Origin of the sequence: Phyllobacterium sp. 21LDTY02-6, assembly GCF_023554255.2 — a bacterium.
Classification (GTDB): Bacteria; Pseudomonadota; Alphaproteobacteria; order Rhizobiales; family Rhizobiaceae; genus Phyllobacterium.
Genome location: NZ_JAMJWD020000006.1, coordinates 286,666 through 344,336, shown reverse-complemented (window position 1 = coordinate 344,336; position 57,671 = coordinate 286,666). Strand labels below are relative to the sequence as shown.

Genomic DNA, 57,671 nt, shown 5'->3' with positions numbered 1-57,671 from the left:
ATTCGAGCCGCTATGCCGCGCAGTCCGGGCAACCGGCGCCGAAAGGTCCGTCCGCCGGCCCGAGCGCCAGCGGTGGGCCGAAGCCCGTCGGCGGTTTCAACTCCACCACCAGGTTCGGCTTCAACTACCGCTTCGCCAGCTCGATCCTCGGCGGCTTCCATGTCGATGCCATGTTCCAGAACAAGGATTTCTGGGGCACCGCCTATGGCCTCGCCTTCTCCACGGCGACGGCGCGGCACAGTGCTGAATTCCTTGGCGGTCTCGGTCAGGCAGCCGTAGCGCTCAACCCGAAGATGCAGGGCGGGCGTATCGACAAACTGACGGACTTCGTCAAGGTGGAGCGCGATCTCTGGACGAAATCGACCGGCATGTACCTCAAGGGCTGGGTCGGCATCGACGCGGCCTATACGGTCTCGAACCTGTCGGACGGCAAATATGCGGAGGCCGCCATTTTTGGCGTGCAGACGGTGGCGGACGGAATGGTTGCCTTCTTCGCGACGCCGAAATGGGTGACGCCCGCCTCGCTGGCGATTACAGTGGTCGCATCGATCGCCAACATGGCCTATGGCAGCTGGAAAGCAGAAAATCAGCGCGAAACCGACACCGAAAACTACCTGAAAGGCGCAGATATCCGGCCGGAAATCGCCGAACTGATCGCCGATCAGGAGGATATGCCGTCGAGAATCGACGAATTTGCCCGCAGGTGGTGCGAGACGGATGGGCCGTCTGTCGTCAACTACCTGAACACGCTCAGCAAGGATTCGGCGGCCGAGTTCATCCAGGCGCTGGAAACCGTGGCCGACGAATATGACAAGAACGGCAAGACCGGAGGGTTTGCGATGACCTTCCCGAACGATTATCGCTTCAACAAGCCCTATTCCTATCCGAGACGCGAAATCGGCGTGCCGCTTGAAGATCTGGGGAAGGCACCCCCGCCTCCCCCGGATTGGCAGCCAAAGGATGCGCCGTTTCCCGGACCGGGGGCGATGAATAGCCACTATACCGAGACGATGAGCCTCAGGGGCGTCGGTCTATGGGCATTCTATCATGGCTATAACTTCCCGGGGAAGTATCATCGCCCAAAGGAAACGTCGATCTTCCCGCCCAATTAGGCTGGCGTCAGCCATTGATGTGGCGATTGGCACGCAGGCGCTTCGTCGCGAAATCGACGAAGGCCCGCACGCGGGCGGAAGCCGTGCGCCCCTCCGCATGGATGATGTGGATGGGCACCGGCTCCTCCTCGTACTCAGCCAGCACGCGCTGCAGCCTGCCCGAAAGGATATCCGGCGCCACCTGATAGGAAAGGAAGCGCGATATGCCCCACCCCATGACGCAAGCATCGATCGCCGCGTCATTGGTGTTGCAGACAAAACGGCTGTTTGCGGGAACGCGGATTTCCGAGTTTCGGCCAAAGGTCCATTCCTGCGCGCCGAATATGCCGATGCGTGCGATCAACCGGTGAGCACGTAGATCATCCGGCACTTGCGGCACGCCATGGGCCTCGAAATAGGATGGCGCCCCGCACATGACCCGGGTGACATGGCCCACCCTTGAGGCGCTCAGGCCGGAATCCGGCAGGTGCGCGATCCGCACCGCAATGTCGATGCCTTCGTCGATGAGATTGGTGACCCTGTCGACAAATACCGTCCGCACATTGATCGCCGGATGCAGGTCGAGAAATTCGAGCAGGATCGGCAGCACGTAGTGCCGGCCGAACAGCGCCGGCGCGGTCAACGTCAGCGTGCCTGCCGGCGCCGAAAAACTACCGGCAGCCTGGGCCTCGGCCTCCTTGACCTCGGCGAGAATTCGCCGGCTGTCCTGCAGATAGCGGTAGCCGACCTCCGTCAGCTTTACGGATCGCGTCGTCCGGATCAGCAGCCGCGCGCCGATGGCCTGCTCGAGCGATGCCACGGCGCGGGTGACGCTGGCGGCGCTCATGCCGAGCGATTTGGCGGCGCTGGCGAAACCCTGATGTTCCGCCACGGATCCGAATATGCGCATGGCCTCAAGGCGGTCCATCCCATGCCTCCATTATTTCAGAATATGCAATAGTGAACTGCATTACATATGGATTGAGTTGACGAGAGAAAGCAATCAGATTTCACGCAGCAACTATCGAAGGAGGCCAGCCATGCAGCTTTATTATCATCCCATCTCGGGCCACTGCCATCGGGCGCACCTGTTCCTGGCTCTTCTCCAGGCGGATTACGAGTTGATCGAAGTGGATCTGAAGGGCCGGGAGCACAAGTCGGACGCCTTTCTCAAGCTCAATCCGTTCGGCCAGATTCCGGTGCTCGTCGATGGCGAGACCGTAATCGCGGATTCCAACGCGATCCTGGTCTATCTCGCCAAGAAGTTCGGTCGGACGGACTGGCTGCCGGAGGATGCCGCCAGCGCCGCGCTGGTGCAGCGCTGGTTGTCGGTAGCTGCCGGGCAAGTGGCATTCGGTCCGGCCGCGGCGCGACTGATCACTCTTTTCAACGCCCCGTTCCGCCCGGAAGAAGTCATCGGCAGGGCCCATGACATCCTGGCGCTGATGAATTCGGAACTGGCCTCCCGCCCGTGGATCGTCGGCCGCAATCCGACCATTGCCGACATTGCGCTCTATAGCTATGTCGCACGCGCTCCCGAGGGCGGCGTCGATCTTTCGCCCTACCAGTCGGTTGGCGCATGGCTGAAGCGCGTGGAGGATCTGCCGGGCTTCGTGCCTTTCGTGGAAACGCCGGTCGCAAGCGCGGCCTGAGCAGAAGGACGGGTGCGATGGCAATTGGCGCGAACGACCAGGACCCCTGGCACGATGGCGAGATCGCGCTGCAGCGGCTCCAGGGTGTCGCCGAGCGCATGGCCGAGATCGGCAGGAAAGTCATTCGCCGCGAGCTTATCGACCAGCACCGGGAGTTCTACCCGCTGCTGCCGATGGCAGTCCTTGGCGCCGTCGATCCGGCCGGAGATGTCTGGGCGAGCGTGAGGGCCGGCTATCCCGGTTTTCTCGCATCGCCTGACCCGCAAACCCTGCATGTCGAATTGCAGCGTGATCCGACCGATCCGGCCGATGCCGGCATGGAGGATGGTGCACCGGTGGCTCTTCTCGGCATCGACCTGCGCACAAGGCGGCGCAACAGGCTGAATGGCAGATTGTCACGCAGCGCCGGCAACGGCTTTGATATCGGCGTGGAACAGAGTTTCGGCAATTGCCCGAAATATATTCAGCTCCGCAGCATGGAATTTGTCGCCGATCCGGATGCGCCCTATGCGGGGACGACGGAGCTTATGAGCGAACTCGACAGGCCCGCGCGCGAGCTCGTCGGGCGGGCCGATACCTTCTTCGTCGCTTCCTATGTCGATCGCAAGGATGGCGCGCGGCAGGTCGATGTCTCGCACCGCGGCGGCCGGCCCGGCTTCATAAGGCTGGAGGAGGACGGCAGCCTTGCCATCCCCGAATTCACCGGCAACCGCTTCTACAATACGCTCGGCAATATCCTGGCCAATGGCCGTGCCGGACTGGTCTTTGTCGAAAACGGGCAATTGCTGCAAATGACCGGCGAGGCGGAGATCGTCGATGGGCGAACGATGCCCTATCTCGAAGGCGCCGAACTTTTCTGGCGGTTCCGCCCACGGAAAATCCAGCGTCGATATGATGCTCTGCCGCTGCGCCTTGACGTTGAAAGCGGCGGCTGGTCGCCCAATGCCCTCGCAACGGGAATCTGGAACGAGGTCAGGGCGTAGCGGGCCAGGCGAGTTCATCGACCACGGCCATGAACCGCCGGCTCACTGCGGTCGGCTCCTTGCCCATCCACGCTGCGGCAAGCGGCAGCTCCGGTGGCTGGGGCGTGACGGATTTGTAGACAATGCCGGGGCGGCGCAGGGCTGCAATCCCTTCCGTCACGAAGCCCATCCCTGCTCCCGCTGCGACGAGGCCGGCAAGCGTCGTCATGGGGGACACTTCCTGGACGATGTTGAGGGCGACGTCTTGTTCCCGGAACATTGCAATGACCCGATCGTAGAAATGCGGCCCGATATGCCTTGGAGCGGCCAGAAACGGTGCGCCTCCAATATCCTTGACCGAGACGACCGGACTGGCGGCGAGCGGATGATTGGCCGGCATGGCAAGGACGAGCCGCTGGCTGGGCATCGCAGTCAATGACAGCCCCGGCATTTCGATCGGCGGGTGGAGCATGGCAATGTCGATACTGCCAGCCACCAGGGCGGCCTCCAGGGATGGCGAATTCATCTCGGCAAGTTCGACAAGCACATCGGGATGGCGCTCCCGGAAGACGCGCACCGCCTCCGGCAGGAAGCCATAAAAGGCGATCACGGTGAAGCCAAGCCTCAGGCGGCCGACCTCGCCGCGCGCGGCACGCAACGCCTCCGCCCCGGCATTCCGGGCGCTGGCGAGGGCCGTGCGGGCCGGCCCGAGAAAGGCGCTTCCGGCAGCCGTCACCGAGACGCTTCGTCGGTCGCGCTCCAGCAATGCGACGCCGACTTCATGCTCCAATGCGCGGATGCGCTGGCTGAGGGCCGGCTGGGTGATGTTGAGCCGAGCCGCTGCGCGATGAAAGTGCAGCTCCTCGGCCACGACGATGAAGCATTCCAGCGAGCGTATATCCATGGCCATCACTGATTGTGTTTGCTTATCACTATCGCATGAATTGCGATTGGATGCCTATCACGATTCGCGTTAGCTTTCACTCGACCCTAGCCCGAGGAGTACGAGATGAAGCGACTATCGACCTTGTTATCAGTTGCGGCTTGTCTTGCTGGCAGCGCGCATGCGCAGGAAACCAGTGTCGCATTGCCGCCTGTCCCGGCAGGAACCATCGCCGCCATATCGGATGGCGACTTTGTTGCGCAGTCCTATGCGAACGGCGTGCTCGCGCCGCGCGAAGCAGAGTATCGGGACGTGTTGTCCATACTGAGTGTCGTGGATGGCAAGCTGCAGCGGGCGGAACTGCCGGTCTCCAATTCAGTCACCGCTGCGCCGGAAGTCCTGGCGCTGACAGCGGACGGGCGGACCGCCTTCGTAACCGAGCGGCTGGCCGAGCGGACGGAGGATGCGCGGCTCGTCAAGGATCTGCGGCCCGGCAACAGGGTCTTCGCCATCGATCTTTCCGACAAGACCGCACCGCGGCAAGCCGATACGCAGAAGATCGCAGATTTTCCCGAGGCCCTTGCGATCGATCCCTCCGGCCGGCGGATCGCAGTCGTATCCAACACCCGGGAAGCGAGCCTGGTGCAACTCATCACCTATTCCGGCGGCCGTTTCGGTGCTGTGGAAACATTCGATCTGGCAGAGCTTGGCATCAAGGGCACGGCCGGAACGCCACGCGGCGGCGTGACGGCGACGAATGTGCAGTGGCATCCTTCCGGGCGCTTTCTCGCCATCAATATCAATACGCAGAACAGGATCGCCTTCCTCGCCGTCGACGAGGCGGATGGCAGGCATGTCCTGAAGCCGTGGGGCAATATCGTCGATGTCGGGGCCGATCCCTTTGTTGGCCGCTTCACTCCGGACGGGCGTTTCTACATCACGTCAGACTGGGGAAGGGATTTCTCGGCCACCGATCTCGACGGGCGTATTCCGGACCGCCGATCGGGCATGACAGTAATCCGTTTCGCCGAGACGGCGGCGGCGGGCGAAGCCAGACATGAGAAGGTCGAGAATGCGGAATCCGACATTGCTGCGGAGGGGATTGCGATCAGCCCTGACGGACGCCTGGTCGCCACGGTCAATATGAGAACGACGGCATTTCCACCGAGTTCATCGCGGTTTACGCGCGAGGCGACGGTCTCTCTGCTGAGCCTCGACCCGGACACTGGCGGCCTTGCGAAGATCGGCGATTATCCGTTCGAAGGCGTATTGCCGGAGGGAGCCACTTTCGACCTGACCGGCGACAAGCTGCTCGTGACCGTGTTCCAGGACCATGAGGGACAAAAGGAGGGAATAGGCGCCGGAATAGACGTATTCGAGGTGGTGAAGGGCGAGACGCCCTCATTGCTGCGCCGCGGGAGAATCCCGATGCCGCACGGGCTCCACCACGTCGCAATTGCCCAATGATCGAGCAGGCAACCAGCCGACAACAAGCCGACAACAAGATTGGGATGGACGGGCCGGACGTTCCATGCCATAGAATCGAACATGCTTGATCGTAAGTCCGAGCCATATTCGTCTGCGCCAAAGGATGCGTCTGTCCTACCCGATCTCGTCAGCGAGCTCCTGATGGGGATGCGGCTCTACGGTCTTGACTACCGCCGCATTCAGATCACGCCGCCCTTCGGCCTGCGCTACGGCACGGTGGCGGGACGCTCGCAATTCCATTTCGTCGCGCGCGGCCCGGTCTTTCTCCGCTACGGCAATGGCAGTATCGAGGAGATGAACACGGGCGACGCGGTATTGCTGCCGCGCGGCGGCGCGCATGACCTCGTGTCCCATCCGGATATGCCGTGCCGCGATGTCGCCGGCTATGAGGGCGCCCCGCTATGCCCCAGCGTGACCGCGATCAGGGCCTGCTCGACCGATATGTGCCAGCCCTCCGATGCCCTGATATTCAGCGGCTGCATGGAGTTCGATCTCGGCACGATGCATCCGCTGGTGGGGCTGATGCCGGAGGCCATGTTCGTTCACACATTGCTGGACCGCTATCCCGAAGTCCTGCCGATACTGGAGGCGATGGAGCGGGAAGCACGCAGCGAGAGGGCCGGTTTCGCCGGCATACTGGCCCGCCTCGCCGATGTCGTCTCGGCCTTCATCGTGCGCGCATGGGTTGAGTGCGGCTGTGGCGATGCAACTGGTTGGGTGGAGGCATTACGGGATCCGCGCCTTGGTCGCGTCATCGCCGCGCTGCATAGGGACCCCGGAAGGAACTGGACGCTTGCCGAACTCGCCGCCGAGATGGGCAGTTCGCGCTCGGTCTTCGCCGAACGTTTCCTCAACGTGACGGGCATGACGCCGGTCCGCTATCTGACCGAACTCCGCATGCGGCTGGCGGCACAATGGATCGCCCGCGACCGGATGGCGATCGAGACCGTGGCCTTCCGCCTCGGCTATGGTTCCCAGGCTGCGTTCAGCCGTGCCTTCAAGCGCATAATGGGACATCCGCCGGGCGCCGCGCGCGAAGCCATTCACGCCGTCCGTTGACTTCGGGCAGGCGGTATTATCGCTGGATAAGCGGCTAAAACGCACCCGTCAGACACGCTTTCGCCGAGTTTAGACACAATTGAGGGCTTGCGTCGCCGTCAACCATCTGATTCTTTGCGGCCGCTCGGGGATATCGGCTATTTTTGATTCTCATCGAGAGCATATCTTGGAACGAGGCGCTCCATCTTGAACGGGATCACCAGCGCGAAATAAGGATTGGACCATGTCGATCAACCTGCAGAAGCCGGAAATTTCCGAGATGAAACCGAACATCGCCGTGTTCGGCGTCGGCGGGGGCGGCGGCAATGCGGTGAACAACATGATCCGCGAGAATTTGCAGGGGACCCAGTTCATCGTGGCCAATACGGATGCGCAGGCGCTGTCGACGTCCAAGGCCACGCGGCTGATTCAGCTGGGCGCGAATGTCACGCAGGGGCTCGGTGCCGGTTCTCATCCCGAAATCGGCAGAGCTGCCGCCGAGGAAAGCATCGACGAGATCATGGATCACCTGACCGGCACCCATATGTGCTTCGTCACCGCCGGCATGGGTGGCGGTACGGGCACAGGTGCCGCGCCGGTCATCGCCCGCGCCGCACGTTCGGCCGGCATCCTGACGGTGGGTGTGGTGACCAAGCCGTTTTCATTTGAGGGGACGCGGCGCATGCGCATGGCCGAGGAAGGCCTCGAGGCATTGCGCGACAGCGCCGACACATTGATCGTCATTCCCAACCAGAACCTCTTCCGCGTCGCCAGCGCAACGACCACGTTCGCCGATGCCTTCGCCATTGCCGACCGCGTGCTTTTTTCGGGCGTCGCCTGCATCACCGACCTGATGGTGCGCGAGGGCCTCATCAACCTCGATTTTGCCGACGTGCGCGCGGTCATGCGCGACATGGGCCGCGCCATGATGGGCACGGGCGAAGGCACGGGCCAGGGCCGCGCCCAGGCGGCGGCCGAAGCCGCCATCGCAAATCCCCTGCTCGACGTCGAATCCATGAAGGGCGCCAAGGGCGTCCTGGTCTCGATATCGGGCGGCCGTGACATGACGCTCTTCGAAGTGGACGAAGCGGCAAGCCGTATCCGCGAGGAAGTCGACGACCAGGCCAACATCATCCTTGGCGCCACATTCGACGATGCGCTCGAAGGCGTCTTCCGCGTTTCCGTCGTCGCCACCGGGATCGATGCCCATAGTCAGGTGGCGCAGCAACCCGCCACCATCCTCGCCCGGCACCAGGCCTAGGCTCTCGCTCCTATCGCAAGCATTTCCGGCCAAACGGGCGTAGCTGCGGCTGCGCCCGTTTGCTTGTGCGCAGGCATCGACCATCTAAATTTCATCGACTTCATCGGTCTCGGTAGAGACTTGTTAACCTTCGCTTTTTATTCCTTGAAAGGAGTTCACTACGCCACTTCCTTCCGTTCGTTCGCAGGCATCATGCAAATCTCAAGAACAAATTTCCCAGTAAAATCAATTGAGTGTGAGGATGACGAGGTTTCGGCTGGCGAAATGGCCGGTTCTGGAACCGGGCCACAGCCAAGTCCGGCCGCACCTTCCGCGTCCTATGCGCCCGTTAACGTTCGCAAGCCGCGCGACGCAAAGCCCCAAATGGCCCCGTCGCCTGCGTTTCGGCCGATGGAACGCCTGCAGAATGCAGGTTATGTCAGCGCTGATCCCGCCGAGCCGATTTCCAAGCGCATGTTCTCGCTTTCGGAGAATGTGCGCTTTACCCGGACGCCCGACAGCGCCCTGCAGAAGCACAAGCAAACGCCGGAACCACAGACGGAGCGCGTAACCGGAATACCGGCGGAGAACGTTGGGGTGCGGGCGCCGCAGCCCCTGCCCGCGCCGCCCCGCTCCCTCGCCAAGGCTCCGTCGGTCGACAGCGCGCTCGTCGCCAGCAACAATGTCCAGCACCGCCGCGAAACCGACCGGCGCGATCCGTCGCCATTTGCCTTCGTTTCCGATTTCGCATTCTTCGAAACCATGGGCGTCGCAGCAGATGTGCCGCCGGTGCTGCAATCGCGTCCCGCGCCGAGCATCACCTTCACGCCGGAGGCGATAACGGCTCGATTCCGCGTGGTGGAATGCCGGGTCGGGCACCCTCAGGAGATGGTTCGGCCTGCCATTCCTCAGCCCTCCGCTACCCAGCCCGAACAGGCTTCCGAACCGGTTGCGGCGAGCCAGCCGGCCGAAACGACAGCAACAGCGGAGCCAGTGCGCGAGGAACCGCGCGCCGAGGCGGCCGCCCACGAACAGCAACCGGAAGTGGTGACGGCGGCACCTGCTGTGGCCGAGCCGGTCCAGCAGGCGAAACCTGTCGTGCATGTCACGCCGGCAGCACCGATACAGCCGAAGCGCCTCGCTCTCGTCGGGGGCCTCGACGTGCGCGGCGCGGCCGCGAGCGGCACCTATGAAAAGCCGCCGGTCGAGCTTCTCCAGGAAGCGGCCCAGGATACGGTGACCATATCGCAGGAGACGCTGGAGCAGAATGCCGGTCTTCTCGAAAGCGTGCTGGAGGATTTCGGCATACGCGGCGAGATCATCCATGTCCGGCCGGGTCCAGTGGTTACGCTTTATGAGTTCGAACCCGCCCCAGGCGTGAAATCATCACGCGTGATCGGCCTTGCCGACGACATAGCGCGTTCGATGTCGGCCCTTTCGGCCCGCGTCGCGGTGGTGCCGGGGCGCAATGTCATCGGTATCGAGCTGCCGAACAGCGCCCGCGAGACCGTCTTCCTGCGCGAGATGATCGAATCCGACAATTTCGACAAGACCAAGTTCAAGCTCGCTCTCTGCCTCGGCAAGACGATCGGCGGCGAACCTGTGGTAGCGGAGCTGGCAAAGATGCCGCATCTGCTCGTCGCCGGTACGACCGGCTCGGGCAAATCGGTCGCGATCAACACGATGATCCTCTCCTTGCTCTACCGTCTGACGCCGGACGAGTGCCGCCTGATCATGGTCGACCCGAAAATGCTCGAACTGTCGATCTATGACGGCATTCCGCATCTGCTGACGCCGGTGGTGACGGACCCGAAGAAGGCGGTCATGGCGCTGAAATGGGCTGTGCGCGAGATGGAAGACCGCTACCGCAAGATGTCCAAGCTCGGCGTCCGCAACATTGACGGCTTCAATGCGCGCGTGGCCAGCGCCCGTGAAAAGGGCGAGACCATCATGTGCACGGTGCAGACGGGTTTCGACAAGGGCACCGGCGCGGCGGAATATCAGCAGGAGGAAATGGACCTGACGTCCATGCCCTATATCGTCATCATCGTCGACGAAATGGCGGATCTGATGATGGTCGCCGGCAAGGACATAGAAGGCGCCATCCAGCGGCTCGCCCAGATGGCCCGTGCCGCCGGCATCCACCTGATCATGGCGACGCAGCGCCCCTCCGTCGACGTCATTACCGGCACGATCAAGGCGAATTTCCCCACCCGGATATCCTTCCAGGTCACGTCGAAGATCGACAGCCGCACCATCCTCGGAGAGCAGGGCGCGGAGCAGCTGCTCGGTCAGGGCGACATGCTGCATATGGTCGGCGGCGGCCGCATCGCCCGCGTCCATGGGCCTTTCGTCTCGGACGAAGAGGTGGAACAGGTGGTCTCGCATCTCAAGTTGCAGGGCCAGCCGGACTATCTCGATACCGTCACGGCGGACGAGACGGAAGAAGATGAAGGCGAGAGCGAGGACAGCGCCGTATTCGACAAGGGCAATGTCGCTGCCGAGGACGGCAACGAGCTTTACGACCAGGCCGTAAAGATCATCCTGCGCGACAAGAAATGCTCGACATCCTACATCCAGCGCCGCTTGCAGATCGGCTATAATCGTGCCGCCTCGCTGGTAGAGCGGATGGAAAAGGAAGGGCTGGTCGGTCCCGCCAACCATGTCGGCAAGCGCGAGATACTGAGCGAGAATTGAGAACCACGGCGCCCGCGGCAGATCGTTGCGGGCGCCTCAGAACGGGTAGCTGAGGCTCTGCAATTCGCGCGGGTCCGCGCCTTCGATGCGCCGCAACACGGCCTGGGCGAGCTGGCGCCCGGCATGGCGAATGTCTTCGTTGACGACGATTATTTCCGGGCGGAACCAGTGCAGGACATCCGATGTCTGCTTTGAGACGAGGTCGACGTCGTGACCGATCTTCAAACCCGCCGCCTCGATGCCGGCAACCAGCGCGATCGCCGTGCTGCCGCTGCAGCAGACGATCCCGTCCGGCCGGTTGGGCCGAGACATCACCTCTTCCGTCTTGCGCCTGATCGTGCCGAGCGCCGTATCGACATCGATGCCGGCAACGGCGATCGGAGTGGCATTGCCCTCCTCGATCGCCCGTAGAAATCCTCGCTGCAAATGCCTGAAATAAGTGACCGCAGGCGATGGTCCGCCCATCATGGCGATCCGCCTGCGCCCCTTTGCCAACAGGCTTTTGGTCGCCATGTCGGCAAAGGTCTCATTGTCGAAATCATGATAGGGATGTTCGATCCCCATCTCCGTACGACCATGGGTCGCAAATGGTATGCCATGCTCGGTCAGATAGCGAACGCGCGGATCGTCCGGCTCCGTGCGCGACATGATGATGCCGTCCGCCGATCCGGTTTCCACTATGTAGCGGATCGGCTGCATGGGGTCGTTCTCGGCGGAGTAAGGCGTGACCGTCAGGTGGTAGGGCGTATTGGAAAGCACCTCCGAAATGCCGTAGACCATGTTCGAGGTAAGTCCCATGATTTCCGATTGGGCGTTCAGGACGAGGCTGATCACGTTGGTCTTGCCGGTTCGAAGCCGAACGCCGGCGCGATTGGGCCGATAGCCGATCTGCTTGGCGATCAGCCGGACCCGGTTCTTGGTCGCCTGGCCGATTTCGGGCGCATCCTTCAGCGCCCGGGATACGGTCGTCACGCCGAGCCCCGCCATGAAGGCGATCGTCTTCAATGTCGGCCGCTCCGCCTCAATTGGCTCGTCGGCCTTCGCAGGGCCTCGTCCCGTGACCTTCGCTTCATCATTCATGGAAGTTCAGCTTATATCGTTACAGTTGTGGCCTTCAACCTAGCGATGTATTTGAAGCTTCGCAAGCTGTAAGGTCGTGAGCCACGATAAGCCAGTTTAGCCAGACATGCTCGGTTCAGCAACCTTACGCATTGTTTTTATAGAGTGATTTTAGACGTATCCTTCGTTTCCCAAAAAATATCGCTCTGGTGATTGCCTCACAGGAAAGTTTGCTCTAGGCTACCTGTAACGTTTCAGGTTTGGGAGGATAGGATGCGTTTTCATACTGGTTTTGCCGCCTTGTTTGCGTCGTCGGTTCTGTTTTCAGCCGGCAGCGCCGGTGCGGTCGATCTTGAAGTGACCCATTGGTGGACTTCTGGCGGCGAGGCGGCCGCGGCCAAGGTTCTGGCTGAATCCTACGACAAGCTCGGTGGCGATAAATGGGTGGACGGCGCCATTGCCGGATCGGGCACCACGGCGCGCCCCATCATCGTCAGCCGTATCCTTGGCGGCAATCCGATGGGTGCGACGCAGCTCAATACCGGGCGCGATGCCGAGGACCTGGTCAAGGCCGGCCTGATGACGGATTTGTCGGAGCTCGCGGCCAAGGAAGGCTGGGCGGATTTCATCCGCCCCTCCAAGCTTCTCGATGCCTGCAAATATGAAGGCAAGATCTATTGCGTTCCCGTCAATATCCACTCGTGGCAATGGATGTGGACCAATCCGTCGGTATTCAAGGATGCGGGGGTCAACCCGCCGGCAAACTGGAAGGATTTGGTGGCCGCGGCACCCAAGCTGAAGGAGAAAGGCGTCATTCCATTGGCAACGGGTGACGCCTGGCAGGTCGATGGCATTTTCCGGGTGCTGCTTGCCGCGATCGGTGGCAAGGAGCTTTACCTGAAGATCGCCGAGAAAAAGGATGCCGAAGCGGCGGCCGGCCCGGAGATGAAGGCTGTTTTGCAGGCTTTTGCCGAGGCGCGTGAGCTTGCCGATCCGGGCTATGTCGGACGGCAGTGGAACGAGGCGACGTCGCTGGTATTGACAGGCAAGGCCGGTGCCCAGGTCATGGGCGACTGGGCGCAGAGCGAGTTCGGCACGGCCGGCAAGGTCGCCGGCACCGATTATGACTGCCTGCCCGGCCTCGGCGTCTATCCGATGTTGGATACGGGCGGCGATGCCTTCTATTTCCCGAAGAGCGACAATCCGGAAGTGACGAAAGCGCAGCTGAAGCTCGCGAGCATGCTCGTTTCAAAGGAGACGCAAGTCTCGTTCAACCTCGCAAAAGGTTCGTTGCCGATCCGTGGCGATATCGACTTGAATACCGCCAATGCCTGCATGCAGAAAGGCATCAAGATTCTTGCCGACAGCAACAACGTCCTGCCGGCCTATGAGCAGGCGTTTTCGTCCGACACTCAGGGCCAGATCGAGGATCTCTCGACGGAGTTCTTTGCGGACAAGAATATGAGCGTCGACGATGCTCAGGCTCGCTTCGTCGAGATCATCACCGAGGCGCAATAGGCAGCCCTTTCCCACTTGACCCTTGTTGCCGTCCGAGCGGGCGGCAACGGCTCAGTCCGATGGAGCTTCCATGCCCAATAAACGGCCCTTCGCCCCGCTGCGAAACTTCAATGCCAAAGTCGCCGCCGTTCCCATGATCGCCACGGTGCTCGTCGTGTTCGTCGGCTGCACCCTGTGGACGGTGGTCTATTCATTCACGTCGTCGAGGTCACTGCCCGTGCTGGATTTCGTCGGTTTCGACCAGTATGAGCGGCTGTTCCGCACGACGCGCTGGAACGTGGCGTTGAAGAATCTCGCCATCTACGGCGTCTTGTCGCTGGTTTTCTCGCTGGTCATCGGCTTCATCCTGGCGGCGCTGATGGATCAGAAGATCCGTTTCGAGAATACGTTCAGGACGATCTTTCTCTATCCCCACGCCCTGTCCTTCATCGTTACCGGGCTCGCCTGGCAGTGGATCCTGGCGCCGACTTTCGGCATCCAGAAGGTCGTGCGCGACCTCGGTTTCGAGACCTTCGAGTTCTCGTTGCTGACCAACAGCCGATATACGATCTACGCCATCGTCATCGCCGGCCTGTGGCAGGGAACGGGACTGGTCATGGCGCTGATGCTGGCCGGGCTCAGGACCGTCGATGACGAAATCTGGAAAGCCGCCAGGGTCGATGGCATACCGGCCTGGAAAACCTATGTTTTCATCATCATTCCCATGATGCGGCCGGTGTTCGTGACGACCCTCGTCATTATCGCCGCGGCGATCGTCAAGATCTACGATCTCGTCGTCGCCATGACCAATGGCGGTCCCGGCATCGCCTCGGAAGTGCCGGCCAAATATGTCTACGACCTCATGTTCTCGCGCGGCAATCTCGGGCAAGGCCTTGCGGCTTCGACCATCATGCTGACGACCGTCCTCATCATTCTGGTCCCCTGGGCACTGATGGAATTTCGACCTACCAACAGGAAGGGAGGTGCGAAATGAGCACGCGTCCATCAATCGGCGAGCCGCGCGGGCGCAAGCCGAAGCGCTTTCTGTCGCCGGCCTCGATCATGATCTACGGCATACTCATCGTGGCTGCGATCTATTACCTCGTTCCGCTCTATGTGATGATCATGACGTCCATCAAGGGCATGCCGGAAATCCGGCTCGGCAACATCTTCTCGCCGCCCGTGGAGGTCACGTTTCAGCCGTGGGTGACTGCCTGGAACAGCGCCTGCACCGGCCTGAGCTGCGAGGGCATCAAGGTCGGGTTCTTCAACTCGATGAAGATATTGATCCCGAGCGTGATCATATCGATCATCGTCGCCTCGGTGAACGGCTACGCCCTCTCGAACTGGCGCTTCAAGGGTTCGGAGTTCTTCTTCACCGCGCTGATATTCGGGGCATTCATCCCCTATCAGGTGATGCTGTATCCGCTGGTGATCATTACGCGCGAACTCGGCATATTCGGCACCCTTACCGGTGTGATCGTCATCCATACCATATTCGGCATGCCGATCCTGACGCTTCTGTTCCGCAATTACTTCGTCTCGCTTCCGCCCGAATTGTTCAAGGCGGCGCGCGTCGATGGCGCTGGTTTCTGGCGCATTTTCCTGCAGATCATGCTGCCCATGTCGGTGCCGATCTTCGTCGTGGCGGTGATCCTGCAGGTCACGGGCATCTGGAACGACTTTCTTTTCGGCGTGATCTTCGCCGGCACCAAGAACTTCCCGATGACCGTGCAGCTCAACAACATCGTCAACTCCACCCAAGGCGTAAAGGAATACAACGTCAACATGGCTGCCACCATTCTCACGGGCGCCGTGCCCCTCCTCGTCTACTTCTTCTCCGGCAAGTATTTCGTCAGGGGCATTGCCGCTGGCGCGGTAAAAGGATGATGCCCGTGCACAGTGTTTCAATAAAGGATCTCGCAGTCAGCTTCGGCTCGGTGGACGTGCTCAAGGACCTCAATCTGGATATTGCCGATGGCGAGTTCCTCGTCCTGCTCGGCCCGTCGGGTTGCGGAAAGTCCACCTTGCTGAACTGCATCGCCGGCCTGCTCGATGTGTCCGAAGGGCAGATCGTCATCAAGGGGAAGAACGTTACCTGGGACGAGCCGAAGGATCGCGGCATCGGCATGGTCTTTCAGTCCTATGCGCTCTACCCGCAGATGACGGTCGAGAAGAACCTGTCGTTCGGCCTGCGCGTGGCGGGGCTGCCGAAGGAGGAGATCGCCAAGCGCGTCGCCGCAGCGGCCGAAATATTGCAGATCGGCCCCTTGCTGCAGCGCAAGCCCGGCGAACTTTCGGGGGGGCAGCGCCAGCGCGTCGCCATCGGCCGGGCGCTGGTGCGCGACGTGGACGTGTTCCTGTTCGACGAACCGCTGTCGAACCTCGATGCCAAGCTTCGCTCGGAATTGCGCGTGGAGATCAAGCGGCTCCACCACAAGCTGGCGAACACGATGATCTATGTGACGCATGACCAGATCGAAGCGCTGACTCTCGCCGATCGGATCGCGGTGATGAAGGGCGGGCTGATCCAGCAGCTGGACGAGCCGCTGACCATTTATAACAAGCCGCGCAATCTCTTCGTCGCCAGCTTCATCGGATCGCCCGCCATGAATTTCCTCAAGGGCGAGATCGTCACGCAGGGCGCGGCGCCCGCGTTCCGCTCCGGCGATTTCGTCGTCTCGCTCGATGGTTACGAATCGCAAGAACCGCTCACGGACGGCGCAGAGGTGATCTTCGGCTTCCGCCCGGAGCATGTGAGCATCAATGATACTCCCGGCCCGGCCGACCGATCCTGCGCCGCCAGCGTCGATATCGAGGAGCCGATGGGTTCCGACAGCCTGATCTGGCTGAAAATAGCCGGCAAGCCAGCCTCGGTCCGCACCGAGGCCGGAAGACGTTTCAAGCCCGGCGACAATGTCTGGCTCACCTTCAATCCGGCAATGGCGTCCGTTTTCGACGCCAATACCGAAAATCGCATCTAGCCTCCCAGCTATCATTGGAGAATGAAATGACCGACTATTCCTACCAGCTCTATAGTTCACGCAAGTTTCCGCCGCTCGAGCAGACCCTCGCCATGCTCAAACAGCATGGATACAGCCAGGTCGAGCCCTATGGTGGCCTCTATGGCGACGTGAAAGCGCTGAAACAGGGACTCGATGCGAATGGCTTGACCGCCCCGACAGGGCATTTCGGCATCGACATGCTGGAGAACGAACCCGCCAAGGTGCTGGATATCGCCGGTGAACTCGGCATGAAAGCAATCTACTGCCCCCATCTGGCACTGGAACTACGCCCGACGGATGCTGCCGGCTGGTCGGAATTCGGCCGCAGGCTGGAAGCAGCCCATGCCGTCTATGCCAAGGCGGGCTATATTTTCGGCTGGCACAATCACGACTTCGAATTCGTGGCTCTGCCCGATGGTTCCATCCCGCAACGATTGATCCTCGATGCGGCGCCGAGCATTTCCTGGGAAGCCGATATCGCCTGGATCATCCGCGGTGGCGGCGATCCCTTCAAGTGGATCGAGACAGACGGCAATCGTCTCAGTTCGGTCCACGTCAAGGATATCGCCGCCAGCGGCGAAAATCAGGATCAGGACGGTTGGGCCGATGTCGGGCATGGCACTGTCGACTGGAAGGCCCTGCTGGCGGCGCTGGAGAAGACGCCGGTGCGCTATTTCGTGCTCGAGCACGACAATCCCGCGGATGACGAGCAGTTCGCGAGCCGCTCAATCGCGACGCTGAAGGCAATCTAGGAAGCAATATGATGGCTAGAACATTGGGTATCGGAATAATCGGCGCCGGCAGCATATCGGCCTCCTATCTCAGGCTGGCGCCGCTCTTCAAGGGCATCGAGGTGCGGGCGATCGCGGACATCAACGATGCCGCCGCCACGGCGCGGGCCGCGGAATACAGGATCGAGGCGCGCAGCATCGACAAGCTGCTCGCCAGCGATGATATTGATCTGGTCGTCAATCTCACCATCCCGGACGCTCATTTCGACGTTTCGAAGCAGATATTGTCGGCGGGGAAGCATCTTTATTCGGAAAAGCCGCTGACCCTTTCACTGGCGGATGGTCTGGCGTTGAAAAAGCTCGCGGATTCGAAGAATCTCAAGGCAGGATGCGCGCCCGACACGTTTCTTGGCGGCGCACATCAATTGGCGCGCAAGCTGATCGACGATGGCAACATCGGCACCGTAACCTCGGGCACGGCCCATGTCCTGAGCCACGGCATGGAGCATTGGCACCCCAATCCAGACTTCTTCTTCAGGCCGGGCGGCGGTCCGATCCTCGATCTTGGACCCTATTACATCGCCAATCTCGTCAATCTCATCGGCCCCGTTCGCCGGGTGGCGGCACTGACGTCGATGGCGACGCCTACCCGCACCATATCCAGCGCGCCGCGTGCCGGCGAAATCATCAAGGTCACGACGCCGACGACGATTCAGGCCCTGCTCGAATTCGACAGCGGCGCCTCCGTAACGCTCTCCGCCAGCTGGGACGTCTGGGCGCATAATCATCCGAACATGGAGCTTTACGGCACGGATGGTTCGCTCTTCCTGCCGGACCCGAACTTCTTCGGTGGAGAGGTGAAGCTCGCCAAGCCGGGCAAGAAGCCCAAGCCCGCCCGCTCGTGGCAACACCCTCTGGGTATCCCCAACCAGAAGCACGCGAGCGGCATGATGGCCAATTATCGTACGGCCGGGCTGGCGGACATGACTTCGGCGATCCTTGGCGATCGGGACATACGTTGTTCGCTGGACCGTGCGCTGCACGGCGTCGACGTCATGGTGTCGATCCTGCGCTCCGGCGAAGAGAAGAAGTTCGTCGATATCGAGACCAGTTGCACCCGGCCTGAGGCGCTGGGCGTGAAAGAGGCAAGGTCGTTGTTGAAAACCGTATAATCCATCGCTCCCAAGCGATTGCGGTGGCGGTCGGGGGGCACTATGTTCGCCCCCCGATCACCATACTGGAATAACCCGTGACCGCTGACAATTCCAAGACGATCCGTATCGCCCGGCTCATTGCTTCCGAGATCCAGGCGCGTCCCGAACAGGCCGCCGCCGCCATAGAACTGCTGGATGGCGGCGCGACGGTTCCATTCGTCGCCCGTTACCGCAAGGAAGTGACGGGCGGCCTGGACGATACGCAATTGCGGACGCTCGACGACCGCCTGTCCTATCTGCGGGAACTCGATACGCGGCGCGACACGATCCTGGAATCGATCCGTGGCCAGGAAAAGCTCACGCCCGAGCTGGAATCCGCGATCATCGCCGCCACGACGAAGGCCGAGCTGGAGGATATCTACCTCCCCTATCGGCCGAAGCGCCGCACCCGCGCCGAGATTGCGAGAGAACGCGGGCTTGGCCCCTTGGCCGAGACGGTGCTTTCCGACCGAAGCGTCAATCCCGCCGAACTTGCGGCGAGCTTCATCAATGCGGAGGTGCCGGACGTCAAATCCGCACTCGACGGTGCAAGGGATATATTGGTCGAGACCTTCGCGGAAAATGCCGATCTCGTCGGCCGCTTGCGCAATTATCTGAAGGATCGCGCCGTCCTGCAGGCGCGGGTCATCGATGGCAAGCAGGAAGCCGGTGCGAAATTCTCCGATTATTTCAACCACACCGAGCGATGGGCAGCGGTCCCAGGCCACCGCGCGCTGGCCATGCTGCGCGGCCGGAACGAAGAGGTGCTCAGCCTCGAAATCACCGTCGATGCCGATGACACCAGCCCGGTCAAGCCGGTCGAGCGCATGGTTGCGGCGGCCTATGGCATCGGCGGTGACGGCGCGGCCAACAACTGGTTGATGGACGTGGTTCGCTGGGCCTGGCGCATCCGGCTTTCGCTCAATCTCTCGGTCGATCTCATGACGCTGATGCGCGAACGGGCGGAGGAGGACGCCATCAATGTTTTCGCCCGCAACCTGAAGGACCTGTTGCTGGCGGCGCCCGCCGGCTCGCGCGCCACGATGGGGCTTGATCCCGGCATTCGCACCGGCGTGAAGGTGGCGGTGGTGGATGGAACCGGCAAGCTGCTCGACACTGCGACTGTCTACCCGTTTCAGCCGCGCAACGACGTTCGCGGCGCGCAGTCAGAAATTGCAAGCCTCGTCCGCAAACACGGTGTCGAGTTGATTGCCATCGGCAACGGCACCGGCAGCAGGGAGACGGAGCGTCTCGTTGCCGACATGCTCGGCGACATGCCTCTGCCCCGTCCGCTCAAGGTGATCGTCAGCGAGGCCGGCGCTTCGGTCTATTCCGCCTCGGCTGCCGCGGCCGCGGAGTTCCCCAAGCTCGATGTTTCGCTGCGCGGCGCCGTCTCCATAGCGCGGCGCCTGCAGGATCCGCTTGCGGAACTGGTAAAGATCGACCCGAAATCCATCGGCGTCGGGCAATACCAGCATGATGTGGACCAATATCGGCTCGCCCGCGCACTCGATGCGGTGGTCGAGGATGCGGTGAACGGCGTGGGTGTCGATCTCAACACGGCGTCGGCGTCGCTCCTCGCGCGCATTTCGGGCCTCGGCACTGCGCTGGCCGAAGCCATCATCGCCTACCGCGATGAAATCGGGCCATTCAAGTCGCGGCGCGATCTGCTCAAGGTGGCGCGTCTCGGGCCGCGAGCCTTCGAACAATGCGCGGGCTTCCTGCGTATCCGCGGCGGTGCCGAACCGCTCGATGCCTCGGCCGTCCACCCGGAAGCCTATGGCGTCACCAAGAAGATCATCAATGCTTGCGGTCGCGATGTCCGCTCCCTGATGAGCGATCCGGCCGCGCTAAAAGCGCTCGATCCCAGGCTGTTCGTCGATGAAAAGTTCGGCTTGCCGACGATAAGGGACATTCTTTCCGAGCTGGAAAAGCCCGGCCGCGACCCGCGACCCGAATTCCGCACGGCAACCTTTGCCGAGGGCGTCGACGACATCAAGGATCTGAAGCCCGGAATGCAGCTCGAAGGTACGGTGACGAACGTCGCGGCCTTCGGCGCATTTGTCGATATCGGCGTGCATCAGGATGGGCTGGTGCATCTGTCCCAGCTTGCCGACCGCTTCGTCAAGGACGCCCATGAGGTCGTCAAGGCCGGCGATGTGGTTAAGGTCCGGGTGGTCGATGTCGATGTGAAGCGCAATCGCATCGGACTTACCATGCGCAAGGATGGTGGTGGCGATACGGTCCGCAGGTCGTCGAGGGACGAGCAGCCGCAAAGGAAGCCGCAGCCGCAGAAGCCGCAAAGCGCGCCGCAAGGGGCTCTCGGTGCTGCATTGGCCGATGCCTTGCGCAAGAAGTGACTAGGACGCTTCCGCGGCTTGCGAAATCGAGGCAAGCAGGGTTTCGCGCGCCGATCTGAGATGGGCACGGCAGGCCCTGTCCACTTTCGCGGCATCGCGCGAGCGCAGCGCTTCTATGTAGTCGAGATGCTCTTCCAGGGCCCGGGCGTTTCGCTGCTTGGCGTCAATCTTGTTCCACTGGTAATGGTAGTGGAAGACGATCGCGATAATATCGTAGAAATCATCGACGAAGCGGTTGCGCGACGCGGAGTGGATCAGGCGATGAAACCGTTCATCGAGTTCCGAAAACTCGCCAAAGCGTCGGTCGACATCGTTCAGCAGGGCGCGATGTTCCGCGTCGAGCTCATCGAGTTCCAGGCGCGCCGGATGATCTGCTTCCAGCTTGCTGAATGCAACGGCCGAGCGCAGCTCGAAGATTTCACGAATGTCGAACAGTTCGAGCGCGAAGCTCTCGGTGAAGCCCTTCAGCACCCAATGACTGTTGCGGCGCTTTTCGATCAGTCCAAAACGGCTGAACCGGATAAGGAATTCGCGAACGCTCGACGTGCCGACGCCGATCTCGCGAGCAAGTTCCAGCTCGTTGATCTGCATTCCCGGCTGGGCTCCGCCGGCCAAGATGCGCTTCATGAAACTGCGTTCGATGATCGACGAGAGCGAACTTGTCTCGATCTCCGGAAAGAAGTCCTGGCTGGACGGGCGACGCAAGACCGTCTTGCTCTTGCCGATCTGGATGAGCCCGGCTTCCTCCAGGGCCTTGAGAATAGCGCGCACGGTGGTGCGGCTGACGCTGAGCCTTGCCCCGAGATCGGCTTCCGAAGGCAAGGTATCGCCGATGTCGAGGAGCCGCAGACACCTGTTGTAGCCTTGCTTGAAAACCGTGTTCTGCTTCGACATTGCGCTCACCCGGCATGATCGCCTCAGCACATTTAGGCGCAACAATGATTGACTGCAAAGGTTTTTTGTCGATAAAAGACAGTGCATGCCAACAGAACGCTTGGGAGGGGCTCCGTTGAACATCCGCAGGATAGGGAAAACGTCACTCGCCGTAACCGAATTCGGCTTTGGCGGCGCGGCGATCGGCGGGCTTTACCGCGAATGCAGCCGCGAAGCGGCGATGGAAACGCTGCAGACCGCCTGGGATTCGGGCCTGCGCTACTTCGATACGGCGCCGTTCTACGGGTTTGGCCTCTCGGAACGGCGCACGGGTGACTTTCTTCGCAGCATGCCTCGAGACAGCTATGTCCTCTCGACCAAGGTTGGCCGTCTTCTGCGTCCGGTGCCGGAGGATCAGGTTCCCGACTATTCCTATGTCAATCCGCTGCCATTCACCGTGGATTACGATTACAGCTATGACGGCATAATGCGTTCGTTCGAGATGAGCTTTGCGCGGCTGGGTCTCAACCGGATCGACATATTATATGTGCACGATATCGGCGCCTATACGCACGGCGCGGAAAAGAACGCCGTCTATCAGCGGCAGCTTCTCGATAGCGGCATCAAGGCGCTCTCGGAACTGAAATCTTCCGGTGCGATCGCTGCCTATGGTCTCGGTGTGAACGAAGTCGAAGTCTGCATGGACGTCATTGCCCATAGCGAGATCGACTGCATCCTTCTGGCCGGACGCTACTCCCTGCTCGACCGGTCTGCCGAGAGAGGGCTTCTGGAAGAGTGCAACAGGCGGCAGATTTCCCTTGTCATCGGCGGCGTGTTCAATTCCGGCATATTGGCGACAGGCCCGGTTCCCGGCGCGCATTTCGATTATGGTCCCGCCTCGGAGGAGGTTCTGCAAAAGGTGCGTTCCCTCGAAGAGATCGCGCGCAGCAATGGCGTGCCGCTCGCGGCCGCCGCCATGCAGTTCCCATTGCAACAGCCTGCCGTCGCCAATGTGCTGATCGGCACGGCAAAGCCTGCCAGCCTCAAGCGCAACATGGAGCTTTTGTCGGTCGAAGTGCCGCAATCGGTCTATGAACAGAGCGAGGCGCATGTGATCCGATAGTCCGGATTCGACCGCGCTTGCCAAGGTGCGGGTTTTAAATTAGCTTCGACGTGCATAGTTTTTTATCGATAAAGATCGGATTGAAACAGCGCCCTCTCGATCCGGTCAGTAAATAAATCAACCGGCGCTTTGAGAGGAACGCAACCCATGAATTCATTCGGAAGAACCATCCGCCGCAGAACCATTCTCGCCACGGCAGGCGCGGCTCTCGTCGCCGCAACCCTTGCCGGCGTCCCCGCCAGGGCGCAGGACGTGACGATCCCGATCATCGTGAAGGATACAACCTCCTTCTACTGGCAGATCGTGCTGGCCGGCGCGCGCAAGGCGGGCAAGGAACTGGGCATCAAGGTGCCGGAGCTTGGAGCACAGGCGGAATCCGACATCAACGGCCAGATCTCCATACTGGAAAACGCCGTCTCGGGATCGCCGGCGGCAATCGTGATTTCGCCGACGGAGTTCAAGGCCCTCGGCAAGCCGATCGACGACGCCGCCGAGTCCGTCAAGATCATCGGCATCGATTCAGCGGCCGATTCAAAGGCGTTTACCTCCTTCCTGACCACCGACAATATCCAGGGTGGCCGCGTAGCCGCCGATGGTCTGGCGGCGGCCATAACGGAGGCCTTCGGCAAGGCGGAAGGCGAAGTTGCATTGATCACCGCGCTCCCGGGCGTCGGATCGCTCGATCAGCGCGCGCAGGGCTTCAAGGAGCAACTGGCAGCCAAATATCCCGGACTCAAGCTCGTGGCCGACAAGGTAGCCGACGGCCAGGCGACCACCGGGCTCAACATCACCACCGATCTGATAACCGCCAATCCGAACCTGAAAGGCATCTTCGCTTCCAACCTGATCATGGGGCAAGGCGCGGGCCAGGCGATTGCTGAAAACAAGGCCCAGGACAAGATCAAGCTGATCGCGTTCGACAGCGATGAGAAGCTGGTGAAGCTGCTCAGTGACGGCGTCATCCATGCCCTCGTCGTGCAGGACCCGTTCCGGATGGGCTATGACGGCATCAAGACCGCGCTCGCCGCCTCCAAGGGCGAGAAGGTGGAAGCGAATGTCGATACCGGCGCCAACCTCATCACCAAGGCCAATATGAACGAGCCAAGGGCGCAGGAACTCCTCAATCCCAAGCTGGATTAACGGAACGGGCGGCGGGCGCACACCGCCGCCCAATTCTTTTGGCAAGGCGCGGGACGGTTCGGTTCGAACCGCTCCGGCCACCATTCAGAACCGGCGAGGCGTCATGACAAGCCAAGATTCTGCACCGCATTCTGTCACCGGCCGCGTCCAACCGGCGCCAATCCTCGAGCTGCGCGGGCTTGAAAAGCAATATTTCGGCACCCATGCGCTGAAACCGGCAGACCTTGCCTTCGAAGCAGGGGAAATCCACGCGATCGTCGGTGAGAACGGCGCGGGAAAATCGACGCTGATCAAGCTTCTTACCGGTGTCGTCCCGCGCACGGCCGGCGATATCTACTGGCGCGGCGAGCCTGTGGGTCTGAAGACGCCGCTGGAGGCGATCCGCCACGGCATCAATGCCGTGCATCAGGAAGTGGTGCTGTGTCCGCATCTGAGCGTCGCCGCCAATATTTTCCTCGGCGAGGAACGCCAGCGCTTCGGGCTGCTGCGTCACCGCAGCATGGTGCGTGAAGCACGGAAGATCCTCGACGATCTCGGCTTCGACCTGCCCGCCGACGCCCTGCTCGGCGACCTGACGATCGGCCAGCAGCAATTGATTGCGACGGCGCGCGCGGCAACGCGCGGAGCGCGGTTCCTGATATTCGACGAGCCGACGGCGTATCTTACCCGCAAGGAGGCTGCACAGCTTTTCACGCTGATCCGCCGCATGCAGCGCGAGGGCGTCACGATCATCTATATCAGCCACCGCCTCGAGGAAGTCTTCGAGCTTGCCGATCGTGTTTCGGTTTTGAGGGACGGGACGCTTGTCGGCACGAGGAACATCGGCGAAACAAGCGAGAACGAACTGATATCCCTGATGATAAACCGCTCCATCGAGCAGATTTATCACAAGGATAGCTTCAGCTTCGGCGCAACCGTGCTCGAAACGCGCAATTTGTCGGGACCGGGTTTCCAGGACATATCGCTCAGCGTTCGCGAAGGCGAGATTGTCGGCCTCTACGGGCTGATCGGCGCCGGGCGGAGCGAATTCGTCTCGGCAGTGTTCGGCCGCCAGCCGAAGACGTCAGGCTCCATCCTCTGGCAGGGCGAGGAAGTGGCGATCCGCCGCGAGCGCGATGCGATCAAGCTCGGGATCGCCCTTGCCCCTGAAAGCCGGCGCGACCAGGGCCTGTGCCTGTCCTTGCCGGTCAGCCTCAATCTCAACCTGCCGATCTACAAGCAGTTGAGCCGCAACGGGCTTGTTTCCTCGCGCGAGGAGAAGGCGCGCGCCGACCGCCAGATCGCTGATCTTCGGATCAAGACGGCCGGGCGATCGGCGAGCGCCGCCAGCCTCTCTGGTGGCAACCAGCAGAAGATCGTTATCGGGAAATGGCTCAATCACGGCGCCAAGCTCTTCATCTTCGACGAGCCGACCGTGGGTGTCGACGTCGGGACGAAAGCGGAGATCTACCGCCTCTTTTCCGCGCTTCTTGCGCAGGGCGCCGGCATTATCCTCATCTCTTCCTACCTGCCGGAGGTCTACGAACTCGCCGATACGCTCCATGTATTCCGCCGGGGCGAAATCGTTGCCAGCCATGCCCATAACAGCGCGAGCCACGAAGATATTCTGAGCCGGGCTCTCGGCTCGGCGCCAGTTACCTCCACCAATGCCGCCTCTGGAGATTTGAACCGATGAGTATCGAAAACACCGAAGCCGCCATTTCGCCGAGGAAGCGATTCAACATTCTGTTCGGGTTGACGCTGTTTGCGTTGCTGCTTGTGCTCTGGCTGATCCTGGGGCTGTCGACAACGACATTCTGGACCAGCAACAATATGGCCAACCTGCTGCGGCAGGGTGCGATGATCGCCATCCTCGCCGTCGGGCAGACTTTCGTGATCATCACGGGCGGTATCGACCTTTCCGTCGGCGCCATAGCGGGTTTTGCCAGTACCGTGGTGGCACTGCTTCTGGCCCAGGGATTCCCGATATGGGCGGCTATTTCGATCACCCTGCTGATCGGCGTGGGCATCGGCCTCTTTCATGGCTTCGGCATCGTCCGCATGGGGCTGCCGCCGTTCATCATAACGCTCGCCACGCTGACCTCGCTGCGCGGCGTCGGGCTGCTGCTGACGAATGGCGCGACGATCTCGATCGACAATGACGCCTTCACCGACTTCTCGCGCAACGATTTTCTCGGTGTGCCGAACCTTTTCTGGATGGTCATCCTCGTCGGTGTTCCGGCCTATATCTTCCTGCAGCACAGCCGCTGGGGCCGCTACCTGTTTTCCGTGGGCTCCAATGCCGAAGCCTCCCGCCTTTCCGGCGTGAACGTCAAAGGGACGATCTATCTCGCCTATACGCTCTCGGCCGTCTGTGCGTCTTTCGTCGGCATCCTCCTCGCCATGCGCATCGGCGTCGGCAATCCGACGCAGGCCGAGGGCTGGGAGTTGCAGGCAATCGCTTCCTCGGTGATTGGCGGTACGAGCCTCTTCGGCGCGGTGGGATCGGTGCAGGGACCCCTTCTCGGCGCATTCATCCTCGCCACCATCAACAATGGTGCGAACCTCCTGAACGTGAATTCGTTCTGGCAGCGGGTGATAACGGGCGTCCTGATCATCGTCATCGTCTATTTCGACCAGCTCCGGCGGCGCAAGGGCTAGTGACCCCGAATCTGAAGTAGGCAAGGTTGAACCTCGCGGCAGCACGCCTATTGTAGGTCTTGCTGAAACAGGTGCGAGGAACTGCCATGGCCTATGAACTGTACTATTGGGACGGATTGCAGGGGCGCGGCGAGTTTGTCAGGCTGGCGCTCGAATGTGCCGGGGCCGATTATGTCGAAGTGTGCCGGGCCGAGGACGGCAAGGGCATGGGCGCCATGATGAACATTCTGAAGGGCCGGGCTTCGCCGTTCACGCCCTTCGCTCCGCCCTTCCTCAAGGATGGCGATGTCCTCGTCTCGCATGTCGCCAACATCCTGTTCTATCTCGCTCCGAAGCTCGGACTGGCCCCAAAAACCGAGTTCTTGCGCTACTTCGCCAATGGCCTGCAGCTCACCATCACGGATTTTCTCGCCGAGGTGCACGACACGCATCATCCGATCGCCACGTCCCAATATTACGAAGACCAGAAGGAGGCGGCGAAGTTGCGGGCGACCGATTTCCTGAAGCACCGCATGCCCAAATTCCTGGATTATTTCGAACGGACCCTCAAGGAGAACCCGGAGAAGTCCGGGCACCTCGCCGGCGGCGGGCTCACCTATGTCGATCTTTCGATTTTCCAGGTCATCGAGGGGCTTCGCTACGCATTCCCCCGCGCCACCGCCGGCCTGGCCAAGGCATATCCCGGTCTGGTCACACTGCGCGATGTCGTGGAGCAGATACCGAATGTGCGAAACTACCTCGCCTCGGAGCGCCGGCTGGCCTTCAATACCTCCGGCATCTTCCGGCACTATCCTGAGCTCGACCTGGATCTCTGAGCAAGGTTCGAGCCGATTTCCTCTGGACATGCCGTTTTGAAGGCGCTCCATTGGCGATGTTCGCCATCTCGGAGGAAATCATGGAACGTCATCTCGTCAAGGCCGGCGTTTTCGCCGTAGCGCTCAGTCTCGCGCTTTCTCCAGTCAATTCCGCCCTCGCCGCTTCGCCCGAACCGGTGGCCGCCGAGCACGGCATGGTGGTAAGCGCCCAGCACCTCGCTTCGGAAGCAGGGGTGAATGTGCTGAAAAGCGGTGGGAATGCGGTCGATGCAGCGGTTGCCGTCGGTTACGCACTGGCCGTTGTCTACCCGGTTGCAGGCAATATCGGCGGTGGCGGCTTCATGACCATCCGTCTCAAGGATGGCACCACGACCTTCCTCGACTTTCGCGAGCGTGCCCCCCTTGCTGCAACCAAAACGATGTATCTCGACGACAAGGGCAATATAGCCAAAGGCCGCAGCACCGAGGGCTATCTCGCCGTCGGCGTGCCGGGATCGGTTCTCGGGTTCGAAACGGCTCGCGAGAAATATGGAACGAAGTCCCGGCAGGAACTGCTCGAACCAGCCATTCGGCTCGCCCGTGACGGTTTTGTGCTCGATCAGGGAGATGCCGCGACTTTCGAGGAAGGCGTCGGCATGCTGGCCAAGGACAAGGCCGCAGCGGCGATCTTCCTGAAACCGGACGGGAAGGCCTATACGGCCGGCGAGACCTTGAAACAGCCGGATCTCGGCACCGTTCTGGCGGAGATATCGGAGAAAGGATCCGACGCCTTCTACAAGGGCGCCGCGGCCGCCGCCATCGTCAAGGCCAGCCAGGATAGCGGCGGCATCCTCGCCAAGGAAGATTTCGAGCAGTACAGCGTGCGCGAACTTGAGCCGATCAAGTGCAATTATCGCGGATATGACATTGTTTCCTCGCCGCCTCCAAGTTCCGGCGGTGTGATCATCTGCGAGATATTGAATGTGCTCGAAGGCTATCCGCTGGGCTATCTCGGCAGCGGCTCGGCGCAAACGGTCCATGCGATGGTGGAGGCCATGCGCTTCGCCTATGTCGATCGCAACAAGTCCCTCGGTGATCCCGATTTCGTCGACAATCCCGTCGAGCAACTGGTCGACAAGAAATATGCGAAGGAAATCCGCGACAAGATCAGCCCCTTCAAGGCCGGCGTGTCGCAGGATCTGATGCCGGAAGGCTTCGGCGAGAGCAAGGAGACGACGCATTATTCCATCGTCGACCAGGAGGGCAATGCAGTCGCCGTCACCTATACGCTCAATGGGTCCTTCGGTGCGGGCGTCGTCGCACCCGGAACCGGCATCCTTCTCAACAATGAAATGGACGATTTCACCTCGAAGCCGGGTTCGCCCAATCTTTATGGGTTGGTGCAGGGTGAAGCCAATGCCATCGCCCCGAAAAAGACGCCGCTCTCATCGATGAGCCCGACCATCATTTCCAGGGATGGCCGCCCGTTCATGGTGATCGGCAGCCCGGGCGGCGCGCGCATCATCACCATCACGCTCGAGGCGATCATCAATGTCATCGACCACGGCATGAATATTCAGGAAGCGATAGATGCCCCGCGCATTCATCACCAGTGGCTGCCTGATCGTGTCTATATGGAGCCCTACGCGCTTTCCGCCGATACGATGAAGGTTCTGACCGAGATGGGCCACGATGTCGGAATCGACAAGGCTTGGCCGGTCTGGGGCCAGGCGGCGGGTATTCTCGTTGGCGGCAAGAGCCTCGCCGCTATCGAGGAAGGTGGAGGCGCCCGCTATTACGGCGCCATGGACAGTCGTTCTGGCTCCGGCGCGGCAAAGGGCTACTGACCCGCTGCCGTTCGTCAGGAGGAAGAGCCAAATCTCTCCATTCGGTCCCGCAGGAGCCGAATGGTCCGGCTGTCGGCATTGGCGAAGGCGAAACGCAGAAATTGCGATTGGCCTTCGCCGAAATATTCGCCGGGTATCGCCAATATGCCGGCTTCCTTGGCCAGTCTTTCCGCCACTTCCACGGAGTTTTTTCCGTCGAACGGGTGGCGGATGAAGGCGAAATAGGCGCCGACCGCCTCCAGATGCCATCCTTTCAGGCCGGACATGGTTTCGCGCAGCGCCTGCGCACGTCTTTCGATCTCCACGCGGTTTTCCTCGCGCCAATCGGTCAGGGCCGGAATAGCCTTCGCGACGGCATCCTGCGCGGCGCGCGGCGGGCAAATCTGCAGATTGTCCATGATCTTCGCGATCGCCGACACGACTTCGCTTCCGGCAGTGATCGCGCCAAGCCGATGGCCGGGGATGCAATAGGACTTCGAGAAACTGTAGAGCTGGATCAGACTGTGCTGCCAGCCCGGCCGCGCGAACAATGCATGCGGCTGGCCGGCTCCGACAGGAAGAAAATCGCGATAGGTCTCGTCGAGGATCAGCCATATCCCCCGTGACCGGCAATAGTCGAAAATCTCAAGCAGCCGCTCCGGCGGGTAGATCGCGCCGGTCGGATTGTTGGGCGTCACCAGAGCGAGCGCCCGCACCTTGTCGTCCATGGCCGACGCCACGGCAGCGGCCGTCGGCACGAAACCATCTTCGGCACGACAGGTCACGTGGCCGACATCGATGCCGAACATCGCCAGCGTCGTCTCGTGGTTGAAATAGAACGGGTCGGTCAGCAATATCTTTTCACCCGCGGCGGCGGTTGCCAGCGCAGCGCAAACGAAGGCCTGGTTGCAGCCCGAAGTTATATGGATATTGGCCGGTGACAGATCGGCGCCATAGATCTCGCCGACATGCGCGGCATAGGCGCGCCGCAGAGCCTCTTCCCCCTCTATCGGGCCATAATTCGAAAAGGTCGCTGACGAGGCTGCGTCGCCCAGCCATTCCAGCATGTCCGGATGCGGCGGATAGCCGGGAACCGCTTGCGAAAGGTCGATCAGCGGGCCGAGCGCGCCATCATAGGCATAGGCGCGGCCCCAGGCCTGGACGGCGGGAATAGGCGGAGGAGACAACCGGGAGACGAGAGAATTGAGCGAAGCGCTGGTCATTGGAATTTCCTGGGCATGATGTTGGGCAATTGCATAACCGCCGGACACGACAATGTCATGCCAGAAGTTTGCCGGCGTTTGACGATTGATTTTGCCGCGTCTTTTCCTTGATAATGACGGCAAGGCAAATCAGGGAAATATCGACATGTCATCTTGGGACGAGAAAAAACTCGCTGAACTACGCGCGAAATATGGTGAGAGCCATGGCGGCGAGCTCTTCGATGCGCGGTTTCGCAAGGTGGCCGACAAGATATTCTCTAAGAACGGCACGCGGCTTGCGCCCTATGCCGGCGTTCCGACCTTCCTCACCGCTCCCTACATGCCGGTTGATGCTATCGCTCCCGACTTCGGCAATTTGCAGGTCGCAATCGTCGGCGTGCCGATGGACCTCGGCGTGACCAACCGTTCAGGCTCCCGCTTCGGACCGAGAGCGCTCAGGACGATCGAACGCATCGGCCCCTACAACCACTTCCTGGAATGCGCGCCCGTCTTCGATCTGCGGGTCGCCGACATCGGCGATGTTCCCTTCGCCACCCGCTACCGGCTCGAGCAATGCCATGACGATATAGAACGCCGCTTCAACCAGATCGTCACGGCGGGCGTCGTTCCCCTTGCCGTTGGCGGAGACCACTCCATCACCCACCCCATCCTCAGGGCGGTGGGCAAGGACCGCCCTGTCGGAATGATCCACATCGATGCGCATTGCGATACGGGCGGCGCATTCGACCAGACGAAGTTCCATCACGGCGGACCGTTCCGCAATGCGGTGCTCGATGGCGTCCTCGATCCCACCCGCACGATACAGATCGGTATCCGCGGCTCGTCCGAATATTTGTGGGAGTTCTCGTACGAATCCGGGATGACAGTCATCCATGCGGAAGAGGTGACCGGCCTCGGCATTCCCGCCATTATCGAGAAGGCCCGGGCCATTGTCGGCGATGGGCCGACCTACCTTTCGTTCGACATCGATAGCCTCGATCCGAGCTTCGCCCCGGGAACGGGAACGCCGGAAATCGGCGGGCTCACCACGAGGGAGGTCCTTGAACTCGTCCGTGGGCTCAAGGGCATCAATCTCGTCGGCGGCGATGTCGTGGAGGTCGCGCCGCAATATGATGCGACGACGAATACGGCACATGCCGGCGCGCAGACCCTGTTCGAGATACTGAGCCTGATGGTGTTCAGCCCCTCTGTCCAGAAGATCGGAAACTAGCCGATCATGACAGACGCGGTAGAAGCGGACGTTCTCATCATCGGGGCGGGCATTGCCGGCGTCGGCCTGGCGGCAGCCCTTGCCGATACCCACAAGGTCGTCATCATCGAACGTGAAAGCCAGGCCGGCTATCACTCCACCGGACGCTCCGCCGCGATATTCCTGCCAAACTATGGCAATGACGTCATTCGCGCGCTCAACAAGGTCAGTGCGCCGCTCTTCGAGAATCGCGAGCAGGATCTGTTTCCGACGCCGCTCCTGACGCCCCGTGGCTGCCTGACCGTCGCTTCCGAAGCCGGCGTGGATGCTTGCGCCGAATTCATACGCAATGCCGTCGGCGTCGAGGCAATCAGTGTCGATCAGGCTGTCGGCATGGTTCCGATCCTCGACCCGGCACAAATCAAGGCGGCGGCCTTTCAGAGGGACGCTCAGGACATCGATGTCAATGCGCTGCATCAGGGCTGGCTGCGAAAGGCGGGACGTCTCGGCGTGAAGCTGTTCCTCGACAGCGAGGCGGTGACCGCAGAATATCGCAGCAGCGCTTGGGACGTGGAGACCGGAAAGGCGAGATTCCGGGCGCCGATCGTCGTCAACGCGTCCGGCGCCTGGGCCGACGTCATCGCCCGGCTCTTTGGTGCGCGGCCGCTTGGCCTGACACCACTGCGCCGTTCGATTGCGGTTCTTCCCGCCCCGGAGGGTCACGACCCGCGCAACTGGCCGCTGGTCGATGACGTCAATGAGGATTGGTATCTGAAGCCCGATGGCGGGCGTCTGTACGTCTCGCCCTGCGACGAGGTTCCAGTCGAGCCGCATGATGCCTATGTCGATGACATGGTACTGGCCGAAGGGCTTTACAGGTTCGAGCAAGCCGTCACCATATCGGTCGATCGCGTCGAACGGAGCTGGGCCGGTCTTCGTACTTTCGCGCCAGACAGAACGCCCGTGGCAGGATTCGACCGTCAGGCAAAGGGGTTCTTCTGGCTGGCGGCGCAGGGCGGCTACGGTATTCAAACCTCGCCGGCGCTTTCGAAGCTTGCGGCCACGCTCATCCGCGGCGAACAGCCGGAACCCGCACTCGAAGCCATTCTCGACAGGCTGTCGCCCTCCCGCTTCGACGCATGAAAGCCGCTATTCGGCGGCTTCCATCTGAAACTTTGCCAGGATTTCGCGGATTTCGGCGCGGCAGGAGCCGCAATTTGTGCCTGCCTTCAAGGATTCGCCGATCGATGCGACCGACGAGCATCCATTCTTCGCGGCGTGTTCGATCTCGTTTCGGCCGACCGAGAAGCAGGAACAGATGATCGCGCCCTTGTCCGGTGTATCCTGCCCGGGCCGCCCGGCGAGCAATTGCATGCGCGAGCGCGGGCCATGGTCCTGCTTGGCGAGCTGCGAACTCAGCCAGCTTCGCGACGCCATCACGGGCGTGCGGTCGACATAGAGTGCTCCGACCAGTTCTGCGCCGTCGAACAGCGCCAAGCGATATTGACCGCTGCCGGGATCGTGATAGGCCAGAAGCTCGGCATCGCTCGCCACCGCAAAGAGCTCGCGTGCGAATGCCGCCCAATCCGCCGGCTCGTTGCAATCTGCGAGTTCGAGCCTGTATCCGCCGCTGGTGCGCGCCATGGCCCAATACCGGGTTTGAGGAGGCACTGGCGAGCGGGTGACCGCAAATCCGTACCATGCGGCGGTGTAGCGGCGCAGCCCGACCCGCGCCATTTTCAGCGCCGGCTGGCCCGAAATGGGATCGGTGGCGGCGGTGACCATGGCATCGACGCGGGCCATCGAGGCGAATTCATTGGTCCAGTGCATTGGAACGAAGACATTGCCGCGCTGCTGGCGATCGGTGATCAGCGCCCGCATGATTGCCGAACCATGGTCGTTTTCGATCGAAACCAGTTCCGCCTCGCCGATCCCGAGTTCGGCGGCATCATGCGGATGCAGTTCGACGAACGGCTCGGCATAGTGGCTGGAAAGCCGGGCGCTCTTGCCGGTTCGCGTCATCGTGTGCCACTGATCGCGGATGCGGCCGGAATTGAGGGTGAAGGGGAAGCGAGGGTCCCGGTTCTCGGCTTGCCAGGGCTTTACCGCAACAAACCGCGCCCGCCCGTCGGGTGTGTAGAACCTGCCGTCGCCAAAGAAGCGCTGGCCTTCACGCGCTGCATTCGACGGCAAGGGCCATTGGAACGGCGCCAGCCGATCATAGGCGTCCCGCGATATGTCGGCGTGGGCACCGATATCGAAATCGCGCTGTCCGGAATTGCGATGACCCGACAGCGCCGCGTGCTCAGCGAAAATCTCTGACGGACCGCGATAGGCGAAGGCAGCGCCGAAACCCATGCGCTTGGCCACATCGGCGATGATCCGCCAATCCGGCCGCGCCTTCCCCGGCAGCGGCAGAAATGCCCTTTGCCTCGAAATACGCCGTTCCGAATTGGTGACCGTGCCGTCCTTCTCGCCCCAGCCGGCGGCAGGGAGGAGAACATCGGCGCAACGCGCCGTATCGGTATGTTCCTGGATATCCGAGACGACGACGAAGGGACAAAGCTCGAGCGCCCTTGCCGCCAGATCCGCCTCCGGCATGGAGACCACGGGATTGGTCGCCATGATCCAGACGGCCTTGACCCGGCCATCGGCGATCGCCTTGAACAGATCGACCGCCTTCAAACCCGGCTGCGACGGCAATGAAGGCGACTGCCAGAACTCCCGGACCAGCCGGCGATGATCCTCGTTCTCGATATCCATGTGGCTGGCCAGCATATTGGCAAGGCCGCCGACTTCGCGCCCGCCCATGGCATTTGGCTGTCCCGTCACCGAAAAGGGGCCGGCGCCGGGCTTCCCTATGCGCCCCGTGCAGAGATGGCAATTGATGATTGCATTGACCTTGTCCGTCCCGCCGGCCGACTGGTTGACGCCCTGACTATAGACAGTCACGCACCGATCGGTGGCGGCAAAGAGCCGGTAGAAGCGATGGATTGCCTCGATGGCGAGCCCCGTCAGAGCCGCTATCTCGGACAGATCATACGGCCTCGCCACGGCAAGCGCGTCCTCGAAGCCGCTGCAATGGCGCTGGATATAGTCCCTGTCGATGATGTTTTCGGCGGCGAGATAGCCCAGAAGACCGACGAAGAGGGCTGCATCGCCATCCGGCCGGATCGCCAGATGAAGATCGGCCATATCTGCAGTCATCGTCCTGCGTGGATCGATGAGGACGATCTGCATATGCGGGCGCGCGGCTTTGGCCGCAACCAGCCTTTGATAGAGCACGGGATGGCACCAGGCGAGATTGGACCCGGTAAGGATAACGAGGTCTGCCTGTTCGAGGTCTTCATAGCACCCCGGCACGGTGTCCGAGCCGAAGGCTCTTCGGTGGCCGGCAACCGAGGACGACATGCAGAGGCGCGAATTGGTGTCGATATTGGCGGAGCCGATGAAACCCTTCATCAGCTTGTTCGCCAGATAGTAGTCTTCCGTCAGCAACTGCCCGGAGACGTAGAACGCAACGCTGTCGGGTCCATGTTCCTCTATCGTCCGGGAAAACCGCTCGGCCACGAGGTCGAGAGCTTCGTCCCATTCGGCGGGCCTGCCCGCGATTTTCGGCTCGAGCAATCGCCCCTCGAGCCCGACGGTTTCGCCAAGCGCCGAGCCCTTGGAGCACAGCCGGCCGAAATTTGCCGGATGATCCGGATCGCCGGCGATGGCGACACTGCCGTCATCCTTCCGTTCAGCGAGGATGCCGCAGCCGACACCGCAATAGGGGCAGGCAGTGCGAACGTTGGTACCGCTGGTTTCCATCGGCTATTCTGCCGCCACGGCCAGCGGTTCCAGCCGCGCCAGGATGCGATCTCCTTCAAGCTTGATATCGATCGTCCTGACGCTGCCCTCGTCGGCGCCGAGTGCCTTGCCGGTTTCGAGCGAGATCACCCAATTGTGCAGCGGGCACGTGACCGCCGCGCCATGCACTATGCCCTGGCTGAGCGGTCCGCCCTTGTGCGGGCAATGATCGTCGATGGCGAAGACGCGATCTTCCATCGTCCGGAAGACGGCGATCTTTCCTTGCGGGGTCATGACACAGCGCGCGCCGCGGCGGGGAATGTCGTTGATCGAGCCGATGGGAGTCCAGTTCGTCATAATGTCACTCCGCTGCATGCTGGTAGCCGACTGTCGCCATGGGCTGGAATTCGTGCTTGTCGACGCCCGAAACCCGCTCGGACCAGGGATCGACCTGCGCGAATTTCTGGCTGAAGACGAAGCGCTCGAAGAAGGCCTTGCGCTTGTCCGCATCGTTCATGATCTGCCGGCGGATTTCCTCGATGCCGACCCGTTTCGCCCATTTGTAGATGCGTTCGAGGTAGCGCGCCTGCTCGCGGTACATCTGCGTCAACGCCACGACATGTTCGAGGGCTTCGTCCTCGGTCTTGACGAGGCCGAGCACTTCCGTGCCCTTGATGTCGAGCCCGGCGGCACCGGCGAAATGAATCTCGTAGCCGGAATCGACGCAGACGATGCCGACATCCTTGCACGTCGCCTCGGCGCAGTTGCGCGGGCAGCCGGAGACCGCCATCTTCACCTTGGCCGGCGTCCACGACCCCCACATGAACTTCTCGATCCTTATGCCGAGGCCGGTGGAATCCTGCGTGCCGAACCGGCACCAATCGGTGCCGACACAGGTCTTGACGGTGCGGAGGCCCTTGGCATAGGCCTGCCCCGAGACGAACCCCGCCTTGCCGAGATCCGCCCAGACGGCCGGCAGGTCCTCCTTCTTGATGCCAAGCATGTCGATACGCTGGCCGCCCGTCACCTTCACGGCCGGAATCTCGAACTTGTCAACCACGTCGGCGATCGCGCGCAATTCTTTGGAACTGGTCATGCCGCCCCACATTCTCGGTACGACGGAATAGGTCCCGTCCTTCTGGATATTGGCGTGGACACGTTCATTGATGAAACGCGACTGGTAGTCGTCCGCATATTCATCCGGCCAATCGGCCACCAGATAGTAGTTGAGCGCGGGCCGGCACTTGGCGCAGCCGCATGAGGTCTTCCACTCCAGTTCCTGCATGACGGCTGGAATGGTCTTGAGCTTCTTGGCCTTGATCAGGCGGCGGACATCATCATGGCCGAGATCGGTGCAACTGCACATCGGCGTGACCGCAGCAGGATTGTAGCTATCGCCAAGCGTCAGTGCCAGAAGTTGTTCGACCAGGCCGGTGCAACTGCCGCATGAGGCGGACGCCTTGGTATGGGCGCGCACATCGTCCAGCGAGGTCAGGGCCTTGCCTGTGATCGCATCGGTAATCCTGCTCTTGCAGACGCCGTTGCAACCGCAGATCTCCGCGTCATCTGGTAATGCTGCAACGGCCGCCATAGGGTCCAGCGGCGATCCTCCCTGGTAGGATTGCCCGAAGATGAGCGTTTCGCGCATCTCCGAAATATCCGTCTTCTTCTTGGTCAGGTCGTGGAACCATGCTCCGTCCGACGTCTCGCCATAAAGAACGGTGCCGATGATGCGGTTTTCCTTCAATACAAGGCGCTTGTAGACGCCGGCGGAAGCATCCCTCAGCACGATTTCCTGGCGGTCCTCCCCCTCCGCCAGATCGCCGACGGAGAAGAGGTTGATACCCGTGACCTTGAGCTTTGTCGGTGTTTCGCTGTGGACGAAGGCGGCGCTCGCGTCGCCGGACAATTGCGCCGCGGCCACGCGGGCCATCTCGTAGAGCGGCGCGACCAGGCCGTAGCATTGTCCGCCGACTTCCGCGCACTCGCCGACAGAGAAGATGTCGGGATCGGACGTGCGCATGCCCGTATCCGTCAGGATACCGCGATTGACGTCGAGCCCCGCCTCCTTGGCCAATGAGGCATTGGGACGGATGCCCGCTGCCATAACCACGAGGTCGGCAGGCAATAGCGTGCCATCGGCCAGAAGAACGCCTTCCACCTTGCCGGCGCCGACGATCTCCTTGGTACTGGCCTTGGTGCGGACCTTGATGCCGCGCTGCTCCACCGCCTGTTCGAGCAGGTATCCGGCGGCGGGGTCCAGCTGCCGCTCCATCAGTGACGGCATGATGTGCAGGACGGTGACGTCCATGCCGCGCGACTTGAGGCCGGCGGCGGCTTCCAGCCCGAGCAACCCACCGCCGATGACGATTGCGCGATTGCGCGATTGCGCCGCCAGAAGCATCGCGTTGACGTCGTCGAGGTCACGGTAGGTGAGCACGCCGGGAAGATTGTTGCCGGGAACAGGCAGAATGAAGGGAACCGAGCCGGTGGCGATCAGCAGCTTGTCATAGGATTCCGTCGTGCCGGCATCGGACGTGACAGTCTTGGCGGCGCGATCGATCTGGACCACCTTGTGGCCCTTGTACAGCATTATGCCGTGCTTGATGTACCAGCCATCGCCGTGAATGACGATCTCCTCGAATTCCTTCTCGCCGGAAAGCACCGGCGACAGCATGATGCGATCGTAATTGACCCGCGGTTCGGCGTTGAAGATGGTGATCTCATAGGCGTCGGGCGCCTGTTCCAGCAGATGCTCGAGCGCACGGCCGGGCGCCATGCCATTGCCGATGACCACCAGTTTCTGTTTCTTGCTATTGGACATATCAAGCAGCCTCCATCAGGCGGTGGCGTTCATAGAGGAATTTCAGCACGCCCGACCGGCAGCGGAGATAGGTCGGATCCGAGACCAACTCGACCCGCCGGCGCGGCCGCTCCAGCGGAACGTCGAGAACTTCGCCTATCCTGGCTGCGGGGCCGTTGGTCATCATGACAATGCGGTCGGAGAGCAGGACGGCCTCGTCGACATCATGGGTGATCATGATCACCGTATTGGCGAGTTCCGCATGAATCTGCATCACCTGGTCCTGGAGATGCGCGCGGGTCAGGGCGTCCAGTGCGCCAAAGGGTTCGTCGAGCAGCAGCACCTTGGGTTCCATCGCCAGCGCCCGGGCAATGCCGACGCGCTGCTTCATCCCTCCGGATATTTCCGATGGGCGCTTGTCGCGTGCATGGACCATCTGCACGAGTTCAAGGTTGCGGATGGTCCAGTCATGGCGTTCCTGGCGCGATTTGGTGCGCCCGAACACCTTGTCGACGGCGAGTTTCACATTCTCGTAGACTGTCAGCCATGGCAGCAGCGAATGATTCTGGAAGACGACAGCCCGATCCGGCCCCGGCAGGTCGACGACCGAGCCCTCAAGGAACACGACGCCGCGCGTCGCCTGGGTCAGGCCGGCAACAATGTTCAGCAGGGTCGATTTCCCACAGCCGGAATGGCCGATGATGGAGATGAACTCGCCCTTGTCGATGTTCAGCGATACCTGCTTCAGCACCTGCGTGCTCGTGCCGTCCCTGCTGAACACCATGTCGATCTGTTCGAGTGCGAGATATGATTTTGACATGGCGATCCCTCAGTTGCTTGCCGTATTGCGGGTGACTATTCTGGCGATGGCGGCGATGGCGCGGTCGAGCAGGAAGCCGACGACGCCCACATAAACGAGGGCCAGGATGATGTCGCTCATGCGCGAGGAGTTCCAGGCATCCCAGATGAAGAAGCCGATCCCGACACCACCGATCAGCATTTCTGCAGCCACGATGGCGAGCCACGACAGCCCGATGCCGATCCGCAGGCCGGTGAAAATATAGGGCGCGGCGGCGGGCAGCATGATCCGGGTGAAATATTCGAACTGATTAAGCCGCAGCACGCGCGCCACATTCTGATAGTCCTGCGGAATATTGCGTATGCCGACGGCGGTATTGATGATGATCGGCCAGATCGCCGTGATGAAGATCACGAAGATGGCCGACGGATTGCCATCCTTGAACGCGGCGAGCGACAGCGGCAGCCATGCGAGCGGTGGCACGGTGCGCAGCACCTGGAAGATCGGGTCGAGCCCGCGCATGGCCCATTCGCTGCGGCCGACCAGTGCGCCAAGCGCGATCCCCGCTGCCGCGGCCAGGCTGTAGCCGAGCGCGACGCGCTTGAGGCTGGCGAGGACGTGCCAGAACAAGCCCTGATCGACGCCCTGGCCGACATAGAACGGATCGACGATCAGCTCCCAGGTCTCTGCGACCACCCGCGACGGCGGCGGCACGCTGGCATCCGGCGAAGAGCAGATGATCTCCCAAAGGACCAGGAGAAACAGGAGCGTTATCACCGGCGGCAGGATATGCGAGCCGAGATTGGCGATCCATTTGAGGAAGGGGTTGGTGTCCCTGGCCGAGCGCGGCGCAATGGCGAGCGGCACGACCTTGGCCATGGGCTTGGTTTCCTTGACGATGGGGGCTTCGCTTGCTGACATGATCTATCCTTATGCGAGATGCTTTATGGCCAGGCTGTCGAGATAGGCCTGCGGATCGCCGGGATCGAAGGTCTTGCCGTCGAAGAAGGTTTCCACGCCGCGCGACGTGCCGGACGGAATGTCGGCCGCGGCCACGCCGAGGTCCTTCGCTGCCGCCCGCCAGAGGTCTTCGCGGTTCACCTGGGCGACCAGGGCGTCGATGTCGGTATCCGGTGCGAACTTGCCCCAGCGGATGTTCTCGGTAAGGAACCATTTGTCGTGGCTCTGGAACGGATAGGAGGCGTGATCGCGCCAGAACTTCATGAGATGCGGACTGGAGTCTTCCACCCTGCCGGAGCCGTAGTCGTATTCGCCCTTGAGCCGCCCGGCGATGTCCTTGGGTGGAACATTGAACCAGGCGCGCTTGCCGACGATTGCGGCGAGTTCGTCCTTGTTGGCCGGTGCGTCGGCCCATTGCTGCGCCTCCATGACCGCCATGAGCAGCGCCTTGGCGGCATTCGGGTGCTTTTCGACCCAATCGGCACGCATGCCGAGCGATTTCTCCGGATGCTTGCCCCATAATTCGCCGGTATTGACCGCGGTATAGCCAATGCCCTGATTGACCAGTTGAGCATTCCACGGTTCGCCAACGCAGAAGCAGTCCATCGTGCCGACCTTCATGTTGGCCACCATCTGCGGCGGCGGTACGACGATCGTCTCGACATCCTTGTTCGGATCGATGCCTCCAGCTGCCAGCCAGTAACGCAACCAGAGATCATGGGTGCCGCCGGGGAAGGTCATGGCAACCTTTGCCGGATTGCCGGCTGCTTTCTTCTGAGCGAAGGCCTCCTTGAGAACGCCCGCATCGGTGCCCGCGGCCAGCTCCTTATAGGCCGAGCCGACGGAGATGCCCTGGGCGTCCAGATTGAGCCGCGCCAGGATGACCACGGGCAGCGGCTGGTTGTTCTGGGTGACCTTGCCGGCGCTGATGAGGTAAGGCATCGGCGTCAATATATGTGCGCCGTCAATGCCATTACCCTCGGAACCGAGCACCAGATTGTCTCGCGTCGTGCCCCATGACGCCTGCTTGACGACTTCGACATCCGGCATGCCATGCTTGGCGAACAGGCCCTTTTCCTTGGCCACGATCAGCGGCGACGCATCGGTCAAGGCGATGAAGCCCAGAACCGCCTTCGTGGTCTCGGGGCCGGCCCCGGCCGCATAGGCGCCTGCCGGCATGGCTGCCCGCGCCGCCGCCAGCAGAGCCATGGCACCACCGGCCTTCAGCAATTTCCGTCGCCCTATATTCGGCATTCCATTCATCGGGTTCCCCTTCAACCGGATCAAAAACGAAAAAACGCCGCTGAACAGAGCATCGCCGGTTGATCCGGCCACGCTCGATTTAGCGACGTCTGTGTCTCATTGCGCATCTCTGGATGCGCTCGGCTCGTCTCCGTTGACGATCCGCAATTAGCTATGCAAGGTCCGTGCCAACTCGGTAAAAACCGTTAAGCGATTGGAATCGAACGGATAATATTGGCGCCTGTGTTTTGGCACGCCCGGCGCGGCATGCCTACGGCTTGTGCATTGCACAAAAAATATACAGTTTTGGGCGGGAGGTCACTTGTTGATGGGAAGGGAAAAGCTGCGCAGATAGGCCGGTATATCGCTCGGGTCGAAAGTTACCCCATCGATGAAGCGGTCCGCTACCTGCGCTGCGGCCGGGCCTGCATTGGCTGGCAAGCCGAGCGCAGTCCGGTAGATGTCAGGTCGGAACGCCGCGGCAGCGCGTTCAAGATTTTCCGGCGAATGCGCGACCTGGCCCCAGCGCACCATCTGGCTGTAGATCCATTGTGCGAGCTCGGTCCTCGGGCAATTGGCATCGCCGCCATGGAAAGAGAAATATTCCGGCACCATGCGTTCGGTGCCGATGGGGTCGATGGTGAACTGCCCGAGCAGAACGCGGTGCAGCAGATCGGCTGGCGTGTCGACATAGCGCGGGACGGAAAGCATCTTCGCCAGTTCCCGTCGATTGGACTGCAAATGGCACCATTCCGCGGCGCGGTCGAGCACCACGACGAGCCGGCTCAGCGTGTCGGTATTGGCCGATGCCCATTCCGGCCGGACACCAATGATCTTTTCCGGGCTGGACGGCCAGATATCGCCCTTGACGGCAACGATACGCCCGACGCCGCGTTCGACGGCGATCATATTCCACGGTGCGCCGACGCAGAAACCGTCTATTTCTCCAGCTGCGAGCGCATCGGACGTCATCGGCGGTGGTACGACGACGAGCTTCACATCACGATCCGGATCGATACCCCCGGCCGCCAGCCAGTAGCGCAGCTCGTAATTATGCGACGAATAGGGGTAGGTCATGCCGAGAACCAGCGGCGGCTCGTTGCGGCTGCGCCCGGCATCGATGACGCCTCGCAGCGCCACGGCATTGGTCAACGCATCTTCAGTGCCAGCAAGGTTGGCGGCAGCCTGCATCTGCCGATAGAGCTTTACCGACAGAGTGATGGCATTGCCGCCGCGCCCGAGCGAGAACGGCGCCAATACCGGTGATGGATTGGTGCCGATGGACAACATCGATGCAACGGGCATGGGTGCAAGCATATGCGCCACGTCGAATTGCCGAAACGCCAGCCTGTCGCGGATATTGGCCCATGAGACGTCGCGGATCAGGTCGAGCTGGATCCCTTCCCTCTCGGCCAGTCCAAGCTCGGCAGCGGCAATCAGCACCGCGGAATCGAGGAGCGGGATGAATCCGGCGCGGACAAGACGGGTGCCCGCCCCATGAGCCTTTACCCCTGCGTTGTCCCCGCCCTCACCGATGCTCTTGTGAATGAAGCTCATGCCAGTTCAGCCTCCAAGAAGATTCGCCGCGAGGACCACGCTTTGCGCGATATCCGACAACTTCTTCTTCTCGTTCATGGCGGATTGCCGAAGAAGTACATAGGCCTCCTCCTCGGTCAGTTGCCGCGATTTCATCAATATGCCTTTTGCACGCTCGACCACCTTGCGCTCCTGAAGGGCCGTTTTCGCGTCGGCAAGCTCCTGCTGCAGGCGGCTGAAGGCGCGAAAGCGGCTGACCGCCATGTCGAGGATCGGCTTGACCCGTTCTTTTCTCAAGCCATCCACCACATAGGCCGATACACCGGCCTCCACCGCAGCTTCGATGGAGGAACTATCCGAGCGGTCCACGAACATTGCGATGGGCTTGCGGACGATACGGGTCAGCTGGAACAGGTGCTCCAGCATGTCCCGGTTGGGCGTTTCGATATCGATGACGATCACATCGGGCTGTATGCGTTCGATCTGGCGCGCAAGACCGTCGATCTCGTGAATGAGAGAGACATGGTCGTGACCCGCTTCGCGCAAGCCTTCCTCGATAATGGAGGCGCGAATGCGGTTTTCATCAAACACCATGATCGAGAGCGGTCGCTGCATTGCCTTAATTTTGCGCGTGCATAGAAATTATGCAATGCTACATTCGGCCACAGCTAGTGTGGTGGAATTGAAATACGCCTGACTATGGCGGCAGGGGGCCGGAGCGTATTTCAATTCCGAAACCACACTAGAAACATATAATTGCTAGTGACCTTATCGAATCTGAAGTTCATCTGACGCTGCTGCGGTAATGTAGTGAACTTCAGATTCGGGTCACTAGTGAGATTGCGATGCTTCCGGCAGCCCGCCCTTGCGCAGGGCGGCGAGATAGCGCTCCGCATGTTCCTGGTGCTTCCATGGAACGCTGGCGCGCGTGCTCTCAATCGTCGTCTCCGGTGCGAACGACATGAGGTGCCTTAGCGCCTCGGATGCTTTTTCCCTTTGGCCAAGTTCGCCGTAGCTGGCAAGCAGGACGCGACAGGCCGTCGGGAAATGCGGCTTCAGATGCAGCGCCTTGCGTGCCCATTCTATTGCCGCATCGTAATTGCCGCCAACGAACTCGGCCATGCCGAAGAAGCCGAACGTCCAATAATTGGCGGGATCGCGCGGACTGAGTCGCAGCGCAAGCTTGAGGGCGTGCCGCGCCTGCTCGATATCGCCTGTGAGCGCGTAATAGCCACCACCCCACATGCGGGCCGAGGCAAGATTGGGATTAAGGCCGATCGCCGTGTCGAGGCTGCGGCCCGAATCCTCGAAACGGCGCATGAACAGCGCCACGGAACCAAGGATCATATGCGCTTCGGCGTCGCGCTCATCGAGTTCCACGGCCTTGCGCGCCATGCCGTGGGCGTCGCCGAGCGTAGCGGCTGGATTGTTGGTCCAGGCATAGAGCACTTCGTCGATGCAGCACATTGCGACCACGACATAGGCGCGCGCAAGATTGGGATCGGCCGTGAGCGCCTTGTGGGCAAAAGCCTTGGCCTGCGCGCAGTCGCTCTTCGTCAAGCGCCAGGCATGCCAGTTGGCCCGCATGACGCAGTCCCAGGCATTCAGGCTGGCGCTGTCTTTTTGCCGCGCCCTCTGCATCTCAGCGCCGATCAGTTCGGGAGCGACAACGCCGACGATGCTGGCGGTGATATCGTCCTGAACCTCGAACAGATCATCGATCTGCCGGTCGAACTGTTCCGCCCATATATGGCTGCCTGAACCGGCATCGATCAGCTGCGCCGTGATCCGAACCCTGTTGCCGCCGCGCCGGACGCTGCCTTCCAACACATAACGCACGCCGAGTTCACCGGCCACCTGCTTGATGTCGACCGGGGCGCCCTTGTAGGTGAAGGACGAATTGCGTGCGATCACCAGGAAGCCCTGGTGGCGCGCAAGGCCGGTGATGATGTCTTCGGCGATGCCGTCGGCGAAATATTCCTGGTCCCTGTCGGCGCTCATGTCCTGGAAGGGAAGCACGGCGATCGCGGGTTTCGGCGCCGCCGGCCGGGTGATGTCGTCCCTGGGCTGCTCCGCGATGATCTCGAGAACGACCCGGTAGACACGGATGCGCTTCTTGATGTTCTTCACCTGGCACTCGCCGAGATCCTCGAAGGCGAACGCGACTTTCCCGGCCACCTGCTCGAAAACGCTCGACGTCAACGAGACGCCGCCGGGGTCGGCCAGCGCCTCCATTCGTGCTGCAATATTGACCCCGTCGCCGAAAATATCGTCTCCATCGACCACTATATCGCCGATATTGATGCCTGCGCGGTACTGGATGCGCTGCTCCCTGGCCATGCCGGATTCAGCTTCAGCGACGGCGCGCTGGATGAGGACGGCGCTTTCCACGGCATCGACCACGCTGCCGAACTCGACCAGCAGCCCGTCCCCGGTCGTCTTGACGATGCGCCCGTCACGGCCGGAGATGATCGGCTGCATGATCTCCTGACGGTGGTGGCGCAGTCGTGCGATCGTGGCAGATTCGTCGACTTCCATGTGGCGCGAATAGCCGACCATGTCGATCGCAAGGATCGCGACCAGTCTCCGCGCTATCCGGTCATTGTCCAAGCTCTTGCCCCGCCTCGTTTGGTCCGTTCGAGCTTACGATTGTCGGCCCGGCAAGTCCATTTCAAACACCTGGCACAGATATCAGGTCAGCAGCGGTCTGCCTTCGAACATGGGTGCCTGACCCTCGACCTCGGATTTGATGAATTCGCGCAAGACGCGGATGCGCGGTGTATTGACGATATCCTCGTGGCAGATCAGCCAGTAATCCCGATTGAGATGCAATTGCTTCGGCAGTACCGGCACGAGTTCGGGGTAGTTGCGGGCGATATAGTATGGAAGGATGCAGAGGCCGAAGCCCGATCGCGCGGCGCTCAATTGCGAGAAGATGCTCGAACTCTGATAGGATGCCCTCAGGCCCGGCAGGATCTCGCGCATATAGTCGAGCCCGGGCGTGAAGATCATGTCCTCGATATAGCCGATGAACTGATGGGTGGACAGATCCGAACGCTGCCGGACAGTCGAATGACGCTCGAGATAGGACCGCGACCCGTAGACGAAAAGGCGATAAAGCGTCAGCTTCTCCTGATGATACCTTCCCGTCCGCGTGGCATTCAGCGTGATCGACAGATCCGCTTCGCGCCGGGAAAGCGAAACGATCTGTTGGATCGTTACCATCTCGATGGAAAGAGAGGGGTGGGATTGCGCCATGAGAGGCAACCGGTCCGCCAGGAAGAAATTGGCGATGCCTTCGAGGATGCTCAATCGCACGACGCCGCTCAGTGCCGCCGTTCCGCCTGCCGCCTCGCTCTGGAACCGCACGGCTTCCCGTTCCATGATCTCGGCGGATTCGATCAGTTTCTCTCCAAGCGCCGTCAGAATGTAGCCCCGCGGACTGCGCTCGAACAGCCGCGCCGAGAGAGCTTCTTCGAGCCTGTCGATCCGCCGCGAAACGGTGACGTGGTTCGTGCGCAGCCTTCGCGCTGCATTGGTCAGCTGGCCGGTCTTCGCCACCGCCAGGAAGTATTGCAAATCGTCCCAGGTGAACTGCCGCATGCGCTGCCCTGCTGTACGTTTTTGTACTTGATATGTGCAAAATTAGGTGTTTGTGTACTTATTTGTCAATGCTACAGTTTTTGCAACAACATGGTTGCCGGTCGGGAGAAACAAGGCGATCATGGGCTGGTTTATCCGGATCGGGAAACGGCCGGATCGAGGGAGGAGAATAACCAAGCGGGGTGCGGCTGAGCCGCATGGGCGTGTGTAGATTTTCATCACATCATCGGCTGTAGCGGATCATCCTCCGGATGGCCGGTTAGTTTAATCTTTGGGAGGAGATACGAATGAAGCTTTTGAGCATCGCGACCGCAGCCCTGCTGGCGGCGACTGCCATTCCCGCGATGGGCGCGGAAGTATCGGACGGCAAGGTCAAGATCGGCATCCTGAACGATCAGTCGGGCGTCTATGCGGACTTCGGCGGTAAGTGGTCGTTCGAAGCCGCCAAGATGGCGGCGGAAGATTTTGGCGGCAAGGTGCTCGACGCACCGATCGAGGTCATTTCGGCCGATCATCAGAACAAGCCGGACATTGCCGCCAATATTGCGCGTCAATGGTACGACACGCAGCAGGTGGACTCGATCATGGAGTTGACCACCTCGTCCGTGGCCCTCGCAGTCCAGGGCATTTCCAAGGAAAAGAAGAAGATCGACCTGGTTACCGGCGCGGCGACTGCCGAACTGACCGGCAAGCAGTGCTCACCCTATGGCTTCCACTGGGCCTACGACACGCATGCTCTGGCGGTCGGCACAGGCGGCGCGCTTGTCGGCGCTGGTGGCGATAGCTGGTTCTTCCTGACGGCGGACTATGCGTTCGGCTATTCGCTCGAGGAGCAGACGAGCACCTTCGTCAAATCCAAGGGCGGCAACGTGGTCGGCTCCGTGCGCCATCCGCTCGCCACGACCGATTATTCCTCGTTCCTGCTGCAGGCGCAATCGTCCGGCGCCAAGGTGATCGGCCTCGCCAATGCCGGACTGGATACGGCCAATGCCATCAAGCAGGCGGCGGAGTTCGGCATCGTTGCCGGTGGCCAGCGGCTTGCCGCGCTTCTCTTCACCCTGGCCGAGGTCCATGGTCTCGGCCTGGAGGCGGCACAGGGCCTGACACTGACGGAGAGCTTCTATTGGGATCGGGACGACGAGTCGCGCGCTTTCGGCAAGAAATTCTTCGACCGCACGGGCCGCATGCCGAACATGATCCATGCCGCGACCTATTCCGGCGTCCTGCAATATCTCAAGGCGATCGAGAAGGCAGGCACGGACGAGACCGAAAAGGTTGCCGCGGCAATGCATGAAATGCCGGTGGATGACGTCTTCGGCCGCGGTGCCAAGGTCGGCGCCAATGGACGCCTCATCAGCGATGTCTACCTGATGGAAGTGAAGAAGCCGGACGAAAGCAAGCAGCCCTGGGATTATTACAAGGTGCTCGCCACGGTTCCGGGTGCTGAAGCCTATATCGACCCCGCCAAGAGCGGCTGCGATCTGGTGAAGTAGCCGATGAGCGTGTCACACGGCTCTGCCGGGGGAGCGATCTCCCCCGGCGCGAATGCAGACAAGGTTTCGGACGTCGTCCTGACAGCGCGCGGATTGCGCCGCGATTTCGGCGGGTTCGTCGCGGTCAACAATGTCGATCTGGATGTGCGCCACGCCAAAATCCATGCCCTGATCGGCCCCAATGGCGCGGGCAAGACGACCGTCTTCAACTTGCTGACCAAATTCCTGCAGCCCTCGAGCGGCACGATAACGCTGCTTGGCGAAGACATCACGCGCACCGACCCGGCCAAGGTGGCGCGCATGGGCCTGGTCCGCTCGTTCCAGATTTCCGCGGTATTTCCGCATTTGTCGGTGCTCGACAATGTGAGAGTGGCGCTGCAACGGCCCCACCACCTTTCGACGCAATTCTGGCTGCCGATGGGCGCTCTCGACCAACTCAACGACCGCGCAATGCAACTGATAGAATCTGTCGGCTTGCAGGATGCTCGCAACCGGCTAGCCGCCGATCTCTCCTATGGCCGCAAGCGCGTGCTCGAGATCGCAACGACGCTGGCGCTGGAACCGAAGGTTCTGCTGCTCGACGAACCCATGGCCGGCATGGGGCATGAAGACGTCCACCATGTATCCGATCTCATCCGGGACGTGGCGCGGGACAGGGCCGTGCTGATGGTGGAGCACAATCTGAAGGTGGTGGCCGATTTGTGCGATCAGGTGACCGTGCTTCAACGCGGCGAGATATTGACATCCGGAGATTACCGCACCGTCAGCCGGGACGAACGCGTGCGCGTTGCCTATATGGGAACTGAACATGAGTGAGCCGCTGCTTTCCGTCCGCGATCTCAATGCCTGGTATGGCGAAGGTCACGCGCTGCACGGTATCGATCTCGATATCCATTCCGGCGAGACGGTGACCTTGCTCGGCCGGAACGGTGTCGGCAAGACGACGACGCTCCGTGCCATAATGGGCATCATCCGCAAGCGCACCGGCAAGATCGCTTTCGACGGAAAGGACATGATGCGCGTGCCTCTCCACCGTACCGCGCATGCCGGAATCGGGTTCGTGCCGGAGGAGCGGGGCATATTCGCGACGCTGACTGTGGAGGAGAACCTGCATCTGCCGCCGGTCGTATCGAAGGGCGGCATGAGCATCGACGAAATTTTCGAGCTGTTTCCGAACATCAAGGAACGGCGCAACAGTCCCGGCACCAAGCTGTCCGGCGGCGAGCAACAAATGCTTGCGATGGCGCGCATCCTTCGTACCGGGGTGAAGCTTCTGCTCCTCGACGAACCGACAGAGGGCCTCGCGCCGGTCATCGTGCAGCGCATCGGCGAAGTGCTCGTGGAGCTGAAGAAACGCGGTATCACCGTGCTTCTGGTGGAGCAGAATTTCCGTTTCGCCAGCAAGGTGGCCGATCGCTTCTATGTGGTGGACCATGGCAGGATCATCGATAATTTCCCTGTCGGGGAACTACCGCAACGCATGACCATGCTCAACGAAGCGCTGGGAGTTTGACGCGATGATGATGATCTTCGGCGTGCCGGTGCAAGCCTTCCTCGGGCAATTGCTGATCGGCCTGATCAACGGTTCCTTCTACGCCATGCTGAGTCTCGGGCTGGCCATCATTTTCGGTTTGCTGCGGGTGATCAACTTCGCCCACGGCGCGCAATATATGATTGGCGCTTTTGTCGGCTATCTGCTGCTCGCCGAGCTTGGCATCGGCTACTGGCCGGCGCTGATCATCGCGCCGCTGGTTGTCGGCCTCGCCGGCGCCTTCATCGAACGCATTGCGCTATCGCGGCTGTACAATCTCGACCATCTTTACGGGCTGCTGTTCACCTTCGGCCTGGCGCTCGTTCTTGAAGGCATGTTCCGCTACTATTACGGCGCTGCCGGGCAGCCCTATGCCGTCCCCGGTGCTCTTGCCGGAGGCTACAATCTCGGCTTCATGTTCCTGCCGAAATATCGCGCATGGGTGGTCGTTGCGTCGCTGGTGGTGTGCCTCGGCACCTGGTTGCTGATCGAGAAGACGAAACTCGGTTCCTACCTGCGCGCTGCGACGGAAAACCCGACGCTGGTGCGTGCTTTCGGCATCAACGTTCCGCTGCTGCTCACCTTTACCTACGGGCTTGGAGCGGGCCTCGCCGGTCTCGCCGGCATCCTGGCCGCGCCGATCTACCAGGTAAGCCCGCTCATGGGTTCGAACCTCATCATCGTCGTGTTCGCCGTCGTTGTCGTGGGTGGCATGGGCTCGATCCTCGGCGCCATCATCACGGGCTACATGCTCGGCATATTCGAGGGACTGACCAAAGTGTTCTATCCGGAGGCATCGAGCATCGTCATCTTCGTGATCATGGCCATCGTATTGCTTGTGCGGCCCGCGGGCCTGTTCGGAAAGGATGTCTGACATGACCGAAGCATCCCTTGCGACCGATAAGCCGCGCCGGCTCAATCTCGAGTTCGTCCTGATCCTGATCGGTATCGCCCTGCTCCTGGCCGCACCCTTCTATTTCTATCCCGTATTCCTCATGAAGGTCCTGTGCTTTGCCCTCTTTGCCTGCGCGTTCAACCTTCTCCTCGGCTATACGGGCATATTATCGTTCGGACATGCGGCATTCTTCGGCGGCGCGGCCTATTTCACGGCGCATTCCGTCAAGGTCTGGGGCTTGACGCCGGAACTCGGCATTCTGGTCGGCGTGGCCGGAGCTGCCGTGCTCGGCCTCGTCATCGGCTTCCTGGCGATCCGCCGGCAGGGCATCTATTCGACCATGATCACGCTGGCATTGTCGCAGATGTTCTTCTTCTTCTGCCTGCAGGCGCCGTTCACCTTCGGCGAAGACGGAATCCAGGGCATTCCGCGCGGCCATCTGTTTGGTCTTATCGACCTCAACCAGCCGCTCAACATGTATTTCTTCGTACTTGCCGTTTTCCTGCTCGGCATGTTCATCATCTGGCGCATCATCAATTCGCCGTTCGGGATGATATTGAAATCCGTCCGCGAGAACGAACCTCGCGCCATATCGCTCGGCTACTCGGTGGCCCGTTACAAGCTGGCGGCCTTTGTCATGTCCGCTGCTTTGACCGGCCTCGCGGGCGGCATGAAAGCCATCGTCTTCCAGTTTGCCACGCTTACCGATGTCAGCTGGCAAATGTCCGGCGAAGTGGTGCTGATGACATTGCTTGGCGGCATCGGCACGCTGGTGGGACCGATCTTCGGTGCCGCGCTGATCACGGCGCTCGGCAATTATCTGGCAACGTCGGAATTTCCGGTCACGGTCATCACCGGGATCATCTTCATGATCTGCGTACTCGTGTTCCGGCGTGGGCTTATCGGTGAGCTCTATGCTTCCCGTTTCGGAAGATGGCTGCAGAACAAAGACCACGACTGATGACCACCTATGACTACATCATCGTCGGGGCCGGGACGGCCGGGTGCACGCTGGCCAATCGGCTGTCGGCCGACAAGGATGTGTCAGTGCTTCTGCTGGAAGCCGGCCGGCGCGACAATTATCACTGGATACATATTCCGGTCGGCTATCTCTACTGCATCTCGAACCCGCGCACGGACTGGTGCTTCACCACCGAGGCGGAACCGGGGCTGAATGGTCGCATTCTCAATTATCCGCGTGGAAAGGTGCTGGGCGGCTGCTCGTCGATCAATGGCATGATCTATATGCGCGGCCAGGCCCGAGACTACGATATCTGGCGGCAGAGCGGCTGCACCGGCTGGGGATGGGACGATGTCCTGCCCTATTTCAGGAAATCGGAAGATTACTATCTGGGCGAAAGCGAGTTTCATGGCGCCGGCGGCGAATGGCGCGTGGAGGAAGCCCGGCTGCATTGGGCCATCCTCGATGCTTTCCGGGACGCTGCTGAGGAAGCCGGCATCCCGCGCATCGATGATTTCAATCGCGGCGACAATGAAGGCTCGTCCTATTTCAAGGTCAACCAGAAGCGTGGCATTCGCTGGAACACGGCCAAGGCATTTCTCCGCCCCGCCAGAGATCGATCCAACCTGCGGGTGGAGACCGGCGCGCATGTATTGAGGCTCCTCTTCGATGGGCCGCGAGCGACCGGGCTCGAACTCGAGCAGGAGGGGACAGTGCGCCAGCTGCGGTGCCGGCGCGAGATAGTCCTGGCCGCCGGCTCGATCGGCTCGCCGCAAATATTGGAACTCTCCGGCATAGGGCGCGGCGACGTATTGCAGGCGGCGGGGATAGAGACGAGAGTCGAGCGGCGCGATGTCGGAGAAAATCTGCAGGACCATTTGCAGTTGCGCTGCGCCTACAAGGTTTCCGGCATTCCGACCTTGAACGAGAAAGCCAACCGCCTCGTCGGCAAGGCCTCCATTGCGCTTGAATATCTGTTGCGGCAATCAGGGCCAATGTCGATGGCGCCGAGCCAGCTCGGCGTTTTCACGCGCTCGGATCCATCCGTCGAAACCGCCAATCTGCAGTATCACGTTCAGCCATTGTCCTTGGAGAAATTCGGCGAGAACGTCCACCCCTTCCCTGCCTTCACCGCCAGCGTTTGCAATCTTCGGCCCGAAAGTCGCGGCAGCGTCCACGTCAAATCGCGGCATCACCGCGACCAGCCGGCCATAAGGCCGAACTATCTCAGCACCGAAGGCGACAGGCGTGTGGCGGCAGATTCGATCCGCATCACGCGCAATATCGTGGCGCAGAAATCGTTGCAGAAATACAGCCCGGAGGAATTTAAGCCGGGGCCGCAATATCAAAGCGAAGCCGAACTCATCGAAGCCGCCGGTGCGATAGGGACGACCATCTTCCATCCCGCCGGCACCTGCCGCATGGGCGCTGATCCGGATTCCGTCGTCGATCCGCAATTGCGCGTACGGGGCGTCGATGGCCTGAGAATAGCCGATGCGTCGATCATGCCGAACATCACATCCGGCAATACGAATTCTCCAACGATCATGATCGCTGAAAAGGCCGCAGACATGATCCTGGCTGCGGCCCGCTAGATCTTACCAGGTCATGTGCGCCTTCAGCAGCGCGCGCCGGCCTTCGCCATAACCACAGACATTGACGCCCTGGCAGCCCGCAACATATTCCTTGTCGAAGACATTGGTGACATTCAGATCGACGCCCCAATTGTCTTTCTTGTAGCCCAGCTTCAGATCGAGCAGCGCGACATCCGGCACTTTGAGCGTATTCTCGCGATCCGCATAGGTCGATCCGACGTAGCGGACGCCAGCGCCGAGTTCCAGGCCTTCCAGCTTGCCCGACGGAACGGTGTATTGGGCGAACAGCGATGCCTGCGTTTCGGGTATCAGGTAAGGCCGCTTGCCGATGAGCAGCGGATCGGCATCCTCCTTGACCTCGATGTCCATCGCGGTGAATGACGCGGTCAGTTTCCAGGCATCGGTGATGTTGGCCTGCGCCTCGATCTCGAAGCCGCGCGAATTGACTTCGCCGATCTGGAACGCCTGCTGGAAGGGGCCCGTGAGGACATTTTCCTTGGTCAGGTCGAAGAATGAAGCGGTGATCAGCCCGTCGAACCATTCCGGCCGGTATTTGACGCCGACCTCATATTGCTGTCCCGTCTCCGGCTTCAGGAATTCGCGATTGCCGTTGACGCCGATTTCGGGGCTGAAGAAGCTAGCGATGCTTGCATAAGGCGTGAGGCCATTATCGAACTCATAGGCGATGCCGGCGCGGCCGCTCAGGCTGCCATCATGGCCCTCATAGTCGGGGAGCCCGCTGGCATCGGTCTTCACATAATCATAACGGCCATTGAGCGTGACGATCCAGCCATCGCCGAACCGCATCTGGTCCTGCGTGTAGATGCCGATCTGGTGCTGCTTGATCACCTGATCGATATAAGGAGCGCCCAACGGCGGCTGAGGCGTGCCGTAGACGGGATCACTGGCACTCATGGGGGTAGCGTCAACCGAAATCTGTACCTGATCGATGTTGTAGAACTTGTAGTCGACGCCAAACAGCAGTCTATGCTCGATCGGGCCGGTCGTGACTATGCCCTCCAACTGATTGTCGACCAGGAAGTTGTCGACAGTGGTGTCGTGCTTGAAGTTTACGCGCGCCAGCTCGTTCGCTGGACCAGGTACGTCGCTGTACGTGTAGCGATAGAGCGCCGATTCATCATAGCCTGCCGAATATCCAGAAGCATATATGGAGTGTTCTTGCACATTGCTGTGGCCATACCGAACGTTCTGGCGCACCGTCCAGTCATTGTCGAACGTATGTTCCAGCTCATAGCCGATGGACGCCTGCTCGCGATTGTAATCGTCGATCGACGGCTCCGTGAAGTTGGCCTTCCGGTCGATCCGGCCGAAGGCGGTCGGTACCACAGTTCCGTAATAGGGCAGGAACGAGCCGCCATCATGTACCGAATCGAGATGGGTATAGTTGCCGAGGATCGTCAGCTTGGTGGCTTCATCCGGCTTCCAGGTGATGCTGGGATTGATCACGCCGCGGAACTCTTCGGAGTAGTCGGTGTAATTGTCGCCGCCGCCGATCTTGCCGTTGATGCGGTAGTCGACCGTATCGGAAGCCTTGTCGCCGATGTCGAAGCCGAGATAGCCATTGCCATAGCTGTTGATGCCGGCCTCGACCCTGCGGATGCGCTCGCCCGTCGGTCGCTTGCTGATATAGTTGACGATGCCGCCCGGGTTGCTGCCGCCATAGAGCACGGAGGCCGGACCTTTAAGGACGTCTATCCGCTCAATGCCGTAGGAATCGATATAGAAACCGCCAAAGGCGTAACCGAAATTGTGCAGGCCGTCGAGAAAAGTGCCCTTCTGGGTGGCGTCGAAGCCGCGAATATAGAGCCAGTTCGTGTCGTTATCGACGCCGAACGGCTGTGCGAAAATGCCGGATGTATAGCGCAGCGCTTCATCGATCTTTTCCGCGCCCTGCGCATCCATCTGGTCACGGCCGATAACCGATACAGCCTGCGGGATCTCTTCGATCGGGGTACTGCTCTTGGAACCGGTGGCCGAACGCTGCGGCACGAAGCCTTGCACGGGACCCGTCGCGGTTCCGTCGGCATTCTGGCCGCTGATGACGATTTCCTGCAGCCTAATCGATGAGTTCGCATCCTGTGCCTGTGCCGCAACCGACATCAAGCTCAGCGCCGCGGCGCTCCCCAGAAGCGTCAATAAAGTTGATCTATATGTCCCGCGCATCGTCAAAATTCCTTGCAACGTCATGCCCCACCGGCCGTCTCAATTAAGTTGAGCTTGTATATCAAGTTAGGCGGTGTGGATTGACGGTTTCTGCTGCGTTTTGAACGATTATGGGCGCTTCTTCAGTTCCATTGCTCCCGTTGCCAGACTGCAGGGGTCACGCCCACCACCCGTTTGAAAACCCGGGTCAGATGCGCCTGATCGGAAAAGCCTGCGAGCGACGCGACCGTTGTCAGCGATGCGCCTCTCTTTCCGAGCAGCGATTGGACTTTCCTGATCCGCGCCTTCATCTGCCATTGATGCGGAGCCATGCCCGTCGAAGCCTTGAATGCATGGCTGAAATAGGATTGCGACAGGCCCGTCAGATCCGAGAGCTCCTGCAGCCGGATCGTCCGGAGACTATGTTCTTCGATATAGGCCGTCACCAGCCGCAGATGCCGAGCCGATAGCTGGCTGCGTTGCCGCTTCCTAGCCTGGCCGATCTGGAAAAGCTGAACCACAAGCGCCGTCACCAGGCTGTCGCCATAGAGGTCGTTGAGCGGCTGCTCGTTGACGCATTCATCGGCGATGAGACGCGCCAGCCCGGCGACTGCGTCATCCGAGAACATCAGGCGTGGCTTCTGGAAGCGCTGGGTGATGAGATCGTCGCCGAACCGGCGTCTGATAATGTCCAGATCGAAATGGATATCGAGATGGCGCAGATATTCCATCTTGCGCAAGCGGCCCCATACGGGCAGACCGGCCGGAATGAAGCTCATCGGGCAATCAATGCCATGGCTGTTCAGGTCGGAAGCCTTGTCCGTACCGAGTTGAAGCGTTCCTCCGCCGCATTTGTCCAGCACGACGAACAGTCGCGGGTCTTCGGAGATATATTCGCCTCGCGCTTCCGGCTCGCACTTCACCGACCAGACATCCGCTACAACACCCGCCCATGAACGCCATTTGAGGCCGCCGATAACGGACACACCTTCAATCCGGCTCGTCATGCGTGGGTGAAATGTCATTTCCCTTGCCCCGCGGATTTTAACCCTCTACGCCCTGCCGCCAATAGGAAACGACAAGGTGCTGCTTGCGATCAAGCTTGCGCTCCTTGCGCAAATAGCCGCGGATTGCCTTGAATGCGGTGAATTCGCAGCCCGCCCAGGCGAAGATGCGCTGCTGATCCTTGGGAAATTCAACGCTTCTCACCGCGTCCTGCAGGAGCGTGGTCGTGCCTGCCTTGCGGCCATTCCGGTGCAGCCACTGCAGATCGAGCTGGCAGCGATGGTCGAAGCGCTGTTCTTCGAGCGCACTGTCCACTTCGATACGCGCGACGACTTTCGCCTCGGCCGGGAGTTCTTCGATGATGCGGCCGATCGCCGGCAGGGCGGTCTCGTCTCCTGCGAGCAATTGCCAGTCCGCATCCGGCACCCCGCCGCCGCCGGGGCCGGTCAATCCGACAATATCGCCGGGCTGGGCATTCATGACCCATACGGAGCCGGGCGTTTCATCATGAATGACGATGTCGATGTCCACTTCGCCGCGTTCGACGTCGATATTCCTGATCGTATAGACCCGGGCCGTGAGCTTGTGTTCTTCTGCCGGCCAGATCGGCCGGCCATCTTCGCCGGCAATAGGCCATTGCGGCGCGACCTGCTCCGGCGGGATCAGCAGGCGAATATGAAGCCCGCCATAGGAGAAGCGGCGCAAGTCTTTGCCGCGCAGCCGAACCCGCCGCATCATGGGCGAAAGAGTGCTGACGCCGACCACGCTCATTTCCCTGAAATAGGGCAGCGCGCCGCCGGACGTGCCGTCGCCGGCCCAGACGATTTTCGGTCGTTCGCGGCGCGCAAATTCGATCACATGTTCGGCAATCGCATGTTTCATGTATGCGAGGCCGGTCTCGTCATCGCTTTCCGCCGAAAGAAGCAGCGTATCGTCGCCGGCTTCGATCGTGGCGATACCATAGCTCAGTTCGATCTGGCCCTTGTGCCCTGCCTTCGTTACCTCGCCATGCTCCGCAAAATGATTGGTGAGCTTGTTGAAGTAGACGAGAGGGGTCGGAAGACTCACCCGTGCAGTAGCGCTTAATCGAACCTGATCCATTTCCACTCCTCGAAACATGGCTTTGCCGGGCACGGCTTCCGCCAGCATGCCTGTTTCGTATTACCCGACAATAATATGACGCATCAAGTCATATTATTGTTCACAACTTCGGATAGAAGCGATCTCGGAGAAATTCCACCTCTATGGCGCATTGGGTTCAAGAAGCGGATGTGTTATCCCCCTCCCCGCGCCTCACGGCACCCCATGTCAGCAATCAGCACGTGCATCCAATGATAAAACGCTTCTTTGCCTATTACGCACCCTATAAGGGCCTGTTCGCGCTGGATTTCTCCTGCGCGGTGCTGTCGGGACTGCTCGAGCTCGGTTTCCCGATGGCGGTGAAGACCTTTGTCGACGATCTGCTGCCGCAGCAGGATTGGACTCTCGTCATAATTGCCTCGCTGGCGCTTCTGGCCCTCTACCTCTTCAACACTGGCCTCAATGCCATCGTCGTCTATTGGGGCCACAAGCTCGGCATCAATATCGAA

Annotated in this window: 47 protein-coding genes and 1 pseudogene (2 of these 48 only partly in view); 30 read left to right on the top strand and 18 right to left on the bottom strand. The window is 61.0% G+C overall.

What is annotated here, in order from left to right:
* On the top strand, nt 1-1,112 hold the final stretch of the coding sequence (locus M8997_RS20115; RefSeq protein WP_250019724.1) for a LysM domain-containing protein. 1,954 nt of this gene lie to the left of the window's left edge; the window shows 1,112 of its 3,066 coding nt (coding positions 1,955-3,066); its start codon lies off the left edge, out of view; the stop codon is at nt 1,110-1,112.
* Between the two features lie 7 nt (nt 1,113-1,119).
* On the opposite strand, the gene M8997_RS20110 is transcribed toward M8997_RS20115, so the two are convergent.
* Complete coding sequence (locus tag M8997_RS20110; RefSeq protein ID WP_250019725.1) at nt 1,120-2,019, bottom strand: LysR family transcriptional regulator; 900 nt, start codon at nt 2,017-2,019, stop codon at nt 1,120-1,122.
* A gap of 112 nt (nt 2,020-2,131) precedes the next feature.
* Between M8997_RS20110 and M8997_RS20105 the strand changes: the two genes are divergently transcribed.
* Together M8997_RS20105 and M8997_RS20100 are read left to right on the top strand one after the other, a co-directional pair.
* Nucleotides 2,132-2,743 (top strand): glutathione S-transferase family protein, encoded by a 612-nt coding sequence (locus M8997_RS20105; protein ID WP_250019726.1) that lies wholly within the window; start codon nt 2,132-2,134, stop codon nt 2,741-2,743.
* A gap of 17 nt (nt 2,744-2,760) precedes the next feature.
* Entirely contained in the window at nt 2,761-3,726 is a 966-nt protein-coding gene (locus tag M8997_RS20100) for a pyridoxamine 5'-phosphate oxidase family protein (RefSeq protein ID WP_250019727.1), read from the top strand.
* On the opposite strand, the gene M8997_RS20095 is transcribed toward M8997_RS20100, so the two are convergent.
* Nucleotides 3,716-4,609, bottom strand: a complete 894-nt coding sequence (locus M8997_RS20095) for a LysR substrate-binding domain-containing protein (protein WP_250019728.1) — start codon at nt 4,607-4,609, stop codon at nt 3,716-3,718. The two genes, M8997_RS20100 and M8997_RS20095, sit on opposite strands and share 11 nt — an antisense overlap.
* 105 nt (nt 4,610-4,714) lie before the next feature.
* Here M8997_RS20095 and M8997_RS20090 point away from each other — a divergent pair, with 105 nt between their 5' ends.
* The 4 genes and pseudogenes from M8997_RS20090 (at nt 4,715) to M8997_RS20075 (ending at nt 11,051) form a co-directional block, all read left to right on the top strand.
* Nucleotides 4,715-6,055 carry a lactonase family protein gene (locus tag M8997_RS20090; protein ID WP_250019729.1) on the top strand — a complete coding sequence of 447 codons (1,341 nt, stop codon included), beginning with the start codon at nt 4,715-4,717 and terminating at the stop codon, nt 6,053-6,055.
* 81 nt (nt 6,056-6,136) lie between these two features.
* Nucleotides 6,137-7,135, top strand: coding sequence for an AraC family transcriptional regulator (locus tag M8997_RS20085; RefSeq protein ID WP_250019730.1), 999 nt, complete (start codon nt 6,137-6,139; stop codon nt 7,133-7,135).
* Between the two features lie 223 nt (nt 7,136-7,358).
* Nucleotides 7,359-8,342 (top strand): annotated as a pseudogene (ftsZ, locus tag M8997_RS20080) (cell division protein FtsZ); the annotation flags it as partial.
* A 423-nt stretch (nt 8,343-8,765) separates the two neighbouring features.
* A complete protein-coding gene (locus M8997_RS20075; RefSeq protein WP_250019815.1) occupies nt 8,766-11,051 on the top strand; it encodes a DNA translocase FtsK in 2,286 nt (761 codons plus the stop codon).
* Nucleotides 11,052-11,087: 36 nt separating this feature from the next.
* Here M8997_RS20075 and M8997_RS20070 read toward each other — a convergent pair whose 3' ends face one another.
* Nucleotides 11,088-12,131 (bottom strand): LacI family transcriptional regulator, encoded by a 1,044-nt coding sequence (locus M8997_RS20070; RefSeq protein WP_250019731.1) that lies wholly within the window; start codon nt 12,129-12,131, stop codon nt 11,088-11,090.
* A gap of 252 nt (nt 12,132-12,383) precedes the next feature.
* Between M8997_RS20070 and M8997_RS20065 the strand changes: the two genes are divergently transcribed.
* From M8997_RS20065 to M8997_RS20035, 7 genes are all read left to right on the top strand, one after another.
* Nucleotides 12,384-13,628, top strand: a complete 1,245-nt coding sequence (locus tag M8997_RS20065) for an ABC transporter substrate-binding protein (RefSeq protein WP_250019732.1) — start codon at nt 12,384-12,386, stop codon at nt 13,626-13,628.
* 70 nt (nt 13,629-13,698) lie between these two features.
* Nucleotides 13,699-14,601 carry a carbohydrate ABC transporter permease gene (locus tag M8997_RS20060; RefSeq protein ID WP_250019733.1) on the top strand — a complete coding sequence of 301 codons (903 nt, stop codon included), beginning with the start codon at nt 13,699-13,701 and terminating at the stop codon, nt 14,599-14,601.
* The gene (locus M8997_RS20055) at nt 14,598-15,497 is read left to right on the top strand and encodes a carbohydrate ABC transporter permease (protein ID WP_250019734.1); all 900 of its coding nucleotides are present in this window, start codon (nt 14,598-14,600) and stop codon (nt 15,495-15,497) included. Before M8997_RS20060 ends, M8997_RS20055 begins: the two co-directional genes overlap by 4 nt.
* A complete protein-coding gene (locus M8997_RS20050; RefSeq protein WP_305884381.1) occupies nt 15,494-16,591 on the top strand; it encodes an ABC transporter ATP-binding protein in 1,098 nt (365 codons plus the stop codon). Before M8997_RS20055 ends, M8997_RS20050 begins: the two co-directional genes overlap by 4 nt.
* Nucleotides 16,592-16,617: 26 nt before the next feature.
* Nucleotides 16,618-17,364, top strand: coding sequence for a sugar phosphate isomerase/epimerase (locus M8997_RS20045; RefSeq protein ID WP_250019736.1), 747 nt, complete (start codon nt 16,618-16,620; stop codon nt 17,362-17,364).
* Between the two features lie 11 nt (nt 17,365-17,375).
* Nucleotides 17,376-18,515 (top strand): Gfo/Idh/MocA family protein, encoded by a 1,140-nt coding sequence (locus tag M8997_RS20040; protein ID WP_250019737.1) that lies wholly within the window; start codon nt 17,376-17,378, stop codon nt 18,513-18,515.
* A 77-nt stretch (nt 18,516-18,592) separates the two neighbouring features.
* Nucleotides 18,593-20,896 carry a helix-hairpin-helix domain-containing protein gene (locus tag M8997_RS20035; RefSeq protein WP_250019738.1) on the top strand — a complete coding sequence of 768 codons (2,304 nt, stop codon included), beginning with the start codon at nt 18,593-18,595 and terminating at the stop codon, nt 20,894-20,896.
* Here M8997_RS20035 and M8997_RS20030 read toward each other — a convergent pair whose 3' ends face one another.
* On the bottom strand, nt 20,897-21,790 hold the full coding sequence (locus M8997_RS20030) for a GntR family transcriptional regulator (RefSeq protein WP_250019739.1): 894 nt from the start codon (nt 21,788-21,790) through the stop codon (nt 20,897-20,899).
* Nucleotides 21,791-21,905: 115 nt separating this feature from the next.
* Between M8997_RS20030 and M8997_RS20025 the strand changes: the two genes are divergently transcribed.
* The 6 genes from M8997_RS20025 (at nt 21,906) to ggt (ending at nt 29,313) form a co-directional block, all read left to right on the top strand.
* Entirely contained in the window at nt 21,906-22,892 is a 987-nt protein-coding gene (locus M8997_RS20025; protein WP_250019740.1) for an aldo/keto reductase, read from the top strand.
* Between the two features lie 147 nt (nt 22,893-23,039).
* The gene (locus M8997_RS20020; protein WP_250019741.1) at nt 23,040-24,032 is read left to right on the top strand and encodes an ABC transporter substrate-binding protein; all 993 of its coding nucleotides are present in this window, start codon (nt 23,040-23,042) and stop codon (nt 24,030-24,032) included.
* Nucleotides 24,033-24,135: 103 nt separating this feature from the next.
* Complete coding sequence (locus M8997_RS20015) at nt 24,136-25,707, top strand: sugar ABC transporter ATP-binding protein (protein ID WP_250019743.1); 1,572 nt, start codon at nt 24,136-24,138, stop codon at nt 25,705-25,707.
* On the top strand, nt 25,704-26,672 hold the full coding sequence (locus M8997_RS20010) for an ABC transporter permease (protein WP_250019745.1): 969 nt from the start codon (nt 25,704-25,706) through the stop codon (nt 26,670-26,672). Before M8997_RS20015 ends, M8997_RS20010 begins: the two co-directional genes overlap by 4 nt.
* Before the next feature lie 86 nt (nt 26,673-26,758).
* Nucleotides 26,759-27,487, top strand: a complete 729-nt coding sequence (locus tag M8997_RS20005; protein WP_250019746.1) for a glutathione S-transferase — start codon at nt 26,759-26,761, stop codon at nt 27,485-27,487.
* Between the two features lie 80 nt (nt 27,488-27,567).
* The gene (gene ggt / locus M8997_RS20000; RefSeq protein WP_250019748.1) at nt 27,568-29,313 is read left to right on the top strand and encodes a gamma-glutamyltransferase; all 1,746 of its coding nucleotides are present in this window, start codon (nt 27,568-27,570) and stop codon (nt 29,311-29,313) included.
* A 14-nt stretch (nt 29,314-29,327) separates the two neighbouring features.
* On the opposite strand, the gene M8997_RS19995 is transcribed toward ggt, so the two are convergent.
* On the bottom strand, nt 29,328-30,515 hold the full coding sequence (locus tag M8997_RS19995) for an aminotransferase (RefSeq protein WP_250019749.1): 1,188 nt from the start codon (nt 30,513-30,515) through the stop codon (nt 29,328-29,330).
* A 145-nt stretch (nt 30,516-30,660) separates the two neighbouring features.
* Here M8997_RS19995 and speB point away from each other — a divergent pair, with 145 nt between their 5' ends.
* On the top strand, nt 30,661-31,725 hold the full coding sequence (speB, locus tag M8997_RS19990; RefSeq protein ID WP_250019751.1) for an agmatinase: 1,065 nt from the start codon (nt 30,661-30,663) through the stop codon (nt 31,723-31,725).
* Between the two features lie 6 nt (nt 31,726-31,731).
* Nucleotides 31,732-32,847 (top strand): FAD-binding oxidoreductase, encoded by a 1,116-nt coding sequence (locus M8997_RS19985; RefSeq protein WP_250019752.1) that lies wholly within the window; start codon nt 31,732-31,734, stop codon nt 32,845-32,847.
* Nucleotides 32,848-32,853: 6 nt separating this feature from the next.
* Here M8997_RS19985 and M8997_RS19980 read toward each other — a convergent pair whose 3' ends face one another.
* The 6 genes from M8997_RS19980 to M8997_RS19955 are packed head-to-tail and all read right to left on the bottom strand — an operon-like array spanning nt 32,854 to nt 41,321.
* Nucleotides 32,854-35,517, bottom strand: a complete 2,664-nt coding sequence (locus M8997_RS19980; RefSeq protein ID WP_250019753.1) for a nitrate reductase — start codon at nt 35,515-35,517, stop codon at nt 32,854-32,856.
* Nucleotides 35,518-35,520: 3 nt separating this feature from the next.
* A complete protein-coding gene (nirD, locus tag M8997_RS19975; RefSeq protein WP_250019754.1) occupies nt 35,521-35,853 on the bottom strand; it encodes a nitrite reductase small subunit NirD in 333 nt (110 codons plus the stop codon).
* Nucleotides 35,854-35,857: 4 nt separating this feature from the next.
* The gene (gene nirB / locus M8997_RS19970) at nt 35,858-38,320 is read right to left on the bottom strand and encodes a nitrite reductase large subunit NirB (protein WP_250019755.1); all 2,463 of its coding nucleotides are present in this window, start codon (nt 38,318-38,320) and stop codon (nt 35,858-35,860) included.
* A 1-nt stretch (nt 38,321) separates the two neighbouring features.
* Entirely contained in the window at nt 38,322-39,119 is a 798-nt protein-coding gene (locus M8997_RS19965; RefSeq protein ID WP_250019757.1) for an ABC transporter ATP-binding protein, read from the bottom strand.
* A gap of 9 nt (nt 39,120-39,128) precedes the next feature.
* Nucleotides 39,129-39,977: a nitrate ABC transporter permease gene (gene ntrB / locus M8997_RS19960; protein ID WP_371929617.1), complete on the bottom strand. Its 849-nt coding sequence runs from the start codon at nt 39,975-39,977 to the stop codon at nt 39,129-39,131.
* A gap of 51 nt (nt 39,978-40,028) precedes the next feature.
* Nucleotides 40,029-41,321 carry a CmpA/NrtA family ABC transporter substrate-binding protein gene (locus M8997_RS19955; RefSeq protein ID WP_250019759.1) on the bottom strand — a complete coding sequence of 431 codons (1,293 nt, stop codon included), beginning with the start codon at nt 41,319-41,321 and terminating at the stop codon, nt 40,029-40,031.
* Here M8997_RS19955 and M8997_RS19950 point away from each other — a divergent pair.
* Nucleotides 41,266-41,472 carry a hypothetical protein gene (locus tag M8997_RS19950; protein WP_252597217.1) on the top strand — a complete coding sequence of 69 codons (207 nt, stop codon included), beginning with the start codon at nt 41,266-41,268 and terminating at the stop codon, nt 41,470-41,472. The genes M8997_RS19955 and M8997_RS19950 overlap by 56 nt on opposite strands.
* A 146-nt stretch (nt 41,473-41,618) precedes the next feature.
* Here M8997_RS19950 and M8997_RS19945 read toward each other — a convergent pair whose 3' ends face one another.
* From M8997_RS19945 to M8997_RS19930, 4 genes are all read right to left on the bottom strand, one after another.
* Entirely contained in the window at nt 41,619-42,857 is a 1,239-nt protein-coding gene (locus M8997_RS19945) for a CmpA/NrtA family ABC transporter substrate-binding protein (RefSeq protein ID WP_250019760.1), read from the bottom strand.
* 6 nt (nt 42,858-42,863) lie between these two features.
* The gene (locus tag M8997_RS19940; RefSeq protein ID WP_250019761.1) at nt 42,864-43,451 is read right to left on the bottom strand and encodes an ANTAR domain-containing response regulator; all 588 of its coding nucleotides are present in this window, start codon (nt 43,449-43,451) and stop codon (nt 42,864-42,866) included.
* 216 nt (nt 43,452-43,667) lie between these two features.
* Entirely contained in the window at nt 43,668-45,446 is a 1,779-nt protein-coding gene (locus M8997_RS19935) for an adenylate/guanylate cyclase domain-containing protein (RefSeq protein ID WP_250019762.1), read from the bottom strand.
* Nucleotides 45,447-45,527: 81 nt separating this feature from the next.
* A complete protein-coding gene (locus M8997_RS19930) occupies nt 45,528-46,439 on the bottom strand; it encodes a LysR family transcriptional regulator (protein WP_250019763.1) in 912 nt (303 codons plus the stop codon).
* 287 nt (nt 46,440-46,726) lie between these two features.
* Here M8997_RS19930 and M8997_RS19925 point away from each other — a divergent pair, with 287 nt between their 5' ends.
* The 6 genes from M8997_RS19925 to M8997_RS19900 are packed head-to-tail and all read left to right on the top strand — an operon-like array spanning nt 46,727 to nt 52,914.
* Complete coding sequence (locus tag M8997_RS19925; protein ID WP_250019765.1) at nt 46,727-47,932, top strand: ABC transporter substrate-binding protein; 1,206 nt, start codon at nt 46,727-46,729, stop codon at nt 47,930-47,932.
* A 3-nt stretch (nt 47,933-47,935) separates the two neighbouring features.
* Nucleotides 47,936-48,748, top strand: a complete 813-nt coding sequence (locus M8997_RS19920; protein ID WP_250019767.1) for an ABC transporter ATP-binding protein — start codon at nt 47,936-47,938, stop codon at nt 48,746-48,748.
* A complete protein-coding gene (locus M8997_RS19915; RefSeq protein ID WP_250019817.1) occupies nt 48,735-49,445 on the top strand; it encodes an ABC transporter ATP-binding protein in 711 nt (236 codons plus the stop codon). Before M8997_RS19920 ends, M8997_RS19915 begins: the two co-directional genes overlap by 14 nt.
* A gap of 4 nt (nt 49,446-49,449) precedes the next feature.
* Nucleotides 49,450-50,337 carry a branched-chain amino acid ABC transporter permease gene (locus tag M8997_RS19910; protein ID WP_250019769.1) on the top strand — a complete coding sequence of 296 codons (888 nt, stop codon included), beginning with the start codon at nt 49,450-49,452 and terminating at the stop codon, nt 50,335-50,337.
* Complete coding sequence (locus M8997_RS19905) at nt 50,330-51,319, top strand: branched-chain amino acid ABC transporter permease (protein WP_250019771.1); 990 nt, start codon at nt 50,330-50,332, stop codon at nt 51,317-51,319. The genes M8997_RS19910 and M8997_RS19905 overlap by 8 nt, the downstream gene beginning before the upstream one ends.
* Nucleotides 51,316-52,914 (top strand): GMC family oxidoreductase, encoded by a 1,599-nt coding sequence (locus tag M8997_RS19900; RefSeq protein ID WP_250019818.1) that lies wholly within the window; start codon nt 51,316-51,318, stop codon nt 52,912-52,914. The genes M8997_RS19905 and M8997_RS19900 overlap by 4 nt, the downstream gene beginning before the upstream one ends.
* Nucleotides 52,915-52,917: 3 nt before the next feature.
* Here the strand turns inward: M8997_RS19900 and M8997_RS19895 are convergent, their stop codons facing one another.
* From M8997_RS19895 to M8997_RS19885, 3 genes are all read right to left on the bottom strand, one after another.
* Nucleotides 52,918-55,098 carry a TonB-dependent siderophore receptor gene (locus M8997_RS19895; RefSeq protein WP_250019773.1) on the bottom strand — a complete coding sequence of 727 codons (2,181 nt, stop codon included), beginning with the start codon at nt 55,096-55,098 and terminating at the stop codon, nt 52,918-52,920.
* Between the two features lie 122 nt (nt 55,099-55,220).
* On the bottom strand, nt 55,221-56,102 hold the full coding sequence (locus M8997_RS19890) for an AraC family transcriptional regulator (protein WP_250019775.1): 882 nt from the start codon (nt 56,100-56,102) through the stop codon (nt 55,221-55,223).
* A gap of 19 nt (nt 56,103-56,121) precedes the next feature.
* Complete coding sequence (locus M8997_RS19885; RefSeq protein ID WP_250019776.1) at nt 56,122-57,183, bottom strand: siderophore-interacting protein; 1,062 nt, start codon at nt 57,181-57,183, stop codon at nt 56,122-56,124.
* A 230-nt stretch (nt 57,184-57,413) separates the two neighbouring features.
* On the opposite strand from M8997_RS19885, the gene M8997_RS19880 reads away from it, so the two are divergent.
* On the top strand, nt 57,414-57,671 hold the 5' end (the start) of the coding sequence (locus tag M8997_RS19880) for an ABC transporter ATP-binding protein (RefSeq protein ID WP_250019778.1). It continues 1,482 nt past the right edge of the window; only the first 258 of its 1,740 coding nucleotides appear in the window; the start codon lies at nt 57,414-57,416; the stop codon falls past the right edge of the window.

Bases quoted from the DNA above. Each gene is read 5' to 3' on its own strand.
- M8997_RS20110 (WP_250019725.1), bottom strand. From the start codon at position 2,019: ATGGACCGCCTTGAGGCCATGCGCATATTCGGATCCGTGGCGGAACAT.
- M8997_RS20105 (WP_250019726.1), top strand. From the start codon at position 2,132: ATGCAGCTTTATTATCATCCCATCTCGGGCCACTGCCATCGGGCGCAC.
- M8997_RS20100 (WP_250019727.1), top strand. From the start codon at position 2,761: ATGGCAATTGGCGCGAACGACCAGGACCCCTGGCACGATGGCGAGATC.
- M8997_RS20095 (WP_250019728.1), bottom strand. From the start codon at position 4,609: ATGGATATACGCTCGCTGGAATGCTTCATCGTCGTGGCCGAGGAGCTG.
- M8997_RS20090 (WP_250019729.1), top strand. From the start codon at position 4,715: ATGAAGCGACTATCGACCTTGTTATCAGTTGCGGCTTGTCTTGCTGGC.
- M8997_RS20085 (WP_250019730.1), top strand. From the start codon at position 6,137: ATGCTTGATCGTAAGTCCGAGCCATATTCGTCTGCGCCAAAGGATGCG.
- M8997_RS20075 (WP_250019815.1), top strand. From the start codon at position 8,766: ATGGAACGCCTGCAGAATGCAGGTTATGTCAGCGCTGATCCCGCCGAG.
- M8997_RS20070 (WP_250019731.1), bottom strand. From the start codon at position 12,131: ATGAATGATGAAGCGAAGGTCACGGGACGAGGCCCTGCGAAGGCCGAC.
- M8997_RS20065 (WP_250019732.1), top strand. From the start codon at position 12,384: ATGCGTTTTCATACTGGTTTTGCCGCCTTGTTTGCGTCGTCGGTTCTG.
- M8997_RS20060 (WP_250019733.1), top strand. From the start codon at position 13,699: ATGCCCAATAAACGGCCCTTCGCCCCGCTGCGAAACTTCAATGCCAAA.
- M8997_RS20055 (WP_250019734.1), top strand. From the start codon at position 14,598: ATGAGCACGCGTCCATCAATCGGCGAGCCGCGCGGGCGCAAGCCGAAG.
- M8997_RS20050 (WP_305884381.1), top strand. From the start codon at position 15,494: ATGATGCCCGTGCACAGTGTTTCAATAAAGGATCTCGCAGTCAGCTTC.
- M8997_RS20045 (WP_250019736.1), top strand. From the start codon at position 16,618: ATGACCGACTATTCCTACCAGCTCTATAGTTCACGCAAGTTTCCGCCG.
- M8997_RS20040 (WP_250019737.1), top strand. From the start codon at position 17,376: ATGGCTAGAACATTGGGTATCGGAATAATCGGCGCCGGCAGCATATCG.
- M8997_RS20030 (WP_250019739.1), bottom strand. From the start codon at position 21,790: ATGTCGAAGCAGAACACGGTTTTCAAGCAAGGCTACAACAGGTGTCTG.
- M8997_RS20020 (WP_250019741.1), top strand. From the start codon at position 23,040: ATGAATTCATTCGGAAGAACCATCCGCCGCAGAACCATTCTCGCCACG.
- M8997_RS20015 (WP_250019743.1), top strand. From the start codon at position 24,136: ATGACAAGCCAAGATTCTGCACCGCATTCTGTCACCGGCCGCGTCCAA.
- M8997_RS20010 (WP_250019745.1), top strand. From the start codon at position 25,704: ATGAGTATCGAAAACACCGAAGCCGCCATTTCGCCGAGGAAGCGATTC.
- M8997_RS20005 (WP_250019746.1), top strand. From the start codon at position 26,759: ATGGCCTATGAACTGTACTATTGGGACGGATTGCAGGGGCGCGGCGAG.
- ggt (WP_250019748.1), top strand. From the start codon at position 27,568: ATGGAACGTCATCTCGTCAAGGCCGGCGTTTTCGCCGTAGCGCTCAGT.
- M8997_RS19995 (WP_250019749.1), bottom strand. From the start codon at position 30,515: ATGACCAGCGCTTCGCTCAATTCTCTCGTCTCCCGGTTGTCTCCTCCG.
- speB (WP_250019751.1), top strand. From the start codon at position 30,661: ATGTCATCTTGGGACGAGAAAAAACTCGCTGAACTACGCGCGAAATAT.
- M8997_RS19985 (WP_250019752.1), top strand. From the start codon at position 31,732: ATGACAGACGCGGTAGAAGCGGACGTTCTCATCATCGGGGCGGGCATT.
- M8997_RS19980 (WP_250019753.1), bottom strand. From the start codon at position 35,517: ATGGAAACCAGCGGTACCAACGTTCGCACTGCCTGCCCCTATTGCGGT.
- nirD (WP_250019754.1), bottom strand. From the start codon at position 35,853: ATGACGAACTGGACTCCCATCGGCTCGATCAACGACATTCCCCGCCGC.
- nirB (WP_250019755.1), bottom strand. From the start codon at position 38,320: ATGTCCAATAGCAAGAAACAGAAACTGGTGGTCATCGGCAATGGCATG.
- M8997_RS19965 (WP_250019757.1), bottom strand. From the start codon at position 39,119: ATGTCAAAATCATATCTCGCACTCGAACAGATCGACATGGTGTTCAGC.
- ntrB (WP_371929617.1), bottom strand. From the start codon at position 39,977: ATGGCCAAGGTCGTGCCGCTCGCCATTGCGCCGCGCTCGGCCAGGGAC.
- M8997_RS19950 (WP_252597217.1), top strand. From the start codon at position 41,266: ATGGCACCACCGGCCTTCAGCAATTTCCGTCGCCCTATATTCGGCATT.
- M8997_RS19955 (WP_250019759.1), bottom strand. From the start codon at position 41,321: ATGAATGGAATGCCGAATATAGGGCGACGGAAATTGCTGAAGGCCGGT.
- M8997_RS19945 (WP_250019760.1), bottom strand. From the start codon at position 42,857: ATGAGCTTCATTCACAAGAGCATCGGTGAGGGCGGGGACAACGCAGGG.
- M8997_RS19940 (WP_250019761.1), bottom strand. From the start codon at position 43,451: ATGCAGCGACCGCTCTCGATCATGGTGTTTGATGAAAACCGCATTCGC.
- M8997_RS19930 (WP_250019763.1), bottom strand. From the start codon at position 46,439: ATGCGGCAGTTCACCTGGGACGATTTGCAATACTTCCTGGCGGTGGCG.
- M8997_RS19925 (WP_250019765.1), top strand. From the start codon at position 46,727: ATGAAGCTTTTGAGCATCGCGACCGCAGCCCTGCTGGCGGCGACTGCC.
- M8997_RS19920 (WP_250019767.1), top strand. From the start codon at position 47,936: ATGAGCGTGTCACACGGCTCTGCCGGGGGAGCGATCTCCCCCGGCGCG.
- M8997_RS19910 (WP_250019769.1), top strand. From the start codon at position 49,450: ATGATGATGATCTTCGGCGTGCCGGTGCAAGCCTTCCTCGGGCAATTG.
- M8997_RS19905 (WP_250019771.1), top strand. From the start codon at position 50,330: ATGTCTGACATGACCGAAGCATCCCTTGCGACCGATAAGCCGCGCCGG.
- M8997_RS19895 (WP_250019773.1), bottom strand. From the start codon at position 55,098: ATGCGCGGGACATATAGATCAACTTTATTGACGCTTCTGGGGAGCGCC.
- M8997_RS19890 (WP_250019775.1), bottom strand. From the start codon at position 56,102: ATGACATTTCACCCACGCATGACGAGCCGGATTGAAGGTGTGTCCGTT.
- M8997_RS19885 (WP_250019776.1), bottom strand. From the start codon at position 57,183: ATGGATCAGGTTCGATTAAGCGCTACTGCACGGGTGAGTCTTCCGACC.